Raw genomic sequence first — 46,065 nt, forward strand, 5'->3', positions numbered from 1 at the left:
ATTAAAAGATTAGAACTTTATACTTGATACTTGTCTTACCATATTTAGTTCATTTTCAGATTCAACTTGAACTAAGGTTTCATTCCAATCCTTATCAAATTTAATTTTAAATATTTCTACATCATTTTTATTGGTAACTGGTGCCATTGCAACATACTCAGTTTTGTTTATTAGTTTTTGTTCTAAGATAGCATACTCTACTTTGTTGCCTTGCTCATCTGTAAATTTCATTGTTTTTTCATTCATTATTAAATCGCTCCTTCTTTTAACATAATATTAGTATTCTATAAAAAGGAGGAAATTATGAATGTGTATTACAATAATATTATTATAAGTTGAAAATTAATTATTATAGATATGTTTTTCAATAATTTTCCCACTATCCATAGAGACAATTTTATCTGAAACAAGTTTAGCAAATTCCATATCATGTGTAATTATAAGCATTGACATTCCTTCTTTACTTAAATTTCTTATTAATTTTGCAACATCTAAAGTAAGAGAAGGATCTAGTGCTGACGTAGGTTCATCAAAACACATCAATTTAGGATTAAGTGCTAATGCCCTACCAATTGCAACTCTTTGCTTTTGACCACCAGATAATTCACATGGATAATTGTTAGCTTTATGACTTAAGCCTAGAAAATTAAGAATTTCTAAAGCTTTATTTATTGCATTTTCCTTTTTTTCTCCTAAAACACGTATTGGAGCTTCTATTATATTTTCTAAGACTGATTTGTGCGGAAATAAATTAAAACTTTGAAAAACTAGACCAACATCTTTTCTTATAATATTAGCAGTCTTTTTATCACAATACTTTCCATCCTTACAAAGAGTATTTCCTGAAATCTCAATACTTCCATCATCACATTTTTCAAGTCCAGTTATTATTCTTAGTAAAGTTGTTTTTCCACCACCAGATGGACCTACAACAACAACAATTTCACCTTCTAAAATATCTAAATCAACACCTTTAAGAACTAAAGTGTTTCCAAATGTTTTTTTCAATCCCCTTATTTTTAACATATAAGCACCTCTTAACTGTAATATTGATATTTTTTTTCAAGCTTGTCCAATAGCTTAGTGAATATTCCAATTAGAATTAGATAAACAAGTCCTATAATCAAAAGTGGTAATAAAGATGAATCTCTATTACATGCTATTTTACCAACTCTTAATAGTTCATCTAAACCAATTACATAAACTAAAGCAGTATCTTTAACTAAAGTTACAATTTCATTAGCTACTGGAGGTAAAACTGTTTTAAATGCCTGTGGTAGAATTATTCTAAAAAATGTATCAGTTTTAGATAATCCCAATACTTGTGCTGCTTCATTTTGACCAACATCAACAGAAGAAATACCAGCTCTGAAAATTTCTCCAAAATATGCCCCATAATTTAAAGTAAATGCGATAATTGCAGCTGGAAATCTATCTATAACAATATTTAAGTTTGGTAGTCCAAAAAATATAAATACAATTTGTAAAAGAAGAGGAGTTCCACGCATTATTAAAACATAAAAACTTGTTATTTTATTTATTATTTTTATCTTTGATAATCTCCCTAATGCTACAATAATACCTAGTGGAATAGATAAGGCTAATGTTAAGGTAAATATTTCTAGTGTTGACTTTAATCCTACTATAACTTGAGGCATCAATGTAGCTGTATAATTAAGTATATCCTTTAAAAAAGTTATTATATTTTCCAATTTAGATTCTCCTCTCTTTAAAATTAGTTTTCCTTGATAGTTATATCTTCACCAAACCACTTTATAGATATTTCTGCTAATGTTCCTTCATCTTGTAGTTCTTTATATGCCTTATTAAATGCTTCTACCATTTCAGTGTCACCTTTTCTAATACCCACACCATATTCTTCTTCACCAAAATTTTCATCTAATATATTAAATTTATCTTCACCCTTTAAACTTATATAGTATCTTACTAAAATTTCATCTGCTACTACAGCATCAATTCTACCAGCTTCTAAATCCATTAAAGCTTGGTTATTATCCTCAAATGTAATTGCACTTCCACCATTAAAGCTACTATATAACTCTGCTTCTTTTTCCATTGCACTTATAGCAGAAGATTCGTTTTGGGCACCAACTTTTTTACCATTTAAATCATTCTTAGTTTTTATATCGCTATTACCTAATGTAACAATAACTTGTTGATTTTTTAGATATGGCACTGAGAAATCAACCTTCTTTTTTCTATCATCGTTAATTGTATATCCGTTCCATATTAAATCAATATTACCTGAATTAAGTTCAGTTTCTTTCATTGTCCAATCTATTGGTTGAAATTCAACTTCTTTATCTAACTTAGTAGCTAAAGCCTTAGCTAAATCAACGTCAAACCCTGTAATTTCACCATTTTCATCTTTAAAGCCCATTGGAGCAAATGCATCATCCATTCCAACTATTAAAGTATCTTTACTTAAAGTACTTTCTATTTCATTTGATTTTGAACATCCAAATAATGATATGCTTAAAGATAATATACTTCCCCCTAAAATTATATTGCTTATTATTTTTTTTACTTTCATAATGTACCCCCTATTTATCACTTTCTTTATTTAATACTTTAACACATTAAAGTATTAAAAGCAACAGTTTTCTATTTTTTTGTAAAAAAAGAAGAATAAGATATCTTATTCTTCTTTTCTATAAATTATTACCCTAATATTTCAGTTAGATATTTTCTTAGTTCAATGTCTAATGAATTATCTCTTAAATAAAGTAATTTGCTATTAATTTCTTCATCTTTATCATGTAAAGAATAAAAACTTAATGCGGCTTTTAGTCTTAAATCTTCTGAAACTGAAGATAAATCAAACTCACCATCTTCATCCTTTAATATTAATGATAATTCTAAAACTTCATCACTTAATGCTACTGCTTTTAAGAATATTAATTGCTCTCTTGTGAATGTACCAACATTATTTATTATGCTTAAAGTTATATCATACGCTGATTCAATATTATTATCATAAATGTATTTTTTAAAGTATACTTCTAAAGTTTTTAAAACTTTATTATTGTTTTTTACTTGTGATAAAAATCCTAAAGTTGATAATATATTTTCATCACTAAAATTATCCATAATATAAATTATAGAATCTATAATTTTATCTTCTTCTATTCCTTTTGCAGCCATTTTACAAAGTAAATTAACAGCTTTTATGCTATTAGCAGATTTATCATTGGCTATTTTTAATAATTCATCAACACTATATTCATTAAAAGAATATAGTATAGTTAATACAGCATTTTTTACAGCTGTAGGCCATGCTCCTAAACCATTATATCTTCCTTTTAAATATGATGGTTTTGAAATTCCACCGTATAAAAATTCTGTTAAGGCTGATATATTTTCAATTCCTATTTCCTTTGCAGCTTCTTTAGAATATAGCTCCATTGAATCAAAGTTTTGAGACTTATCAACTACTTTTAATATTTCACCAGTTATAAGAGATTTTAATTCTTCTGGAGAAAGCTCTTTAGTATTATGATACTCTTCAACATGATCAATAACAAAATTATAATTAAAAGTATTTTCATTAACTTCTTCTGAATTCATTTGACCATTAAATTCGCCTTCATTAATTTCTTTTATATTTAAAGCTTCATCTAAAGCTATCTCATCATTTTCTTCTTTTTTTCTTTTAAAAAAATCAAATATACCCATTTATATTACCTCCTAAATCCTTTTCACTAATCACTTCTATAGATGCTTCTTTTAAAATTTTTGCTGTAATACCCATTCCAGGTATTTTAGTGCCATTAAAGTTTCCGTCATATATGTAATTAACGCCACAAGAAGGACTTCCTTCTTTTAATATTGCTTTTTTTATATTTAATTTCTTTGCAATATTTAATACCTCTTGTGCACCTTTAATAAATTCCTTGCTAACATTATCTCCATTTTTATTTATAATAGTAATGTCTTTTTGTGAGTTTTCTTTAGAATAGTTTATTATCTCACTTGGAATACGAGGTGTAGGCAATCCCCCTAATTGTTCAGGACAGACTAATATTGCTTTTCCTGAAGAAAATAACTTATCGCATATTTCATTATAATTATTAGCTCCATTATATTTACAATTAACACCACATAAACATGCGCTTATAAGATACATAAAATCCCTCCTTAGTCTGCTTTAATTATAGCATAATAAGGAGGGGTTTCAACTGAATTTACATTAATAATTTATGGTTATTTTAATTCAACAATAGTAACACCATCTCCACCTTCACCATAGACACCAAGTCTATAAGATTTAACATGTGGATGTCTTTTTAACATATCATTAATAGCTTTTCTTAAGACACCAGTTCCTTTACCATGAACTATTGTTACTTCACCTAAGTTACCTAGATAAGCTTCATCTAAATATTTATCAGTTCTATAACAAGCTTCTTCAGAATCCATTCCTCTTAAGTCAATTCTGCTATCAACTGATTTTAAGTTTAATTTAACTTCTCTCTTTTTCTTTTCCTTTTTCTTAGGCTCTTCTGGTACTTTACGTAGATCCTTCAATTTAACATTGATTTTCATTATACCAGCTTCTACTTGTACTTCCCCTTTATTATCAGGATTAGATACTATAATAACTCTTTGATTTAATGAAGGTAAAAATGCTTCCATACCTAAATTAACTTTAGTAATAGCTTCTCCACTATTTTCTCTTGATTTAAACATAGCAGCTTCTTTTTCTTCAAGACTAGCTTTTAATTTTCTTCTTTCTTCTTCTAATCTATTTCTTCCGCCTTCTGCAATTCCCATTTTCTCAAGCTCTCTCATAGCCTTAACTATTTCATCAGCTTCATCCTTGGCTCTAGAAACAATATCTTTTGCTTCTTGTCTTGCTTCATCATAAACTTTATCTCTAACTGTATCTAATTTTTTTAATTTTTCTTCATATTTTGCTTTTAATTTTTCAGCTTCTTCTTTTATATGTTTTGCTTCTCTAGCATCCCTATTAGCTATAATACTCTTTTCTTGTAAATCTCTAATTAAGTCTTCGAATTGTAAATTTTCTTCAGACATAAAGTTTTTAGCATTAGCTATTACAGCATCATTTAAGCCTAATCTTTTTGAAATTTCAAATGCATTAGACTTGCCAGGAACACCAATCAATAATCTATAAGTAGGTCGTAATGTTTCTACATCAAATTCAACAGAAGCATTTTCTACTCCAACTGTACGAAGTGCATATCCTTTTAATTCACTATAGTGAGTTGTAGCTATTATTCGAGATCCTCTTTTAGTTAAAGTTTCAATGATTGCTACTGCTAAAGCAGCTCCTTCAGTTGGATCTGTACCAGAACCTAATTCATCAAATAGTACTAAAGAATTAGCATCTGCATCATCTAAAATTGACACGATATTTGTCATATGAGATGAAAAAGTAGATAAAGATTGTTCTATACTTTGCTCATCACCTATATCAGCAAATATATCTTTAAAAAATCCAATTGCAGAACCATCTTTAGCAGGTATTAAAAGTCCACTTAATGCCATTAGGTGTAATAAACCAACTGTCTTTAATGTAACTGTTTTACCACCTGTATTTGGACCTGTAATCATTAAAGTTGTAAATTCTTCACCTAGATAAATATCAGAAGGAACTACAATTTTTGGATCTATTAATGGATGTTTTCCGCCAATGATATCAAAACTTCTATCTGTTCTTACAGATGGTTTAATAGCATTTAAAGATGATGCATATTTTCCTTTTGCAAATATAAAATCAAGTTCTCTTAATATATCTGCATTGCTTCTTAGAATGTCTATATTATCATACACTTTGGCTGAAAGTTCACTTAGTATTCTCTCTATTTCAGCTTTTTCTTTTAGCATTAATTCTTTTATTTCATTATTTAAGTTTACTAGGCTAATTGGCTCGATAAATAAAGTAGCACCTGTTGAACTTTGATCATGAACTAAGCCAGGAACAGCTCCCTTATATTCAGCTTTAACTGGTATTACATATCTATCTCCTCTCATAGTGTAAAGAGAGTCTTGTAAATACTTTGAATTACTTCTAACAATAGAATTAATCTTTTCTCTAACAGAAGAATTTTTTTCCTTTAGACTTCTTCTAATGTTATATAATGTACCACTTGCTTTGTCGCTTATTTCTTCTTCAGAAATAATAGCAGTATCTATTTCTGTTTCTAAACTTTTTAATGGAGCTAAAATATAAGCTAAGTCTTCAAGATTTTTATACCCAATCTCATCATCTTTTCTTGCAACGTATTCTTTAAATCTTCTTGAGCATCTAAGCATATTTCCTATTTTCATTAATTGCCCAGGATTAAGAGTTCCACCTTTTCCTGCTCTCTCTAGTTCCTCTTTAGTTTCGTGTAATCCCTCAAATGGAGGCGTTCCTTTACGAATTAATATATCTAAAGCTTCATTAGTTTCTTCAAGTTTCTTTTCTACTTCAAAAACAGAACCATATGGTGTAAGGGAATCAATAAGTTCCTTACCCCCACTAGTTACTGCATATCCTCTTAATTTATTTTTAATTTTATTAAATTCTAAAATTCTTAAAGTTCTTTCCTTCATAAATTTCTCCTATACAAATGCTATTTTTTTAATTCTTTATTTAGCTTTTGATTATTAATAATTAATGATATTGTAACTATTGCACTTATAGTTAGTAATGCAATATTAATTATATCTTCATGATTATGATTTTTACCAATAAATGATGAAATTAAAATAAGCATTTCACAAATAGTAATAGCTAATAGTATTATACTTCTTTTCCAGTTTGCTTTAACTTTCCCTGTAGTATTTATTTTTTCATTATAACTCAAACTTTTAAACCAATCTGTTTTTAGTACAGAAGAAGAGCTTCGCATTTGGAAAACACCAAAAATAAATATAATAATTAAAAATACTATGTTTAATATTCTCATAATAACCCTCCTAAAATTATTCTATACCTCTTCTAAATTGACCTTTTGTATAGTTTGCTTTATCATATTCCATTTTACCTACATACATATTTAAAACATTTTTTACTTCATTATATGTTTCATCTCTAAAATCAAATCTAAAAGTTTTTATACCTATATCTTTTAAGTAATTAACTTCATCAAATAAATTTAGAGGTACAGGATTTAAAATGTAGCTTCTACAGAACAAATCTGTCATTACTCTTAATCTTTCATTTACACGATCTATTAAAGTAAATTTATCTCTAGTACAAATTGCATTGCAATCAACATTGGTTTTTCTACCACCAAATGTACTTCCTATTGGACAGTATTCACTTATCATTAATTCGGGTTTACCATAAATTACATAGGCATTGTTGCCATGATTTTTACGTAGTATTTCTTTGATTTCACCTCTATTAAGTTCCATACTTAAAGTTGGAATAGAAATTTCTGATTGATAAAATTCTAAGCTTTGTGTATTCATTATATTAAGTTTATAATCACCTATAATTTGAAGGGAATTTCTATATAGGTTTATTAATCCTACATTAGATGTTATTATTCCTTTTATATAAGGTTTAACTTTTTCTATAACACTACAAACCTTATTAAATTCACCTTTAATTATAGATGAGGTCTTTATATATAAGTTAATATTTCCGTTATACTTTTCAAATGTTTCAATTATATCTGAAAATCTTAATGCATTTTCTTCTCTACTAAAAATATCAAAGGCAATATTATTTATATTACAATCTAGCAATGCATTTAATTGATTTTTTGTAATACAGCTATAAAGCTCTTTAGGAGTATCATCTGTAGCCTTAGGTTTTTCATTTGAAGATGATTTTTTTGTAGGACGTTTTCTTCTTGATTCTTTACAAATGCTTTTTATAAGGCTTTCTATAGAATCTCTTCTTAAGTTGTTTAAATCAGCAACTCTCATAAATCCATCTTCAAACTCTGTAAATTCAACAATGTTTAATTTAAATGGTACATCACCAGATTTAATTAATGCTTCTTTTATTCTTTCTTTATCTAAAGGACGCTTTTCAGCTTTTTGTACAACTTCACCAGCAAAGCAATAATCTTTTCCTTTATATTTTATATTTAATTCTATAGGAGAACCTACAACAAATTTAACAGAGGCATTTAAGGATATTTTTTTAGCATATGGTTTAATATAATCTTCTAACTCATCAAAAAGCTCTTTATTCAAACTTTTATATAGCTGTTCACCATTTTTATAATTAATAGGGAAAATTTTAACTATGTCACCTCTTTTAGCATTACTTTGCTCTTTGCCATTAATTAATATTTTACTTACAGTGAAGCCTTTATCTGCATGACGTATACCATCACCTAATGCAATATCTGCTTTAAGTTTAATTTCTCCATTTTTTTCTACTTGACCTAGAGGTACACCAGTATTTTTTGGAGAATTAAAGCTCATCATATCTTTACCAGTATTACTTTTTAAGTATGCATTAGTAAAACCACTTCTATTAAATAATTGTAATAATTGTCCCTTACCTTCTTGTTCATTATATTTTTTCTTTAATATAACTTTATCTACAGCTTTTCTGTAATTATCAACTACACCAGCTACATATTCAGGTCTTTTCATTCTTCCTTCTATCTTTAATGAGAATGTACCAGTGTCAATAATATCTTTAACATCTTCTATTGTGCACATATCTTTTGGACTAAGTAAATATCCTCTTTGTTCACCTGATTTTTCTCCTTGAAGAGTATATTCCATTCTACAAGGTTGAGCACATCTGCCTCTATTTCCACTTCTTCCACCAATTATAGAACTCATTAAGCATTGTCCTGAATAGCTTATACAAATTGCACCATGTACAAACATTTCAGTTTCAATCATTAATTCTTTAGAAATATGTTTAATTTCATCTAGGGACATTTCCCTTGATAAAACTACTCTGTGAAATCCCTTTTCTTTGAAGTAAATGGCTGCTTCACCATTATGTATTGTCATTTGTGTTGAAGCGTGAATTTCTAAATCATTATATTCTTCTTTTATTCTTTTAAATAATCCTAGATCTTGAATTATTAATGCATCTGCACCTATTTCATATAGATAACCTACATATCTAACAGCTTCATCAATTTCATTTTCTTTTAATATAGTGTTTAATGTAACATATATTTTTACCCCATAACTATGAGCATAATCAATTGCCTTTTTCATATTTTCGTTATCAAAATTTGAAGCATATGCTCTAGCTGAAAATTTATTTCCGCCTAGATACACTGCATCTGCACCTTTATTAATTGCCGCATATAAGCTTTCCATACTGCCAGCAGGTGCTAAAATTTCAATTTTATTCATAAAAATCTCTCCTAAGTTTCAATAATAATGTTATCATTTGTAAAAATGAATTAGTAAATTAAATTTATAAACATTATTTTACTATTCAACTAATAATCAATTTAGTTAATAATCTCTACTAATAAATTAAAATATAGATTATTATTAAATTTTTAATTACTTCTATTTAGTATTCTTATACTTATAAAATAAACTACTTATTGTTATAACATAATTAAATATGTTTTTCTACATTAATTAAAATAAGCCTGCTCATGATTGAACAGACTTATCTTAATAGTGGGTTTTTTTCTCTTTTTTCAACCGCTAAATTGAATTGACTATCCATTAACTTCTTTTCTAAATCTAATACCTTGTATTTGAAGTTTTGTAATTGGAAATTAATTTCCTTATTACGAGATTTGAATAGCTCTTTTTTATTTAATGCATCTTGCAAATCATTTTCTAAAATAGAAATTTTATTTTCTAATATATTTTTTTCTTCTAAGCTTTGTTTAATATTAAGTTCTTTAAATTCTTTAAGCTCAGCTTCTTTAAATTTAATACACTCATTTAGAGTTGATATATTTTCCTGTAGTTCTGTATTTTGATTAGTATAATCTTTAATTTTTAAATTGAAACTTTCTATTTTTTCTTTTAAATCATCATTTTCATCGCTAAGCATAACATTTATTTTTTGAGTTTTTTGTAACTTATTTGAAAGTTCATCATACTCTTCTATAGCAACTCTACTATTTATTTCTTCTGTACAATTTTTAATGGTTGTTTCTAATTTTATATTATCAGAACTTAATTTTTGAACTTCTTCATTTAAGGTATTATTTTCAAATGTTAAATCATTATTTAATTTAGTTAATTCTTCGATTTTTTTCATTAATTCTGAATTAAGTGTTTTAATTTCTTCGTGTTCTTTTAACTTTTCTTCCATTTGGAATATCATTGAATTTAAGGAATCTACCTCGGCAGCTCTAGCTTTTGCAGTCTCATCTATCTCAACTTTTAATTCTCTTAAACGTTCTTTAAGTGTTAAATGACGTTCTTCAAGAGAATTTTTTTTCTTAGTTATATTTCCAATTTCTAAATCACATTTAAAAAGTTCATCTGCTATATTAACAGCAGTTAAAACAGCTGCAGAACTTGTACTAAGTTTTTTATTACTTCCAGAAATTTCTCTAATTTTAGTATCAACGTAAGCTGCAACGTCTAACAAATATTTTTCGTCTTCTTTTCCTCTTAAGTTGTATTCGACACCATTTATTATAACCGTTACCGTATTCATCTTACACCTCTCAACATTTTGATTATGAGTCAATTATACCACAAATAGCAGGAAATAACTATATAATACCTTAAATTGATTAATTCATTATAAATTGCTATACTTTTAATAACTATCTTTTCATTTTATAGTCGAAAGAGTTTATTAACTGAATTAAAAACATGAATTTCACTTATGAGGTGTTAAATATGAATGATATAAATTTATTAAATAGTTGTAATTTATGTATTAGAAATTGCAAAGTAAATAGAAATCAAAATGTTATGGGAGTATGCAAAACATATAATAAAATTAAGATTGCACGAGCTGATTTGCATTTCTGGGAAGAACCTTGTATTTCAGGAGAAAATGGTTCGGGGGCAGTATTTTTTTCAAATTGCAATTTGAAATGTGTATTTTGTCAAAACTCTAAAATATCCCAAAATGGATATGGTAAGGAAATCACTATAAATAGACTTGCAGAAATATTTATGGAATTACAAAATAAAGGAGCAAATAATATTAATTTAGTCACACCAACTCATTATGTTCCTATGATTATTGAATCCATAAAAATAGCAAAAAAAAATGGGCTAGCCTTGCCAATAGTTTATAATACAAATTCTATTGATACTATAGATACTATTAAATCATTAGAAGGATATATTGATATTTATTTACCTGATTTCAAATATTTTAGTGATAAATATTCATTGAAATATTCAAAGGTAAAGAACTATTCAAAAAATGCAATCGAAATAATATCAGAAATGGTTAGACAAGTAGGTCCTCCTGTGTTTGATAATAACGGAATAATGAAAAAAGGAGTAATTGTTAGGCATTTAATGTTACCAGGGTTACTTTTTGATTCAAAAAAAGTTATAGATTTAATTTATAATACATTTAATGATAAGGTATATATTTCATTGATGAATCAATATACTCCATTGTATAATGCAAAGGATTATCCCGAAATTAACAAATCAATAAATCCTAAAGTTTATGATTCTTTAATAAATTATGCATTATCTATTGGTGTTAAAAATGGTTTTATCCAAGATGCCGGAACTGATACAGAAGATTTTGTACCTGACTTTAACAATAAAGGTGTTTAAGGGATAGTATTAAACTATCCCTACTTTACTAACTACACCATCTACTATTTGTTTTCTTTTTTGATTTAAATATTCTCCATAAAGATGTTCTTGCTCATCTAAATCAGTAATATTTTCTATATTATTAACACTAGATAACACTAATTTATTTATATCAAGTCTATAAGTCTTATTTATGCTTGCATAAATTTTATTATATTCCTCTAATCCTCTTGTCTTTTTATACTTTCTAATTAATGAATCTAATGATGTATCGTACTTCTTTATTTTATATACAATTGAATTTAATGTTGTTAGTTTATTTCTCAAGAAATGTTTTTCATATTCTTGTTTAAGTTGAATTAATTCGTTAATTGTATATTCTGAATCATTTATAGTAAACTTTAAAGTTTCACCTTTAAAAGCCATATCTAAGATATCATTTATAATTTCATCATTAGTTTTATTGTATAAATTTTCATTTGCCCCAACAATTTCAAGGCCTTTTTTTAATTGATTGATTTTCTCATTTAATAAATTATTATTTATATTCATAATATCCCTCCACATTATATTACTACTTTTTCTTTGGTATTTGCATAAATATATGCAAAGTTGATTATACAAGATAATAATAGGAGTTGTAAAATATATTTATGTAAATAATATAATTTCCTACTAAAAAGTATTATTAAATTCATATGAAATTCCAATTTCATTTTTATGGATTTTGTCCTATAATATAGGCAAAAGGGTTAGGGAGGAATTAAATATGATTTTAAGATGTATAAATAATAATTTATGCGATAGTTTAACTTTAAACAAGGAATATTATGTTATTGAGGAGACTTCTGATTATTATGTAGTAATCGATGATTCGCAAAATGAAACTACTTGTAAAAAATCTAGATTTACAATTGTTGAAGACAATGACTTATCTAAGAAATGTAAGGCAACTATTAATGAATTAGCTTATCAGTTAGATAATGAATTTAAAGACATAAAGAATTTTACAATTAGAAAAAATTCTAAAGGTGAAATTAAGGAAATTAGTGTTAAATTTAAATATGAATAATAAAAAGAATGTTATTAGAGTTATTTCTAATAACATTCTTTTTCGTTGTTAAGGGAATATTATAAATATTACCTGGGAAATTTTTCAATAACTATTTCATTAATTTACAGATGTCGTTAGTAAATTCAACTGGATCTGATATGCTTAATCCTTCAATTAATAATGCTTGATTATATAAAATATTAGTATATAAATTCAATTTATCTTTATCATTTTCATAGGCATCCTTTAATGCTTTAAAAACTTCATGATTAGCATTTACTTCAAGTACCTTATCTGCTTTTACACCTTGTGCATTAGGCATTTGATTTAATACCTTTTCCATTTCAATTGATAAATCTCCTTCATTTGATAAACAAACAGGATGATTTTTTAATCTCTTAGAAATCTTAACAGCACTAATCTTTCCATTTAAGATATCTTTCATTGAATCAAATAATGCTTTGTTTTCTGCATCATTTTCCTCTTCTTTTATTTCTGCATCATTATTTTCAATACCTAAATCACTGCTTGACACTGATTTAAATTCTTTATCTTTATACTTCATAAGCATTTTAATAGCAAATTCATCAATATCATCAGTAAAGTATAATATTTCATATCCTTTATCAAGTAATAATTCTGTTTGAGGAAGTTTTTCTATTCTATCAATAGATTCTCCAGCAGCATAATAAATATACTTTTGGTCATCAGACATTCTTGTTACATATTCATCTAAAGTAGTCATCTTCTTTTCTTTTGATGAATAGAACATTAGTAAGTCTTGAAGAACATCTTTTTCTGCACCAAAGTTATCATACACACCAAATTTAAGTGTTCTTCCAAAAGCAGTATAGAACTTTTCATAGCTTTCTCTATCATTTCTAAGCATTTTTTCAAGTTCGCTTTTTATTTTATTTTTTATATTTTTTGCAATAAATCTTAATTGTCTATCATGTTGTAATATTTCTCTTGAAATATTTAATGATAAATCTTCAGAGTCAACTATACCTTTTACAAATCCAAAGTAGTCAGGTAATAAATCAGAACATTTATTCATGATCATTACTCCATTAGAATAAAGCTCTAACCCCTTTTCATAATCCTTTGTATAAAAATCATAAGGCATATTTTCCGGAATATATAAAATTGCATTATAGCTAACTGTTCCATCAACACTTAAATGAATATGTTTTAAAGGTTTATCGAAGCCATAGTGTTTTTCTTTATAGAAGTTATCATAGTCTTCTGTAGTAAGTTCATTTTTGTTTTTTCTCCAAATAGGAACCATGCTGTTTACTACTTTTTCTTCTATAATATCTTCATATTCGTTTTCTGAACCTTCTTTAAGTCTTCTTTCAGTTATATCCATTTTAATTGGATAACGAATAAAGTCAGAGTATTTCTTAATTAATGTTCTAATTTTATATTCTTCTAAATATTCATCAAAATTTTCATCTTCACTATTTTCTTTTACATGTAAAATTATATCTGTACCAATAGAATCTTTATAACATGGTTCTATTGTATATCCATCAACACCACATGATTCCCATTTATACGCTTCATTGCTTCCATATGCTTTACTTATAACAGTAACTTTATCTGCAATTAAGAAAGATGAATAGAATCCTACACCAAATTGTCCTATGATATCATAACCATCTTTAATTTCATTTTCTTTTTTAAATTTTAATGAACCACTTTTAGCTATAACACCTAAGTTATCATCAAGCTCTTCTTTAGTCATACCTATACCAGTATCACTAATTTTTATTGTTCTTGAATCCTTATCAAGAGTTACTTTGATGAAATAATTATCTTTGTCAAAGTTTATATTTTCATCTACTAATGCTTTGTAATATATTTTGTCAATTGCATCACTTGCATTTGATATTAACTCTCTTAAGAAGATCTCTCTATGAGTGTAAATTGAATTAATCATTAAATCTAATAATCTTTTTGATTCTGCTTTAAATTGTTTTGTTTCCATAAAACTCTCTCCTTTTTTAATCTCATAAGTTATTGTTAGCACTCAATAACAATGAGTGCTAATACTATAATAATTATTTTACTACTTTAATTTTCATTGTCAATATTATTAATAAAGTATTTACAAAAAAGTAAAAACAATGATAATACTTTATTAATATAAATAATATACTTTACTATATTATTTATATTTGGAGGAATTATTACGGATAAAAGCCATTTAAAGATAAATAGTATTTCATGTGTATTAGAAAATAGATTGATTATAATTTCTGTATATGTAATACCAATACTTTTACTATTTCATTCAAAGTTATGTTATGTTAACTGGTTATATCCAATAATTGTTTATTATTTTAATTCTAACAAGAAGCATATTAAGTATTACTGTAAAAAAGCATTTATACTGCAATTCATTTATTTTATACTCAATATATTTTTTATAATATTAATAAAATATTTAATTAATTATGCTTTAAGAATTCCATATCCTATTTATACACTAAAATTAATTAGTACATTTATGCCACCAATTATATTTATTAATACTGCAATATTTGTAATATTATCGTTTTCATATATAATTAATGCTTATAATGAAAAGTATTAACTAAAATTAAAACTACACAAATTATAAATAGATTTTATGATGATTTATAATTTATGTAGCTTTATTTTTTTATTCTTCTTCTTTTAATATTTTACTACTAAAGGCTGGTATAGAAATGTTTAATTTATAGTCTTTTACATTTAGTTTTTCAGTTTTATCTAGTAGATTAATTAATGTACTATTTGCAAAAGGTACATTAAATTGTAAAATTTCTTCTTTATTATCAAGGTTAAAAGCAATCAAAATCCATTTATCATTATATCCTCTTCCAAAAACAAATTGTTTATTTTTGACTAAAATTTCTTTATAACATCCTTGTGTTAATTCTATATTTTTAGTTCTAATAGATATTAAGTTAGAAATGAACTTTTCTATATTTTTTGCATCAATATCATTTTCAAAATCCTCTAAAAATAATTCTGGTCTTAGGTTTAAATCACTTATCTTTCTATCACCTTCTATTGCCCACTCGCTTCCATAGTAAATTGATGGTATTCCAGGAATAGTAAATAGTATTGTATAAATATTTTTTAAATATTCCTTTGTATTAACCATTGAAGCAATTCTATTTACATCATGGTTATCAACAAAATTATACAAGTCTATATTTTTATAAATACCATAATCACCAAATTCTCTATTTAAGGAATAAGCGATTTCAAAATAATTTTTTTCATTATGACCTGAATATAAACCTTTATATAGTTCATAATTGGTTGCTGAGTGTAACATTTCTGGTGAAGCTATACTATTATAGTCACCATGAATCATTTCGCCCATTAGCCAAAAATCATTTTTAAATTGAGTTGTTTTTTCTCTAAGTTCTTTTAAGAATTCTTTAGGTAATAAATATGCAACATCAAGTCGTATTCCATCTATTTCAAATTCATTTATCCACTTTTCAATTACTTCAAAAAGATAATTTTTAACCTCTTTGTTATATAAGTTAAGTTTGACTAAATCATAATGTCCTTCCCATCCTTCATAATAGAAGCCATCATTATAGTTACTATTTCCATTAAAATTAATATTAAACCATGATGTATATGGTGATTGAGATTTTTTATCTATAACATCTTTAAATGCCCAAAATTCACGTCCAACGTGGTTAAAGACTCCATCAACAATAACGCTAATATTATTATCGTGTAATTTTCTAACTAATTGTTTAAAGTCTGCGTTTGTTCCTAAACGATCATCTATTTTTAAATAATCAATGGTATCATATCCATGATAGGTAGATTGAAATAATGGTCCGAAGTAAATTGAATTTATTCCAAGTTGAGTGAAATGATTTATCCATTTATCATCAATCTTTGATAATCCAGCTTTTTTTGTATAATTTTTTTTATTATTTATCACACCGCAAAACCCTAATGGATATATGTGATAAAATACTGAAGATTTTATTGAATTAATCATGTTATACCCTCCTAAAATTAAATTATTAGTAATCATAATTTAAAATTTCTACAATATAATATATAATATCAAAAAACTCATAATATTCTCCTATATATATAGCCTTTCAGCTTATAATTATTATATTTGTCTGAAAGGCTCAATTTTATAACTATAAAAAAAATTATTTTTAGTGTATAAAATAGAAAAAGTGGTAATAATTATTAATGTAAGATACATTTTGTGTATTGAGCTACACATACCTCTGTATAATTACCTTAAAAAATAAAGGAACAGGTTAAATAAATAACTTGTTCCTTTATTTTAATAAAATTTTCTATAACGTTCATACCTTTGATTAATAAGTTCATTTACATCCATTGATTTTAAATCATTTATTTCTGATATTAATGATTTTTTTAAATCATTCGCTACTGATTTAATATCTGTTTGAGCACCACCAGTAGGCTCATTTATTATTTTTTCAATTACACCGTTAGAAAGCAGATCATAAGCTGTTATTCCCATTACATCTGCTACCTCTTTAGCTTTTGATGAATCTTTTAATAAAATTGATGCAAAACCTTCAGGTGATAAAATAGAATAAACGGAATTTTCTAAAGCCCAAACTCTATCACCACAAGCTAATGCAATGGCACCACCACTTCCACCTTCACCAATAATAATAGAAATAATAGGTGTTTTGATTTGTGAAATTTCAAAAAGATTTCTTGCAATGGCTTCTCCTTGACCTCTTTCTTCAGCTTCAACTCCGCAGTAGGCTCCAGAAGTATTAATAAAACAAATTACTGGTCTATTAAATTTCTCAGCTTCCTTTATTAATCTAAGTGCTTTTCTATAACCTTCTGGATAAGGAGAACCAAAATTTCTTTCCATATTTTCTTTTAAATTTTTTCCTTTTTGGATTCCTATTATAGTGACAGGAGTATTTTCAAGCTTTCCTATACCCCCAATTATAGCTTTATCATCTCCATAGTATCTATCTCCATGTAATTCAAAAAAATTATCAAATATTAATTTTATATAATCCTCTGCGTTTGGTCTATCAATCATTCTAGCTATAGATAATCTATCCCAAGCTTTAATTGCTTTTGTCAATAGAATCACCTCCTGCTTGATTATGCAACCCTAATAGAAGCGATAAAACATTTTTCATTTCATCTCTTTTTACAATATTATCAACAAATCCTTTTTCTAATAAAAATTCAGCACTTTGAAAGTCTTCAGGTAACTGTTCTTTTATTGTGCCTTCAATTACTCTTCTTCCTGCAAAACCAACTAAAGCATGAGGTTCAGCTAAAATTATATCACCTAACATTGCAAAGCTTGCTGTTACACCTCCAGTAGTTGGATCTGTTAAGACAGTTATATAAAGTAATCCGGCTTTACTATGACGAGCAAGAGCTGCACTTACTTTTGCCATTTGCATTAATGATAAAATTCCTTCTTGCATTCTAGCTCCACCTGAGGCAGTGAAAATTATTATTGGCAAATGTTCTTCAATAGCTTTTTCTACAGCTAATGTAATTTTCTCTCCAACAACAGTTCCCATACTTCCCATCATAAAATGAGAATCCATTACACATATCACAGATTTATTACCATTAATTAAACCAGTACCAGTTATAACAGCTTCTGTAATTCCAGAACTATCTTTATATTTAGCTATTTTCCTTTCATAGCCTGGAAATTTCATAGGATTGTTTGTTTCCATATTTCTATTAAATTCTATAAATGAATCTTGATCACATATCAAGTTAATTCTATCGTGAGCTGATAATCTAAAATAATGATTGCAGTTGTTACACATGTAGTAATTTTCTTCTAAGTTTTTCTTATATAATATTTTGCCACAATGGTCACATTTAACCCAGGCTCCATCTGGTACTATTGGGATATCTTTGTTATCAATAAAAGGAACATTTATAACTCCATATTTTTTCTTTTTAAAAATTCTCATAATATCACCAACTTATAGTTTAAATTCATTGCTTATAAAACTAGTATCATAATTTCCTAAGCGAAATAATTCATTATTTAATATACTAATTTGAAAATCTATATTATTATCAACACCATCTATGACAAATTCATCTAATGCTCGTAACATTTTTCTTATAGCTTCTTCTCTAGTTTTTCCATGAGCTATAAGCTTAGCAATCATTGAATCATAAGTAGGTGGAATACTATACCCATTATAAACAGCAGTATCTACTCTTATTCCATTTCCACCAGGAATATTTAAAAAATTTATTTTACCTGGGCATGGAGCAAAACCTTTATTAGGATTTTCAGCATTAATTCTACATTCAATTGCATGACCTTCAATTACAATATCATCCTGAGATAATGATAATTCTTTACCATTTGCTATATTTAATTGTTCCTTTACAATATCTACATTTGTTATCATTTCTGTAACTGGATGCTCAACTTGTATTCTAGTGTTCATTTCCATAAAATAAAAATCACCATGTTTATCAAGTAAAAATTCTATAGTTCCTGCATTTATATAGTTAACTGCTTTTGCTGCATTAACTGCAGCTATTCCCATTTTTTCTCTTAATTTATTACTTAAAATTATAGATGGTGCTTCTTCAAGCACCTTTTGATTTCTTCTTTGAATTGTACAATCTCTTTCACCTAAATGAATTACATTTCCGAAGGAATCAGCTAAAATTTGAAATTCAATATGCCTTGGATTTTCAATAAATTTTTCCATATAAACAGAGTCATCGCCAAAATTATTTTTAGCTTCTGTTTTAGCAGTAAAATATGCATTTTCCAATTCAGATTCGTTAGGTACAATTCTTATTCCTTTACCTCCACCACCTGAAGAGGCCTTTATCATTATAGGGTATCCTATTTTTTTTGCTTCTATTTTAGCTTCTTCAATATTATTTATAAGTCCATCGCTTCCAGGAATAACTGGAACATTTGCTTTTTTCATTATCTCACGTGCCATTGATTTGTTGCCCATTATGCTAATTGTTTCACTACTAGGGCCAATGAATTTTATATTACATTCTTCACACATACTTGCGAAACTTGCCTTTTCTGATAAAAAGCCAAATCCAGGGTGAATGGCATTACAACCAGTAACTACGGCAGCACTCAATATATTACTTTCATTAAGATAAGAATCTTTAGATTTTGAAGTTCCAACACAAATAGCTTCATCTGCAAGTTCTGTATGCATGGCATCTTTATCAATCTCAGAGAAAATAGCAACAGTTTTTATTCCAAGCTCTCTACAAGCACGAATAATTCTTACAGCAATTTCGCCTCTATTAGCTATTAAAACTTTTCTAATCATAAAAATACCTCCATTAACCTACCATAAAGGTTAATTCTCCTTCGCATACCTTTTTATCATCTACATAAGCTATACCATATCCTACTCCAGCTCTACCACGTAACTTTGTAAGTTCAACTTCTAATCTTAATGTATCACCAGGTACAACCTTTCTTCTAAATTTAGCTTTATCTATACCTGCAAAATAAGCAATTTTACCTTTAAATTCATCTTTACTTAATATTGCTACTGCCCCCGTTTGAGCTAAAGCTTCGATTATTAATACACCTGGCATTACAGGCTCTATAGGAAAATGACCTTGAAAATAATTTTCGTTAGCAGTAACATTTTTGATTGCAACTATTTTATTTCCATCTATACTTATAACCCTGTCTATTAATAGAAAAGGATATCTATGGGGTAATATTTCTTTTATTTGATTTATATCCATAAAAATTTCTCCTTATTAACTTATGAAGTATTGTTAAACTATTTTGAAAAGCTCCATTCCAAATTCTACAATATCTTCATCTTCTCTTAATACTTCGATTATCTTTCCATCTACTTCAGCAGTTATTTCATTCATTATTTTCATCGCCTCAATAATGCATAACACATCTCCTTTTTTTACTGTCGTACCTACTTCAACATATGGTGTTCCACCAGGAGTTGAAGAGGAATAATATGTGCCTACTAAAGGTGACTTAACAATTGTTACATTTTCATCAATAATTGGTATATTGTCATTTCTATCTGACATGATTGTATTATTATTAACATTATTTAAGCTTTTAACTAAATCCCCTTGCTGAATATCATTTATAGTTTCATTAATACAGTTAGTAGTATTATTTTTACTTAGTTTTAACTTAATATCACTATCTTCTAATTCAAAAACTCTTAATGACGAGGAATCTATTTCCTTTATCAAATCTTTAATTTGGTTATAGTCTAACAATTTAAGCTACCTCCATTTTTTAAATATAAGAGTTGCATTATGACCACCAAAGCCTAATGAATTTGACATAGAATACTCAATGTTACTTTTTTTACCTTCATTTACTATTAGGTTTATGTCGCAATCAGGATCAGGATGAACATAATTTATTGTTGGTGGCACAAAGTTATCTTCTACTGCTTTAATAGATGCAATTGCTTCTATTGCACCAGCTGCACCTAATAAATGACCAGTCATTGACTTTGTAGAGCTAACATATGGCTTCATATAGTTATCTCCAAAAGCTTTCTTTATTGCTAATGTTTCAACTTTATCATTGATTTCAGTTGCAGTTCCATGTGCATTAATATAAGAGATTTTACTAGGTTCAACATCTGCATCCAACATTGCATCTCTCATAGCTCTATAAGCACCATCTCCATCAGGACAAGGTGAAGTTATATGATATGCATCACAAGTAGAACCATAGCCAACAATTTCACAATAGATATGAGCACCTCTTTTTAAAGCACTTTCAAGTTCTTCTAATATTAATACTCCTGCACCTTCCCCCATTACAAATCCATTTCTCTCTAAATCAAATGGGATAGAGGCTCTATTTCTGTCTTCACTTTTACTTAATGCAGTTAATGATTGGAATGAAGAAATACCAAATTCACAAATTGAAGCTTCTGCTCCACCAGCGAAAATAACATCACAATAACCATCCTTAATGTTTCTATATGCTTCACCTATACAATGAGTTGCTGATGCACATGCTGATGTTATACTAAAGCTGCTACCTAGTAAACCAAATTTAATAGCTATTGTTCCAGAGGCTATATTTGATATTGACATTGGTATAGTTAATGGTGAAACTCTACTAGGTCCTTTAACTACTAAAGTTCTTATTTGAGATTCAAGTGTTGATAACCCTCCAATTCCAGAACCAAAAAAAACACCTATTTTTTCTCTATTAGCTTCATCAAGATTAATTTTACTATCATTTAAAGCTTCAGTAGCCGCAGCTATTGTAAATTGAGTATATCTATCCATTCTTTTTGATTCTTTTTTATCCATATATAATGTAGGATCAAAGTTTTTAACTTCTCCTGCCATTTTAACTTTTAAATTTTCATGATTAAATAATGTAATTTCATCTATTCCATTTTTAGCTGATTTTATTCCAGACCAAAAACTTTCAACATCATTTCCAATTGGTGTTACAGCACCAAGACCTGTTACTACTACTCTTCTTTTCAAAGTAAAACCTCCTTTTAAGCCATTACCATTCCACCATCAACATTTATTACTTGACCAGTAATATAGTCAGATAAACTTGATGATAAAAATAATACTAAATTAGCAACTTCTTTAGGATTACCCATTTTTTTCATAGGTATACTTTTTAATATTTCATCTTTTACTTTATCAGGTAAGCTTTTTGTCATATCAGTATCAATATATCCAGGAGCAACGACATTAACGTTTATGTTTCTAGAAGCTAGCTCTCTAGCCACTGATTTAGAAAAGCCTATTACTCCAGCTTTAGATGCGGCATAATTACATTGTCCTGCATTTCCTACAATACCAACAACTGAAGATATATTAATAATCTTTCCATGCTTTTGTTTAATCATTATTGGTGATATTGATTTTGTAGTATTAAATGTTCCTTTTAAATTTACATCTAAAACACTATTAAAATCTTCATCTTTCATTCTTAATAATAATCCATCTTTAGTTATTCCAGCATTATTTACTAATACATCTATTGAACTAAAATGATTTTTAACTTCAGATATAAAGTTATCTACTTCATCCGATTTACTAACATCACATTTTACAGCAATAGCATCTACTCCAAATTCTTTTATTGAATTAATTAGTTCTTCTACTTCTTCATTATAATTTCTATAGTTTATAGCAATATTAGCACCATTTTGAGCTAATGTTAGTGCTATTTCTTTCCCAATTCCTCTAGTAGCTCCTGTTACTATAATATTTTTATCTTTTAACATTTAGTTTCAACTCCTTCTAATGTCTTATTAAGTGAAGTTAAGTCTTCTACATTAAAGATGTTTACTTTAATTTTTTTACCTCTGCTTATTTCTTTAACGAAGCTACTTAATGTTTTGGAAGGTCCGATTTCTATAAAAGTATCAATGCCTTCATCAATCATTTTTTCAATTGTATTGCTCCATTTAACAGATGATTTCACTTGTTTTTCTAATAAACTTTTAATTTCATCTTTATTTTTAATGAAATCACCTGTTACGTTTGTAATAACTTTTACTTTTGGTTCGTTAAAGACAGTATCATTTAAATGTAACGCTAATTTTTTTGAAGCTTCATTTAACATAGATGTATGAAAAGGACCAGAAACTTTTAATGGGATTACTCTTCTTGCACCTGCTTCTTTTAAAGAATTTTGTGCTAACTCTACAGCTTCCTTCTCGCCTCCAATTACAATTTGATTAGGTGTGTTATAATTAGCAATTTCAACAATACCTTTATTAGATATACTATCTAAATTAGATTTTATTATATCTTCATTCAATCCTATAACAGCTGCCATTGCACCAAGTCCAGGAGGTACAGCTTCCTGCATTAATTGACCTCTTTTCCTAACAAGTTTTAATGCACTTTCAAAGTCAATGGAATTACTTGCTACTAAAGCAGAGTATTCTCCTAAACTTAGACCTGCAACAATTTCAGGTTCAATACCTTTTTCATTTAATATTCTTAAGATTGCAATAGAAGTAGTTAGTATTGCTGGTTGAGTATTTTCTGTAATATCTAATTCTTCTTTATTACCATTAAAAATCATATTTTTAATATCAAATTGTAAGATTTCATTTGCTCTATTAAAAACATCCCTACAAACAGGATAGTTATCATATAATTCCTTGCCCATTCCAATATATTGTGAACCTTGGCCTGAAAAAATAAAAGCTATTCTCATAATTCCTCCATTTGTTTATGAATTAAAATTGCACTTAATATTGTCATATTCACTAAACATTTCTTCAATTATTTCTTTTACACTTTGTATTTTATTTACCATTCCAGATATTTGACCTGCCATTAATGAACCATTATCAATATCTCCATCTATAACAGCTTTTTTCAAAGCACCTTTTCCTAATTCTTCGAGCTCCTCGATATTTACATTGTTATTTTCAAGCTTTAAATACTCTTTAGCTAATTTATTTTTTATAACTTGAACAGGATGCCCTGTAGATCTTCCGGTTACTACAGTATCAATATCTTTAGCTTTAACTACTGCATTTTTATAGTTTTGATGTATTTGACACTCCTCTGAAGCTAAGAATCTTGTTCCAACTTGAACAGCACTTGCTCCAAGAGTGAAAGCAGCAGCAATACCTCTACCGTCTGCAATTCCTCCAGCTCCGATTACTGGAATATTAACAGCATCACATACTTGGGGAAGTAAAACCATTGTTGTTAATTTACCAACATGACCACCTGATTCACATCCTTCAGCAATTACAGCATCTACTCCACTTCTTTCCATTCTCTTAGCCAGTGCTACAGAAGCTACTACTGGAATAACTATAATACCTGCGTTTTTCCATTTTTCGATGTACTTACCAGGATTCCCAGCACCAGTAGTTATAACTTTAACACCTTCTTCAATTACTATATCTGCTAGCTCATCAGCATTATCAGATAAAAGCATAATATTCAATCCAAATGGTTTATCTGTCAATTTTTTTGTTTTTCTGATTTCTTCTCGTATATGGCTAGCAGGAGCATTAGCTCCTGCTATAATTCCTAATCCTCCTGCATTTGAAACAGCAGCAGCTAAATTACTTTCAGAAACCCAGGCCATGCCTCCTTGAAAAATAGGATACTTAATACCTATAAGATTACATATATCCTTTTTCATAGTTTTTACCTCCAATACTAATTAGCTGTTGCTTTTTCAATAAATGATACAGCATCTGAAACTGTTTTTATATTTTCAACATCTTCTACTTTTACATTAAAAGTATCTTCAAGTTCCATGATAACTTGGAATAAATCTAAAGAATCAGCATCTAAATCTTCTATAAATCTAGTTTCTAATTGTACATCTTCTTCATTAACTCCTAATTGTTCTACTATTATTTCCTTTATTTTATCGAATATCATATTACTTCCTCCAAAAATTCTTTATTTTTACAATATATATTATTATTGACATTTTAAATAAATTTAATTAGTCATTTCTATTTATTTTTTAAATTACCATTCTAATAATATTCCACTCCAAGTAAGGCCACCACCAAAAGCAACTAATATTACCTTATCACCTTTATTAATAAGCCCTTTATCTATAGATTCACTTAATACTATTGGAACACTTGCTGCAGAGGTGTTACCATATTGTTCAAGATTCATTAAGAACTTGTCCCTACTTAAATTTAATTTTTTAGCAGCATCATCTATAATTCTAGAGTTAGCTTGGTGTGGTATTATATACTTTATATTCTCAATATTTTCATTAGATTTTTGCAATAAATCATTTACTACTTTTGGGATTATTGATATTGCAAACTTAAATACTTCTCTGCCATCCATTTCTATAAATTCTTTTCTTTCTAAAGTAGAATCAGAAAAAGGGGTTTTAATTGGAAATTGATTAGACGATAATGCCTTCAATCCATTAGTTCCATCAGAACCAACACAGGTACTTATTATTCCAGAACTATCATTAGAAGTTTCTAGTATAGCTGCACCTGCCCCATCTCCGAACAATACACATGTATTACGATCAGTCCAATCTACTATTCTTGAAAGAACTTCGCTTCCAATTACTAAAGCTCTTTTACCTTCTCCACATTTTAATAATGAATTAGCTATTACTGATGAATATAAAAAACCTGAGCATGCTGCACTTATATCGAAAGCCGCTGCATTTATACATCCTAATCTTTGCTGTACACTACATGCAGTTGATGGCATAAGCCTATCTGGTGATGTTGTAGCTACAATAATAAAATCAATACTTTCAGGAGTACAATTAGCCATTTTCATAGCATTTTTAGCTGCATTAACTGCTAAATCAACGGTTCCTTCACCACTTGAAATTCTTCTTTGAGATATTCCAGTTCTTTTAATGATCCATTCATGTGACGTGTCAACAATTTCTGATAATTGATTGTTTGTTACGATATTTTCAGGACAATAATGCCCAACTCCTATAAACTTCACTAAACTCATCTTAACACCTTTGTTTTTAAAATATAATTATTTGATAATCAAATTAAAATGTTAAAAATATAAAATATTAAGTAATTTAATATTTTTATCTTAAGCAACTTATAATAAATAATAAGTTATATTTTTCCTTTGTATGTTTTATCGAGTTTTCCTTTTGTTTTATATAAATAATAATAAATAATTTCTAATTAATAATTTTATAAAATAAAAAAAATGCTTTTAAAAAATGTTAAATATTTCACTCCTTTCTCAAATATTTTGACCATCAAACATCTTTATCATAATTCTACTTTTAAATTTTGTCAATAATTTTTTTGTTTATTGCCTTTTTAGATAATTTATATTATACTTTGAAATATATTTTGATTATCAAAGTATTTTTCGTAGAAGGAGTAAAAAAAATGAAATTGAAAGAATTAAAAATTGGAAACATATTGTCGAAATTACCTATTATACAAGGTGGTATGGGAGTTGGAATTTCACTTTCTAACTTGGCTGGTAATGTTGCTAAAAATGGGGCTATTGGAATTATTTCAGCTGCACATCCTGGATATCGTGAAAAGGATTTCGAAACTAATACATTAGAAGCTAATATTAGAGCTTTAAAAAAGCATATACTTAAAGCAAAGGAAATTAGTAATAATGGAATTATAGGAGTTAATTTAATGGTTGCTATGAATAATTACAAAGAATTAGTTGAAGCAACTATTGAAGGTGGTGCTGATTTAATTATTTCAGGAGCTGGATTACCATTGAAATTACCAGAATATACAAAAGATAGTTCTATAAAAATATTGCCAATAGTGTCATCTACAAAAGCTACTAAATTAATATTAACTTATTGGAAAAAACATTATAATAAAATTGCAGATGGGATTATCATTGAAGGGCCAAAGGCAGGCGGACATCTAGGATTTAAGGGTGATAAAATTGAAAGCGAAATTGAAAAATTTGATAATAATGTAATTGATATCTTAAAAACTGTTAAAGAATTTGAAGAAGAAAATAATCAAGATATTCCTGTAATTGTTGGTGGTGGCGTTTTTGATAATAATGATATAAAGAAATATATGAATTTAGGGGCTAGCGGTGTGCAAATTGGTACAAGATTCGTAGCTACTAATGAATGTGATGCTGATATAAGATATAAAAATGCATATGTTAACTGTACTAAAAAAGATATACAAATTGTAAAAAGTCCTGTTGGTATGCCTGGAAGAGCTATTAAAAATAAATTTTTAGAAAAGATAGCAAGTGAAGGTGAAAAAATAACAAAATGTTACAATTGTCTTGTTCCATGTAATCCATCAACTACACCATATTGTATTAGCAAGGCTCTTATAAATGCAGCTTATGGCGATATTGATAATGGTTTGATTTTTTGTGGATCTAATGCATATAGAATAGATAAAATAGTTCCAGTATCTCAACTAATAGATGAACTAATTTCATAGAGAAATATCTATTATTTTATATTATGGGTAAGGTGTTTTAGTAAAATACCTTACCCTCTAATTTTAGATTAAATAATTAAAAATTCAAATTTTGTTTTTCTTCTGGGGATAATTCACCTAAAATGAAAGGTAAAACTTCATCTACTTTGATATTTAATACTAATGCAAATTCTTCATGCAAAAGCTTTTCAGCTTCATTCATAATTTTTTCATCTCCAGCATTAAGTTTCTTACCCTCTTCTTTTTTTCTTAGCTTTTCCATATATAGTGTCTTAATAAGCTTAACTATATCTTTCTTATTACCCTTTTTTAATATTTCATTGTACGTTTCTTTTCTTAAATTCATATCATCAATCCAGATAGTTTCATTATCAGGCATTGTTTTGATTAAATCGTATACCTCTTCTTTAGTCATAATTTTTCTAATGCTAATTTTGTCGTTATCAATTGGTGCATATATAGTTGAATTAGTATCATATGCTGGTTTTAGAATGTAATATTCTCTTTCTTTATTAAATCCAAATTTCTTTTTAACAATATCGATTATTTTACAAACACCTGTTGATCCATAAATGATATATTCATTTTTTGAAAACATAAACCTTTCCTCCTAACAAAAAAAGTGTAATTTATCGGCAACTGGACTTACGTTGAACATCGACAAACTACACGTTGTATTTTAAATTTATTATGATATTTAATTTTATATTATAGTATAATTATACATCTTTAAAAAATTAATTTCAAATGAGAAATTAATTTTAAGTTTAAGTAAAAATATTATTGGAATTTTTTCGTTTCTTATAATGATATCTTTATTTTTATTTAATAAATCTTTATAATATTATCATAATAATTTTTAGGAGAGATACGCTTTTTATGAAAAAAATATTAACTGAATCAAATATTAAAAAATTACAAGAAGAATTAGAATATAGAATGACTGTTCGTAGAGCAGAAATTGCTAAAGAAAAATTAATTGCAGCAGCTCATGGTGATAGATCAGAAAATGCAGAATATAAAGCTGCATGTGAAGAATATAGAGAAAATGATAATAGGATACAACACTTATTAACATTAATTACAACATCAACTATTATTGATGATGAACGAATGGATAAATCTATTATTGGAATAAATACAAAAGCTAAAATTAAATTTTTAGATGATGATTTCGAAGATACAATTACCCTAGTTACTACGTTAGATGCAAAGCCAGAAGATATGTTAATTAGTATTGAATCTGACTTAGGAAAAGCTCTAGTTGGAAAAAAAGCTGGGGATATAGCTGAAGTAATGGCACCTGGTGAAAATTATAAGGTGGAAATACTTGAAATTTTATAATAAATAAAAATGGTAGTATAATTGCTACCATTTTTATTTTAAGTTTATATTTATTTCATCTAAATTTGGAAATTCATATTCATTAATTTCAATTTCTTTAAGAAGATTAATTACATCATTAAAATTTTTAACTAAATTTATATTTTTATGTCTTAAGAGTGACTCTAAAGAAGAATTTTCCCACTCTATCCATCTGATATAATTATCTCTTTCTTCTTTATACTTTTTAAAAGTAGACTCTTCTATAAGGTTATCAGTTATTTCATCACATAAAAAAAAGTTACAAATATAAGTTCTATATTTTTTATTTAATGTACAACCTTGACCATCTATTACAAAGGGACAAGCTCGAAAGAACATAGAAACATCATTTATAACTCTAGGTTTTTTTATACTATTATTTTTATCTGAATCATATTCATTATATTCTTCATATATATAATATTCATCATTTTCAGAAATAATTTCACTTCTGACTTCTTTAATTTGTTCCTCTGTTGCATATGGTAATTCACATGTCCCATTATTTTTTATATATTTATCATGACTATCGTAATCAAAATATCCAACTGCATGAATATAGTAATTATATATTTTAATATTAGGCAGTTTTAAAATCCTATTTAAAGTAGAAATCCCTTCTTCACTTTTTATCATCTTCTGTATATCATATAAAGTAAACTTGGGGAAATACCAACAACAACCTCTATTTTTAACTTTACATAAGCTTTTCCCAAAAATGCTATTACATTTATAGCATAAGCTACATCCAAATTGAGGTGTGCCTTCAGTATTAGTTATAAAAATTTTTTCCATTGGTACAATCTCCTATAAAAATAAATTTGATTTTTGCTAATATTATATCATTATAAATAATTATAAATAAAGATAACTTTTCTTATAGCAAATTCAATTTTTTATAGATTTCTTTTACATATTCTGATTTTAGCTTAATATATGTTTCAATATTATTTGGATATAAATTAGCTGCTTCAAGTTTAATATTGTTATATTTATTAAGACTGTCTTTATTTTCTTTTAAATAGGCTTTAAACGCTAAATGTCTTTTTAATTCTTTTGACTTTCTTGAACATATAAATAAATTGTGATCCATTAAATTAGTATTACCAACATATTTGAATATTTTCATATCTTTATTACTTTTATTTTCTTCATAAGTATAACCAAGTTTTTTTAATTTTTTTAATAATATGTTAAAACAATCGTAAGTTGGAATTACAATATCGATATCTATCACAGGATTTGAAGCTAATCCTTCAACCGATGTACTACCAACATGTTCTACATCAATAATTATATCAGCTAAAGATAAAACTATAATGTTCTTTATTTTTTCAAATTCTATTCTCCATTTTTTATCATAAGGTAAAACTTCAACTTGTTTAGTTTTCATTTTTCCTCCTAAAAAATTACTAATTGGATATACGTAATGTATAAATTGTTTAAACATAAATAGAACAAAAAAGATAAATATATCTTTAATGTTACTTTTTTTATAAATATATATAACTTTAATTCCTTATGTTTATTTATATTTTATAACTCATTAATATATTCAATAAAATTATGATTATATAATATATTAGTAATTAAGAGCACTATTATATAGTTTAATTATAAATTAATATGTTATTAAATATTGAGTTATGCTTTAATTGAAAATATTATAATTAATGAAACTAAAAAACTATTATTATGCTTTTAAGATAAAATCATAATAATAGTTTTGTGAACTAATGTTTAAGTAAATCTTAATTATCATTTTTTAATATTGATACAAATCTTAATAAATCAACTAAAAGATTTAAAAAGCTTATAAAAATTGAGAAAGAAAAAGTAACAATTTCACTTTCAGATAAAATACTATACTTACACCTACTTTGTATTGATTTCATAATTACTAATGCATAAACTGAATAAATTACTATTCCTATTGCAGAAATAATTAAATCAAATGTTCCAAACTTAAAGAAAAATATATTTATAAATTCTAATATTAGTAGCACCAGTATTCCAATTGTTATCATTGGTCCTAATCGAAAAATAGTTTCTTCACTTTGATTTAATGCTACTAAATAAGAAATACCAAAAATAAGAACTACACCTATAACTATTGAAATAAATGTACCTGCTCCTAAATTATAAAAATAATATACATATGTCGATCCGGTTAATATTCCTAAAATAAAGGCATAAATGTTCATACTCACTTTATTAGGAACAAATCCGCCTCTTCTTGTAAAGGCTGATACCAATATTAAAATGAAAAATGCTATATTTAACATATATCTAATACTATAAGGTATAAAATTTACTCCAATAAAGGACCCAAGTGCTAAGAAAACTAAAGCAATAAAAAATGTTTTTAAAATTTCTAAATAATTTTTCTTTGCAATACTATCCAAAAAAATCACCTTCTTAGTTATTATATTTTTTTTATATTTTACTTTAGTTTTATTTACTGTACTTCTTCAGTATTATCAGTATTATTTGATATTTCATTCATAGCTTTTTTAAATTGAATGTAAAACAATATTGCAGTAGTTGAAACAGCAATGAAATCTGCTACGGGTTCAGCCATAAATACAGCTGTTGTTTTGTCTGAAATAAATATTGGCATAATATATATTAATGGAATTAATAATATTATTTTTCTTAATAAAGCTAAAAATAATGAAGTTTTTGCATTTCCTAAAGCAATAAATGATTGCTGACAAGCTATTTGTATTCCAAATATACCAGATAAGGCCATATATATTCTTAAGGCATTACTTGTAAAATCTAATAGTTCAGGATCATTATTAAATATTAGTACAAATGATTTTGGCGTTATCATTGCTAAAGCCCATAATATCATAGAATAAGTTACACATGATATAAGCAATATTTTAAATGCCTTTTTTACACGTTCTGGATTTTTTGCACCGTAATTATAGCTAAGAATCGGTTGTCCTCCTTGTGTCAAACCATTAAGAGGAAGCATTGAAAATTGCATAACACTAGTTAAAATAGTCATTGCTCCAACTGCAATATCTCCACCATACTTTAAAAGTGATGAATTAAAGCAAACAGCTATTAAACTTTCAGTTGCTTGCATGATAAATGGTGCTAAACCTAATGCAATAGAAGGTAAAACAATGTTTTTTGATAAAGATAAATTTTTTCTTTTAATTTTTAATGTTGTTTTCTTACCTGTTAAGAATTTTAAAATCCATAGCATTGATAATGCTTGAGAAATTATCGTTGCTAGTGCAGCACCTGATACTCCCATATTAAATCCAAAAATTAAAATTGGATCAAGTACTATGTTAAAAATCGCGCCAATTAAGACAGTCATCATGCTTACTTTTGCAAATCCTTGAGCACTGATGAAAGCATTTAATCCTAATGTTAATTGTACAAATATAGTACCTATACTATAAATTTTCATATAACTAGTTGCATACTCTATTGTGTTTTCACTTGCACCGAAAATTAATAATAGATCTTCAGCAAAGAAAAAGAAAATTAAAGTTAATATAATTGATATAATTACTAATAATGAGAAAGAATTTCCTAAAGTTTTTTCAGCATTATCTTTTTCTCCTTTTCCTAAGAAGATGGATGCTCTAGGTGCTGCCCCCATACTTACTAATGCTGCAAAAGCAGAAATAAGCATAATAAGTGGTAAACACACTCCTACCCCAGTAAGGGCTAACTTACCAACTTCGGCTATATGGCCTATATACATTCTATCAACTAAATTATATAATAAGTTGATTATTTGTGCGGCAATTGCAGGAACTGCTAATTTGAAAAGTAATTTGCCGACACTACAAGTTCCTAATTCTTCTGTTTGATTTTGTTGCATTATAAATTCTCCTTTAAAATAAATTGACAAATATATAATATTCACATAAAATAGTTTATAAAGAAACTGTTTTCCTGTCAACTATATTGGAGGATTATTATGATATATAATTTAAATATTACAAAAATGCTATATTCATTTAAGCATATTAATGAGTTATACTATAAACTTTCTTGTGAAGCAGCTAAAAAATGTGGTATTACAAAACCAGAAGCAGATATTTTAGCATTTCTATTTAATAATCCAAAGTGTGATACTGCTAAAGATATTGTTCAATTAAAAGGGTTTTCTAAGGCTTATGTTTCAAAAGCTGTAGAACCATTATTAAAAAAGGGATTTATTTCAATAGAAGTTGATAAATCTGATAGAAGATGTCAGCATTTAAAATTAACTTCTCAATCCGAAGAAATTGTTGGTGAATTACACAAGATACAGATGGAATTCCTCAAGAAATTAACAAATAATATTCCAGAAGAAGATATATTAACATTTCTTGAGGTAACAGAAAAGTTTGCAAATAATTCACACTTATAACATTCAATAAATAAAAGAACATTTTTAATATATGTTCTTTTATTTTTTTAATACAAAACAAATATTAGGAATTACAGAGAGTTCTCTTAAACTCATACCATTTACACCAATTATTTTTCATAAATGATTTTGGACATTTCTTTCTTGAAGCATCATAATGTCGAACTACATTATTAATAGAAATATTATATTTTTTCATTAAAAATTTGATTAATTCTAATGTTGATTGTAAAGTTGCTTCAGTAGGATTCCCATCTTTTTCAATACATATCTCTATACCCAAAGAATTTTGATTAGTTATTCCGTACTTTCCATGACCATCACCGCAATGCCAGCTATAATTAACATCACTGTCAACTGTTTGAATAATTTGTTTTGAATCTACAAAGAAATCTGCACTAGCATTTTTATTTTCGCTATTAAAGTAATTATAATGGTATTCAGCATCTAAGCCTGGGTTATCAGTATCGTGTATCACAATGTATTTAGGTTTTTCATTTCTTTTTGTGAAATTAAATTTAATAAATCTTTGTTTTATTAAAATCATTACCTATCACCTACTTTTAAAAATTTATCATATTTATGTTTATTTATATAAGTAATCAAAATTTATTATGCTATAATAAAATTGACTAATTTCAAAAATTAGAAAGGATACAAATGATGGAAAAATATATTTCAAATATAAAAACACCTAAAATAAGTATTGCTCCAATGGTTGACAAATCACATAGACATTTTAGATATTTCTGCAGATTAATGAATAAAGAAATTCTATTATATACAGAAATGGTAACAGCACAAGCAATACTAAATGGTGAATTAGATAAAATTCTTTATTTTAGAGAAGAAGAAGGTAATGTTGCACTGCAAATTGCTGCATCTAATCCTGAAGATGCTTATAAAGCAGTTAAGAAAGCAAATTCATATAATTATTCTGAAATAAATTTAAATTGTGGCTGTCCATCTGATAGGGTTTCAGGAAATTTAATGGGTGCCGCATTAATGTCAGATAGAAAATTAGTATATGAAATATTACTTGCTATGAAAGAAGCTACAAATAAACCAATAACTATTAAGCATAGAATAGGAATTGATGGCACAGGAATAATTCAAGATAAAAATGCTAAAGTAATAATGGATGGATACGATGATTTATTAGAATTTTTAGATACTGTATCTAAAGCAAAACCAGATAGATACACTGTTCATGCTCGTTCAGCAATTTTAAAAGGATTAAGTCCAAAAGATAATAGAGAAATACCTCCTCTAGATTATGATATGGTTTATAGATTAAAAAAAGATTTTGATTATTTAAATATTGAAATCAATGGTGGATTTAAAACAGTTGAATCAATTAAAGATGCTCTTACTAAAGTTGATGGGGTTATGATTGGTAGAGCTGCATATGAGGATTGTTATCTATTAGCTAATTTACAAAAAGTTGATAATGAAAATTTAAAACCTATTTCGCGTGGAGAAATAATAAAATCATATATTCCATATGTTAAAGAAGAAATCGCTAATGGCAGTAATGTGCATCTACTAGCTGCTCCACTACATAGCTTATTTCAAGGTCAACCTGGAAGTAAACAATATAAACAGCTTTTATCATCTGGAAATATAAAAAAGGATACTTTTGTTCAAATTTTATATAATATTTTAGAAAGCATGCCAGAGAATAGTCTTTGGTGCTAAATGTAAAAGTTAAAACTCTCTTAAAAGATATTAAATCAATTAAGAGAGTTTTTATTATTTTTTAAGTATAAATCTTTCAATTCCAGTTGCTACACCATCATCGTGTATTGATGTTGTGATTTCATTTGCATATTTCTTAATACTATCGCATGCATTACCCATAGCTATTCCACATCCAACAGTTTCTAACATTTCGATATCATTTTTACCATCACCGAAAGCATAACTATTATTTATATCAATATCTAAGTATTCTAAAGCTTTAATTATACCAGTTGCTTTTGTATTTTTCTTTGAATACAATTCAAATGATTTTAATGCTATGCTATTAACATAATCATAATCCTCATTTCTTTGAACTATATTTAAGCATTTTTCTACTGTTTCATCATTAGGACACATCATTTCAATTTTATATATTCCAATATCATCTAAAGAATAGTTAACTTTAAACAATTCTTTTGAAACTCCTACTGTGTCATAAAAGTCATGAAATTCTTTAAAACACTCTTTCATATATGAGTGATATTCACCTTCCAACACATATTGAATATTAAGATTTTCTAATTCATCTACTAAATTGCTAACAAAAGATTTATCTAGATATTCACTAAAAATAGTTTTATTTTTAATAATGACATGTGCTCCATTAGCTAGCACAAATCCATCAAACCCAAAATCTAATATTGATTTACTTAAAAAGGCATATGGTCTACCAGTTGCTATAAAAACATAGTGCCCTTCTTCTTGTAAGGAATGAATAGCTTGTTTAACTTTTGGTGTTATATCAACAATTCCATTCATATAATCTAATAATGTTCCATCTATATCGAAAAATATAGCTTTTTTCATTTAATCCCCTCCATCCTATTCATGCCTATTTTATCCTATGATAATTATACTGTAAATATTTTTAATAAAGAAATTGCATAAAGACCTATATACTTATCTAGTAGTAAGAATATAGGTCTTTATGCAATTTAAACAAGCCTTTTATTTTTCCATTTACCACTTCTATATCTATATATAAAGAAAAATGCACGGATGAACCAATCAACAATCATTGCTAACCATACACCAACAAGTCCTAAAGCTAATGTTCTACCTAAATAAAAACTCAATAAGTATCTAAATGTCCACATTGAACATATAGATACGATCATAGTGAATTTTGCATCATTTGCAGCACGCAAGGCATTTGGAAGTGTAAAGGATATAGGCCAAATTATCATTCCAGCAAGACCATGAATTAAAATACATTTTGTTGCTAAGGAAGTAGATTCTTCTGATAAAGAATACATTTTTAAAAGGATTGGAGATAAAATGATAGCAGATAAGCTTAGTATTATCATCCACACATAAGCTTGCTTCATTAAACGCTTTATATAATAAACAGCTTGATCATATTCCTCTGCCCCGATACATTGTCCAACTATTGTTACTAATGCCAATCCAATTGCAGAGCCTGGTATAATCATCATTTGTGCAATATTATTACTAACGGCATTAGCAGCAATTGCATAAGTACCAAATGTTGCTACTAAACTTTGTACTAGTATTTTCCCAAGTTGAAACATACCATTTTCTAATCCAGATGGAATACCGATAAGAAGTATTTTTTTTATATAAAATCCATTCCATTTAAAACTATGATAATTATCAATATACATAAGATTCTTTTTGCTTTTTAACATAATTAATATAATTATACTAGTTACTATTCTGGCAATTAATGTTGCAATTGCAGCACCAAAAACTCCTAATCCACAACCAAATATAAATACTGCATTTAATATAATGTTGATTACGTTCATTATTGCAGCATTTATCATAGAAATTTTTGAGTTTCCTATTGCTCTAAACAATCCTGCTCCAGAATTATATAGTGCTATAAAGGGATATGAAATTGCAGTTACATAAAAATATGTTTGAGCTTTAGACATTACGTCAGTATCAATAGTTCCAAAAATTAAATTTAATAATGGTTTATTTAATATTAAGCATGCAATCATTATAAAAAATGATAATAATCCAGTTATTAAAATTAGCTGTTTAGCTGATTCACGTGCTTTTTTTCTTGAGTCTTGTCCAATAAATTGTGCTGTAACCACTGCACCACCTGTTCCTAATGCAGCAAAAATATTTATTAACAAAATATTGATGGTATCAACTAATGAAACTGCAGAAACAGCTGTTTCACCAATATTTGAAACCATTATAGTATCTGCAAATCCTACTGTTACAGCTAATAGTTGCTCAATTATCAAAGGAATTATTAATTTTTTTAGATTTTTATTTGAAAAGCGTCTTTTTACTTCAACCATTTTAAGTATTAAATTTAATTATTCCAAAGTATTTTTTCCCTTTGATATTTTTAAACTTAATAATAGTTGGTTTGTATAATATAGATTCATTTAGTCTCATTATTACTCCTCCTTTATTAAGAAATAATTCCTAAATAATTATACCATATTTTAACACATTGTTTACAAATATAACCTGCATTTTAAAAATAAAAAAATAAACTATAAATAAAATATTTATCTATAGTTTATTTTTAATAAATACTTAGCTTATATGGTGTTTTGAAAGTAATTGTTACTTAATATAATAACCCTTAATTTAACCCACAGTTTTATTATTACTTTATATTAAAATTTATAATGGTAATATTTATAAAGCTATAGCATTTTTTAGTATGTTTTCTTTTTTTTAATTTACATTAATACCTAATCATATCTCGTGTTATTTCATTTATTGAATATGCTCCACACATAGCCATTGTGTCTTCAAGTTCACTTGCTAATTTTTCAATATAAGATTTAACACCAGCTTCTTCGCCACCATAAAGAGCTGTTACAAAAGTTCTGCATATAAGCACGCCATCAGCACCTAAAGCTAAAGCTTTAAACACATCAACTCCTGAACGTATTCCACCATCTACAAATACTTTCATAGAATCACCAACAGCTTTTACTATATCTTCTAAAACTTCTGCTGTTGAAGGACATTGATCTAAGACTCTGCCACCATGGTTAGATACCACTATAGCATATGCCCCTGCTTCTTTAGCTTTTAAAGCTCCTTTTACAGTCATTACTCCCTTTACTATAAATGGTAAATTTGAAATTTTAATTATTTCCTTTAATTCATCTACTGATTTTGCTCCTGCTGGAGGATTCATATTTTTTAAAAATGGCAGACCAGCAGCATCAATATCCATAGCCACTGCAATTGCATTACTTTTCTTTACTAGTTCTATTTTTTCTTTAATAGTATCAATATTCCATGGTTTAATCGTTGGAATACCTAAACCTCCTACATTTTTTATAGCAGTCGTAGCACCTTTCATAACATCTGGATTGGTTCCATCTCCCGTAAATGCTAAGATACCTTCATTAGCACATGCTGAAACTAATAAATTATTGTAAGTCATATCATCATATTTTTCACCATAATGTAAATTAACAGCACCTACTGGTCCTGCAAAAAAAGGATACTTAAATTTCCTATCAAATAAATTACAACTCATATCTACAGGTTTATTTTCAGTTAATGTATCCATATTAACTCTTATTTCTTTCCATTTATCATAATTTCTAATTGCAGTATCTCCAACACCTTTTGCACCGGGTCCGGGAATTTGATTTTTACATGCTTTTCCATTACATTCAACACAGGCCTTACAATATTGACCAATACAACTTTTAGCATTAATTAAAACATCTTTATAATTCATTTAAGCACACCTTTCTTTTTTATATTAAATTTAATATCTTCTATTTAGTATTATAGTAACATATTTATTTCACATTATCTTTATTATATTAAATCAATTGATTTATAATATTGTATCAAATTTATTTATAAACAAAATAAGTTGCTAAAACAAAATGAAATAGCAACTTATTTATCCAAATATTTTGTATGATAATTAGAAGGTATATATTAACATTCATTATTTCTACTTAATATAAATTCAAATTTTTCTTTTAGTTCTTTAGCAGCAGCTTTAATTTCATCTCTATTTTGCTTATCAAGTATATTTTCAAATTTTCTTAAATAAAATTCAACCTCTCTTCGAGTTTCTCCAACACTTTGTTCATAAATACTTTCACCCATAGAAAGTATAAGTTTATTTTCTTCCTGTTCTCTAGGTGGTATTTTAAGCTCAGATAATTCTTTAAATCTTTCTTGAATTTCTTCGTCACTCATATCATTATCACTCTTTTTTATAATTAGATGTTTCTTAAGTTTAGTAGATACAACTGTAACTTCAACCTCTAAAATAGAGTTAATATCATAAGTATAAGTAACATCAACAGCTTGTTCACCTGCTTTGCCTATTGGTACAGGAGTGTTTATCTCGCCTAAGTAAACATTATTTTTAGCAAACCTACTTTCACCTTGTAATATTTCTACTTTAATAGAAGATTGATTATCATGAATTGTGTATAATCGTTCTGTTCTACTTACTGGAACTACAGTATTTCTTTCAATTATTGGACAAAAATGCCCACCTTCATAATATTCTCCTTCTTTTAATACAGATATTTCAGTTCCTAATGTATATGGACATACATCTGTTAAAACAATATCCTTTATTAGTTCATTTCTTTCCTTCATAGCACCTTGTATACCAGCTCCAAGAGCTACAGCTTCTTCAGGATTAATAGATATATTTGGTAAACGCCCAAAAAGCTTACCAACGAAATTTCGTATAATAGGAAGCTTTGTAGCACCACCTATTAAAAGTATTTCATCTATATCATGTAATTTAATTTCCGCATCTTTTAATGCTCTTTCAATTGGTTTACGTATTTTAGCTAATAGTAATTCACAGTTTTTTTCATAATCATCTAATGATATTTTATATTTAAGTATCTCATCATTAACTTTACATTTAATTATTACTTCTTTTTGTTTAGAAAACATTTTTTTTGCTTCTTCTGCTTGTTTTTTTATAATAGCAATTGTTGTAGAATCAAGATTACATGCTTCTAATTCATTAGCCCTTAAAAACATATTAACTAATATCTCGGTAAAATCATCTCCACCTAAATAATTATCACCAGCAATAGCATGAACTTCCATTATATTTTTATAAACTTCGAGAATTGACACATCGAAGGTACCACCCCCTAAGTCAAATACTAAAAATTTAGTGTTAGTATTTCTATTTTGCAATCCATAAGCTATAGCAGCTGCAGTAGGTTCATTTACTATTCTTTCAACCTTTAGTCCAGCTAGTTTTCCAGCCAATTGAGTTGCTTTACGTTGCTTATCATTAAAATATGCTGGCACACTTATTATAGCCTCATTAACTTCACTTCCTAAATACTCTTCAGCATCTTCCTTTAAAGATCTTATAATAAACGAAGATAATTCTTCAGCAGTAAATTTATTTTCATTTATTATAAACTCTTTTTTACTGCCCATACTTCTTTTAAAAAGTTCTTTTGTACTTTCTGGATGAGTAATCATTCTTTCTTTAGCTACTTTCCCAACATAAACTTCTCCATTATCTCCAAAACTTACAACTGATGGTGTTAGCTTTTCTCCAAATCTATTTGGTATAATTACTGTTCCTTTTTCACTAAAATAAGATACTAAGCTGTTTGTAGTACCAAGATCAATTCCTATTATCATATTCATAGACTACAAATTAAATTAAATTATATTAATATTTTAATTTAATCGTAGCCATATCCCTCCCAACTAAAATTTAATATTATAAATAACTATTTAGCTTTTGCTGCAACTTAAAAATCTCTTCTTTTGCATTTGGGTAATCTGGGTCAATTTCTAATACTTTATTAAAGTAACTTATTGCAATTCTATATTTACCAATTTCTTTGAATATAAGTGCGCATTGATAATATGAAAATGCTATATTTCCATTATTATTGATTATAAAATTATAATCATTTAATGCTAGATTGTATTCAAAAATACACCTATAAATATATGCTCTTAAATAATAACTATCTAAATCTTTATAATTAAAAGAGATTGCTTCATTAATTAATTCTAAAGCAAAATTAAAATTATCTTTATTTAATTCATTCAGTGAAAGTAAGTAAAAAGCCTTACATTTTATTTCATTATTTTCTTCATTAGAGTCATTAATATTTATTAATAAATTTTTAATTAAATCTTCAGCCTCTTCTCCTCTATTTAATTTTATTAAGGCCTCACATTTGCATAATACAATTTCACTATCATTGATTTTGTATTTGTTTGCTTCATTAGAAACCATCAATACTTCTTCATTTTCTTGATTATCTAATAATATTTTCATTTTAATAATATAAGGAGCACTAATGTATGGGCAAAGATTAATGCATCTATTAGCAGAATCCAATGCTTCTTTTAAATATCCTAAATTATATAATGATTCAGCTCTAAAACTGTAAATAAGTGAATCATTTTTATCTACTTCTATACCAATATCACTTAATTCTAAACATTCTTCATATTTACCTAACTTAATTAATGTATTGCACTTACAATTTATATAATAGATATTATTAGGCATTAAGTTCAAAACTTTATCAAAGAATTTAAGTGCCTCATCATATCTTTTTAATTTTGAATATATTCGACCAAGTTTATTGTATATACTGATAAGCTCAATTTCATTATTTTTAGTTTTTTTGTTTTTTAAAAGTTCATGAAAATATTTTAATGCAGTATCATAAGATCCCATATCAAAGTATGAGTTGCCTAAAATATCATACTTTTGAATAATTTCACTTTTATCATTACACTTAATTTTCAAAACTAAATTTATGGCTTTTTCATAATTGAAATTTTCATAATAGCACCAAGCTAATTTAAATTTTAATTTATTATTATCTGGGTTTGTTTTTAACTGATTATCTAGCTTATCAATCAAAAGGCTATTTATATATGAAACTCTTTCTCGAAGATAATCATAATATGGATCAATATTAATTAAATCAATAAATATATTCTTAGATTTTTCTAATTCACCAAGTTCTAAAAGTACATCAGCAAGTCCTACTTTTGCATTAAAATTATTTGGAGAAATATCTAAGCAGTGCTCATATAATTCTTTAGCATGTTTATAATTCTTTTCCACCCATTTTAATTCTGCTGCATAATAATTTATAGCCATATCATTTGGATAATTTTTTAGTAAATTAGAAATTATATTTTTTGAAATAGTGTAATCTCCTAAAGCCATATGATATCTACACTGAAGCAAATCAAAATATGGATGATATATGTTAAAACTTTGTAATTGCTCTAAATATGTTTTAACTACTTCTATGTTATTATTGTTTAGCTCCTGTATTGTATTAAAATATAAATTAATCCATGAATCATAATCTTTATTATCTTCGACTTTAAAAAGGTAATAATTTATAATATCATTGTTTTCAATTCTATCAATAATAAAATCAATATATTCTTTTGGAAATTGTTCATAAAGTTCTTTTTTTCTTTCATTTATTTCGAAATGTGAATCAATTAATCTCCATACTTCGCATGGAATATTAATATTATTAATTAAATATTGAAGTAATTTTTCACAGGCCACATCTTTAGTTTCTAAAGAAAAACTTATATCTTCATTGAGTAATTTATTCCATTCATTTATGTCTATTCTTAATGAAAATGACTTATAAATAGTTTTAACTTTTTCAATCCATTTTTCTAAGTCAGAATTATCCTCATCAATATTTTCATTTTTAGCATATTCAAGAGCTTTTTCATATGCAGCTCTTAGAATTTTAAAGCCTTCTGGATTATCTTCTGGATTTACTTTGGTTAACAAATCGAAATACCTATCTTTTATTAAGAACTTATCTTTAGTTTTATCTATTCCTAAAACCATCCAAGTATCCATTTTTCCTCCTATATTATGATTTAACTACCATATTATATAATATGTAATAATAATTGGATTATTATCTCAAAGCAAAAATAATTTATATAAAAAATAAGCTGAGACTTATAAATCTCAGCTTATTTAAAATGGTTATTTTTTAATTTCAAGTTTATTATTACAAGATTTCGCTTGAGAGCATCCGGAACAATGACATCCACAACTCTTATTATTCTTAACTATTTTTCTAATAGCTAAAATTAATAGCACTAAAACTATTCCACCAATAATAAAGTTTGCCATACTATTCACTTCCTTAATGAGTATAATAAATTATCTTAGTTGGCATTTGTTACTTTTTTCTTGCTTTTTATATCTCTACCTGATAATACTGCTATAGAAATTGCGAATACTGCAATTAAAACAGAACCAATTGCACCAATTAAGCTACCAGTACCTAAAATAAAACTACCTATTTGATTAATCATTAAAGCAACAATATAAGCAGTAAGTGTTTGGAATCCTATAGTAATCCACATCCATTTCCATGATCCCATTTCTCTTCTAATTGCACCTATAGCTGCAAAACAAGGAGCATTTAACATGTTAAATGCAATAAATGCTAATCCACTAGCAGCTGTAAACATTGATCCTATTTGAGTTAATAATACAGGAGTATCTTCTGCTGCTTCTGCTATTCCAAATAATACTCCAAAGGTACCAACTACATTTTCTTTAGCAACAAAGCCTGTTAATGTTGAAACTGCTGATTGCCAATTTCCAAATCCAAGTGGTGCAAATATAGGGGCTATTACTTTTCCTATGCTTGCAAGAATACTATCTTGAGCATCTACCATTTGTAATGTCCAGCTAAATGAACTTGTAAACCAAATTACTGCACAAGCTACAAATATAATTGTTCCTGCCTTAACAATAAAGGCTTTTGCTCTGTCCCACATATGAAGTATTACACCTTTAAAACTTGGAATATGGTATTGTGGTAGTTCCATTACAAAAGGAGCAGGTTCACCTTTAAACACTTTTGTTTTATTTAATATAATTCCACAAATTATAATCATGAAAATTCCTAAGAAATATATAGAAGGTGCTACCCATGATGCTCCTCCAAATATTGCCCCAGCAAATAAGGCAATTATAGGAAGCTTTGCTCCACAAGGAATAAATGTTGTAAGCATTATTGTAATTCTTCTATCTTTATCATTTTCCATTGTTCTAGTAGCCATTATACCAGGAACCCCACAACCAGAACTTATAAGAACTGGAATAAATGATTTTCCAGAAAGACCAAACTTACGGAAAATTCTATCCATAATAAAAGCTATTCTAGCCATATAACCACAATCTTCTAATATCGCTAATAAGAAAAATAATAACATAATTTGAGGAACAAATCCTAATACAGCACCAACACCGCCTATTATTCCGTCATTAATTAATCCTTGTAACCAAGGTGCAGTTCCTATATTTTCTAAAAATGCAGCTACATTTTCTCCAATAATTTCACCAAATAGCGTATCATTAGTCCAATCAGTAAGTATTGCTCCTAATGAACTAACAGAAATATAGTAAACTCCCCACATTATTAAAGCGAAAATAGGTAATGCAAGTATTCTATTTGTAACAACCTTATCAATTTTATCTGAAATTGTATGCTTAGAGTTATCTTTTTTCTTTATAATCTTTGAAACAATAGAACCTATGAATTCATATCTTTCTGCTGTAATTATACCTTCAGCATCATCATCAAACTCTTTTTCACATTTACTAATGATATTTTCAATTTTATTATTTACTTCATTACTAATAGTTACTTTTTCTAATAAGTTGCTATCTCTTTCAAAAAGTTTTATTGCCATCCAATTATCGTTAATATCGCTTTTTTTCAATTTTTCACTGCTTATTAATGCTTTTATTTCATTAAGTGCAGATTTTACTTCTTGAGAAAAATTCATATTAAAATTATTAGAAGTTTTATTTTTAGCTATTTCAATTGCTTTTAAAGCAACTTCTTTAGTTCCAGTTCCTTTTAAGGCACTAGTCTTAATTACTGGACACCCTAAAATTTGTGATATTTTATCTAAATTTATAATATCACCACGTTTTTCAACTACATCAATCATATTTAATGCAATAACCGTTGGTATACCTAATTCTAATATTTGAGTTGTTAAATATAAATTTCTTTCAATGTTTGAAGCATCAATTATATTTATAATTGCATCTGGTTTATCATCAATCATAAAGTTTCTTGTTACTACCTCTTCTAGAGTATATGGTGATAAAGAATAAACTCCCGGCAAATCTACAATCTCAACATCATTATACCCCTTTAATTTACCAACCTTTTTTTCAACTGTTACTCCTGGCCAATTACCTACATATTGCTTTGCACCTGTAAGATTATTAAACATTGTTGTTTTACCGCAATTTGGATTACCAGCTAATCCAATTTTAATTGACATAGTTTTTCCCCCTTATTTGTTCAATTATATAATTACTCAATTACAATCATTTCTGCATCAAATTTTCTAAGTGATAACTCATATCCTCTTATATTAATTTCAATTGGATCACCTAATGGAGCAACTTTACGAACATAAATTTCACTTCCTTTAGTTATTCCCATATCCATTATCCTTCTACGAATTGGACCTGCACCTTCTACTTTTTTAACTTTTACTGTTTGTCCACATTTAACATCCTTTAATGTAGTCATATTTAATCCCCCTAAACTAAGATTCTACTAGCCATTCCCTTATCTAGTGCTATTCTAGCTCCTTTAATATTTACAATTAAATTTCCACCTAAATCAGATACTATTGTTATTCCTTCTCCAATTACAAAACCTAAGCTATTAAGAAATTTTTTTGTTTCAGCATTGCCTGTTATTTTTTTTATCGTTACTTCTTGTCCTACTTGAGATAAAATTAAAGACATTTCTACACCTTCTTTTATTGATAATGATTATCGTTATTTATAATTACATTATATCCTTTTTTTAGAATTTGTAAATATATTTAGAAGAATTTCTAAATATTTTTATAAACAAATCTAAATATAATAAAAAAGAACCACAAATAAT

At 27.0% G+C, this 46,065-nt stretch carries 45 protein-coding genes; 6 read left to right on the forward strand and 39 right to left on the reverse strand.

The genetic code is table 11. The features are described 5' to 3' along the window. Nucleotides 1-9 precede the first annotated feature (9 nt). From TY07_RS12250 to TY07_RS12295, 10 genes are all read right to left on the reverse strand, one after another. Nucleotides 10-246, reverse strand: a complete 237-nt coding sequence (locus TY07_RS12250) for a DUF1292 domain-containing protein (RefSeq protein ID WP_042400295.1) — start codon at nucleotides 244-246, stop codon at nucleotides 10-12. Between the two features lie 96 nt (nucleotides 247-342). Then, nucleotides 343-1,026 carry an amino acid ABC transporter ATP-binding protein gene (locus TY07_RS12255; RefSeq protein ID WP_042400299.1) on the reverse strand — a complete coding sequence of 228 codons (684 nt, stop codon included), beginning with the start codon at nucleotides 1,024-1,026 and terminating at the stop codon, nucleotides 343-345. Nucleotides 1,027-1,037: 11 nt separating this feature from the next. After that, nucleotides 1,038-1,658: an amino acid ABC transporter permease gene (locus TY07_RS12260; RefSeq protein ID WP_042400394.1), complete on the reverse strand. Its 621-nt coding sequence runs from the start codon at nucleotides 1,656-1,658 to the stop codon at nucleotides 1,038-1,040. 77 nt (nucleotides 1,659-1,735) lie between these two features. After that, complete coding sequence (locus TY07_RS12265; protein WP_042400302.1) at nucleotides 1,736-2,554, reverse strand: amino acid ABC transporter substrate-binding protein; 819 nt, start codon at nucleotides 2,552-2,554, stop codon at nucleotides 1,736-1,738. Nucleotides 2,555-2,682: 128 nt separating this feature from the next. Beyond that, nucleotides 2,683-3,696 (reverse strand): hypothetical protein, encoded by a 1,014-nt coding sequence (locus tag TY07_RS12270; protein ID WP_042400305.1) that lies wholly within the window; start codon nucleotides 3,694-3,696, stop codon nucleotides 2,683-2,685. After that, a complete protein-coding gene (locus tag TY07_RS12275) occupies nucleotides 3,683-4,147 on the reverse strand; it encodes a 2-thiouracil desulfurase family protein (RefSeq protein ID WP_042400308.1) in 465 nt (154 codons plus the stop codon). Before TY07_RS12275 ends, TY07_RS12270 begins: the two co-directional genes overlap by 14 nt. Before the next feature lie 77 nt (nucleotides 4,148-4,224). Further along, nucleotides 4,225-6,582, reverse strand: coding sequence for an endonuclease MutS2 (locus TY07_RS12280; protein ID WP_042400311.1), 2,358 nt, complete (start codon nucleotides 6,580-6,582; stop codon nucleotides 4,225-4,227). A gap of 20 nt (nucleotides 6,583-6,602) precedes the next feature. Continuing rightward, nucleotides 6,603-6,938: a hypothetical protein gene (locus TY07_RS12285; protein ID WP_042400314.1), complete on the reverse strand. Its 336-nt coding sequence runs from the start codon at nucleotides 6,936-6,938 to the stop codon at nucleotides 6,603-6,605. Nucleotides 6,939-6,954: 16 nt separating this feature from the next. After that, a complete protein-coding gene (locus tag TY07_RS12290) occupies nucleotides 6,955-9,315 on the reverse strand; it encodes a U32 family peptidase (RefSeq protein WP_042400316.1) in 2,361 nt (786 codons plus the stop codon). Nucleotides 9,316-9,583: 268 nt separating this feature from the next. Further along, nucleotides 9,584-10,594: a cell division protein ZapA gene (locus tag TY07_RS12295; RefSeq protein WP_042400318.1), complete on the reverse strand. Its 1,011-nt coding sequence runs from the start codon at nucleotides 10,592-10,594 to the stop codon at nucleotides 9,584-9,586. A 188-nt stretch (nucleotides 10,595-10,782) separates the two neighbouring features. Between TY07_RS12295 and TY07_RS12300 the strand changes: the two genes are divergently transcribed. Next, entirely contained in the window at nucleotides 10,783-11,688 is a 906-nt protein-coding gene (locus TY07_RS12300) for a radical SAM protein (RefSeq protein WP_042400320.1), read from the forward strand. Between the two features lie 9 nt (nucleotides 11,689-11,697). On the opposite strand, the gene TY07_RS12305 is transcribed toward TY07_RS12300, so the two are convergent. Further along, the gene (locus tag TY07_RS12305) at nucleotides 11,698-12,222 is read right to left on the reverse strand and encodes a hypothetical protein (protein WP_042400322.1); all 525 of its coding nucleotides are present in this window, start codon (nucleotides 12,220-12,222) and stop codon (nucleotides 11,698-11,700) included. A 217-nt stretch (nucleotides 12,223-12,439) separates the two neighbouring features. Here TY07_RS12305 and TY07_RS12310 point away from each other — a divergent pair, with 217 nt between their 5' ends. After that, the gene (locus TY07_RS12310) at nucleotides 12,440-12,742 is read left to right on the forward strand and encodes a hypothetical protein (RefSeq protein WP_042400324.1); all 303 of its coding nucleotides are present in this window, start codon (nucleotides 12,440-12,442) and stop codon (nucleotides 12,740-12,742) included. A 91-nt stretch (nucleotides 12,743-12,833) separates the two neighbouring features. On the opposite strand, the gene htpG is transcribed toward TY07_RS12310, so the two are convergent. The 13 genes from htpG to TY07_RS12375 all read right to left on the reverse strand — a co-directional run bounded on the left by htpG (nucleotide 12,834) and on the right by TY07_RS12375 (nucleotide 26,206). Then, a complete protein-coding gene (gene htpG / locus TY07_RS12315; protein WP_042400326.1) occupies nucleotides 12,834-14,714 on the reverse strand; it encodes a molecular chaperone HtpG in 1,881 nt (626 codons plus the stop codon). A gap of 678 nt (nucleotides 14,715-15,392) precedes the next feature. Next, nucleotides 15,393-16,745 carry an alpha-amylase family glycosyl hydrolase gene (locus tag TY07_RS12320; RefSeq protein WP_042400328.1) on the reverse strand — a complete coding sequence of 451 codons (1,353 nt, stop codon included), beginning with the start codon at nucleotides 16,743-16,745 and terminating at the stop codon, nucleotides 15,393-15,395. Nucleotides 16,746-17,048: 303 nt separating this feature from the next. Then, nucleotides 17,049-17,843 carry an acetyl-CoA carboxylase carboxyltransferase subunit alpha gene (locus TY07_RS12325; RefSeq protein ID WP_154820878.1) on the reverse strand — a complete coding sequence of 265 codons (795 nt, stop codon included), beginning with the start codon at nucleotides 17,841-17,843 and terminating at the stop codon, nucleotides 17,049-17,051. Continuing rightward, nucleotides 17,827-18,705, reverse strand: coding sequence for an acetyl-CoA carboxylase, carboxyltransferase subunit beta (gene accD, locus TY07_RS12330; RefSeq protein WP_042400331.1), 879 nt, complete (start codon nucleotides 18,703-18,705; stop codon nucleotides 17,827-17,829). Before accD ends, TY07_RS12325 begins: the two co-directional genes overlap by 17 nt. Nucleotides 18,706-18,717: 12 nt before the next feature. Beyond that, on the reverse strand, nucleotides 18,718-20,061 hold the full coding sequence (locus TY07_RS12335; RefSeq protein WP_042400333.1) for an acetyl-CoA carboxylase biotin carboxylase subunit: 1,344 nt from the start codon (nucleotides 20,059-20,061) through the stop codon (nucleotides 18,718-18,720). Nucleotides 20,062-20,074: 13 nt separating this feature from the next. Beyond that, nucleotides 20,075-20,491 carry a 3-hydroxyacyl-ACP dehydratase FabZ gene (gene fabZ / locus TY07_RS12340; protein ID WP_042400336.1) on the reverse strand — a complete coding sequence of 139 codons (417 nt, stop codon included), beginning with the start codon at nucleotides 20,489-20,491 and terminating at the stop codon, nucleotides 20,075-20,077. Between the two features lie 33 nt (nucleotides 20,492-20,524). After that, the gene (gene accB / locus TY07_RS12345; RefSeq protein WP_042400339.1) at nucleotides 20,525-20,998 is read right to left on the reverse strand and encodes an acetyl-CoA carboxylase biotin carboxyl carrier protein; all 474 of its coding nucleotides are present in this window, start codon (nucleotides 20,996-20,998) and stop codon (nucleotides 20,525-20,527) included. 6 nt (nucleotides 20,999-21,004) lie between these two features. Continuing rightward, the gene (fabF, locus tag TY07_RS12350) at nucleotides 21,005-22,240 is read right to left on the reverse strand and encodes a beta-ketoacyl-ACP synthase II (protein WP_042400341.1); all 1,236 of its coding nucleotides are present in this window, start codon (nucleotides 22,238-22,240) and stop codon (nucleotides 21,005-21,007) included. 14 nt (nucleotides 22,241-22,254) lie between these two features. Then, nucleotides 22,255-22,998, reverse strand: a complete 744-nt coding sequence (gene fabG / locus TY07_RS12355) for a 3-oxoacyl-[acyl-carrier-protein] reductase (RefSeq protein ID WP_042400344.1) — start codon at nucleotides 22,996-22,998, stop codon at nucleotides 22,255-22,257. Beyond that, the gene (gene fabD, locus TY07_RS12360) at nucleotides 22,992-23,945 is read right to left on the reverse strand and encodes an ACP S-malonyltransferase (protein ID WP_042400346.1); all 954 of its coding nucleotides are present in this window, start codon (nucleotides 23,943-23,945) and stop codon (nucleotides 22,992-22,994) included. The genes fabG and fabD overlap by 7 nt, the downstream gene beginning before the upstream one ends. A 12-nt stretch (nucleotides 23,946-23,957) precedes the next feature. Further along, nucleotides 23,958-24,890 carry an enoyl-[acyl-carrier-protein] reductase FabK gene (fabK, locus tag TY07_RS12365; RefSeq protein ID WP_042400347.1) on the reverse strand — a complete coding sequence of 311 codons (933 nt, stop codon included), beginning with the start codon at nucleotides 24,888-24,890 and terminating at the stop codon, nucleotides 23,958-23,960. A gap of 17 nt (nucleotides 24,891-24,907) precedes the next feature. After that, nucleotides 24,908-25,135 (reverse strand): acyl carrier protein, encoded by a 228-nt coding sequence (acpP, locus tag TY07_RS12370; protein WP_042400349.1) that lies wholly within the window; start codon nucleotides 25,133-25,135, stop codon nucleotides 24,908-24,910. A gap of 93 nt (nucleotides 25,136-25,228) precedes the next feature. Further along, complete coding sequence (locus TY07_RS12375; protein ID WP_042400351.1) at nucleotides 25,229-26,206, reverse strand: beta-ketoacyl-ACP synthase III; 978 nt, start codon at nucleotides 26,204-26,206, stop codon at nucleotides 25,229-25,231. 401 nt (nucleotides 26,207-26,607) lie between these two features. On the opposite strand from TY07_RS12375, the gene TY07_RS12380 reads away from it, so the two are divergent. After that, nucleotides 26,608-27,660 (forward strand): NAD(P)H-dependent flavin oxidoreductase, encoded by a 1,053-nt coding sequence (locus TY07_RS12380; RefSeq protein WP_042400353.1) that lies wholly within the window; start codon nucleotides 26,608-26,610, stop codon nucleotides 27,658-27,660. Between the two features lie 76 nt (nucleotides 27,661-27,736). Here the strand turns inward: TY07_RS12380 and TY07_RS12385 are convergent, their stop codons facing one another. Next, nucleotides 27,737-28,258 (reverse strand): CarD family transcriptional regulator, encoded by a 522-nt coding sequence (locus TY07_RS12385; RefSeq protein WP_042400356.1) that lies wholly within the window; start codon nucleotides 28,256-28,258, stop codon nucleotides 27,737-27,739. A gap of 281 nt (nucleotides 28,259-28,539) precedes the next feature. Between TY07_RS12385 and greA the strand changes: the two genes are divergently transcribed. Then, nucleotides 28,540-29,004, forward strand: a complete 465-nt coding sequence (gene greA / locus TY07_RS12390) for a transcription elongation factor GreA (protein ID WP_042400359.1) — start codon at nucleotides 28,540-28,542, stop codon at nucleotides 29,002-29,004. Nucleotides 29,005-29,037: 33 nt separating this feature from the next. Here the strand turns inward: greA and TY07_RS12395 are convergent, their stop codons facing one another. From TY07_RS12395 to TY07_RS12410, 4 genes are all read right to left on the reverse strand, one after another. Continuing rightward, on the reverse strand, nucleotides 29,038-29,820 hold the full coding sequence (locus tag TY07_RS12395) for a hypothetical protein (protein ID WP_042400362.1): 783 nt from the start codon (nucleotides 29,818-29,820) through the stop codon (nucleotides 29,038-29,040). An 82-nt stretch (nucleotides 29,821-29,902) separates the two neighbouring features. Further along, nucleotides 29,903-30,418 (reverse strand): GrpB family protein, encoded by a 516-nt coding sequence (locus TY07_RS12400; RefSeq protein ID WP_042400365.1) that lies wholly within the window; start codon nucleotides 30,416-30,418, stop codon nucleotides 29,903-29,905. 358 nt (nucleotides 30,419-30,776) lie between these two features. Beyond that, entirely contained in the window at nucleotides 30,777-31,430 is a 654-nt protein-coding gene (locus TY07_RS12405) for a Bax inhibitor-1 family protein (protein WP_042400368.1), read from the reverse strand. Between the two features lie 53 nt (nucleotides 31,431-31,483). Next, nucleotides 31,484-32,875, reverse strand: coding sequence for an MATE family efflux transporter (locus tag TY07_RS12410; protein ID WP_042400370.1), 1,392 nt, complete (start codon nucleotides 32,873-32,875; stop codon nucleotides 31,484-31,486). Nucleotides 32,876-32,974: 99 nt separating this feature from the next. On the opposite strand from TY07_RS12410, the gene TY07_RS12415 reads away from it, so the two are divergent. Continuing rightward, nucleotides 32,975-33,409 (forward strand): MarR family winged helix-turn-helix transcriptional regulator, encoded by a 435-nt coding sequence (locus TY07_RS12415; RefSeq protein WP_052330720.1) that lies wholly within the window; start codon nucleotides 32,975-32,977, stop codon nucleotides 33,407-33,409. Between the two features lie 64 nt (nucleotides 33,410-33,473). Here the strand turns inward: TY07_RS12415 and TY07_RS12420 are convergent, their stop codons facing one another. After that, nucleotides 33,474-33,956 (reverse strand): peptidoglycan recognition protein family protein, encoded by a 483-nt coding sequence (locus TY07_RS12420; protein ID WP_198133999.1) that lies wholly within the window; start codon nucleotides 33,954-33,956, stop codon nucleotides 33,474-33,476. A 113-nt stretch (nucleotides 33,957-34,069) separates the two neighbouring features. On the opposite strand from TY07_RS12420, the gene dusA reads away from it, so the two are divergent. Beyond that, on the forward strand, nucleotides 34,070-35,107 hold the full coding sequence (gene dusA, locus TY07_RS12425) for a tRNA dihydrouridine(20/20a) synthase DusA (protein WP_042400373.1): 1,038 nt from the start codon (nucleotides 34,070-34,072) through the stop codon (nucleotides 35,105-35,107). Between the two features lie 54 nt (nucleotides 35,108-35,161). Here the strand turns inward: dusA and TY07_RS12430 are convergent, their stop codons facing one another. From TY07_RS12430 to TY07_RS12465, 9 genes are all read right to left on the reverse strand, one after another. After that, nucleotides 35,162-35,959, reverse strand: a complete 798-nt coding sequence (locus TY07_RS12430; protein WP_042400375.1) for a Cof-type HAD-IIB family hydrolase — start codon at nucleotides 35,957-35,959, stop codon at nucleotides 35,162-35,164. Between the two features lie 128 nt (nucleotides 35,960-36,087). Continuing rightward, nucleotides 36,088-37,431, reverse strand: coding sequence for an MATE family efflux transporter (locus tag TY07_RS12435; RefSeq protein WP_042400378.1), 1,344 nt, complete (start codon nucleotides 37,429-37,431; stop codon nucleotides 36,088-36,090). Between the two features lie 398 nt (nucleotides 37,432-37,829). Continuing rightward, entirely contained in the window at nucleotides 37,830-38,846 is a 1,017-nt protein-coding gene (locus TY07_RS12440; protein WP_042400381.1) for an alpha-hydroxy-acid oxidizing protein, read from the reverse strand. 209 nt (nucleotides 38,847-39,055) lie between these two features. After that, complete coding sequence (locus tag TY07_RS12445; RefSeq protein ID WP_042400384.1) at nucleotides 39,056-40,756, reverse strand: molecular chaperone HscC; 1,701 nt, start codon at nucleotides 40,754-40,756, stop codon at nucleotides 39,056-39,058. A gap of 82 nt (nucleotides 40,757-40,838) precedes the next feature. Beyond that, the gene (locus TY07_RS12450; protein WP_042400386.1) at nucleotides 40,839-42,983 is read right to left on the reverse strand and encodes a tetratricopeptide repeat protein; all 2,145 of its coding nucleotides are present in this window, start codon (nucleotides 42,981-42,983) and stop codon (nucleotides 40,839-40,841) included. A 132-nt stretch (nucleotides 42,984-43,115) separates the two neighbouring features. Continuing rightward, complete coding sequence (locus TY07_RS17700; RefSeq protein ID WP_074431760.1) at nucleotides 43,116-43,265, reverse strand: FeoB-associated Cys-rich membrane protein; 150 nt, start codon at nucleotides 43,263-43,265, stop codon at nucleotides 43,116-43,118. Nucleotides 43,266-43,300: 35 nt separating this feature from the next. After that, on the reverse strand, nucleotides 43,301-45,445 hold the full coding sequence (feoB, locus tag TY07_RS12455; protein WP_042400388.1) for a ferrous iron transport protein B: 2,145 nt from the start codon (nucleotides 45,443-45,445) through the stop codon (nucleotides 43,301-43,303). 32 nt (nucleotides 45,446-45,477) lie between these two features. Then, nucleotides 45,478-45,699, reverse strand: a complete 222-nt coding sequence (locus TY07_RS12460; protein WP_042400389.1) for a FeoA family protein — start codon at nucleotides 45,697-45,699, stop codon at nucleotides 45,478-45,480. A gap of 11 nt (nucleotides 45,700-45,710) precedes the next feature. Further along, entirely contained in the window at nucleotides 45,711-45,920 is a 210-nt protein-coding gene (locus TY07_RS12465) for a FeoA family protein (protein WP_042400391.1), read from the reverse strand. Nucleotides 45,921-46,065: the final 145 nt, after the last annotated feature.

The organism is Clostridium saudiense, from assembly GCF_000577815.1.
Taxonomy (GTDB): domain Bacteria; phylum Bacillota; class Clostridia; order Clostridiales; family Clostridiaceae; genus Clostridium; species Clostridium saudiense.

Excerpts from the sequence above, each read along its gene's own strand:
- TY07_RS12435 (WP_042400378.1), bottom strand. The coding sequence starts at position 37,431 with ATGGTTGAAGTAAAAAGACGCTTTTCAAATAAAAATCTAAAAAAATTA.
- TY07_RS12375 (WP_042400351.1), bottom strand. The coding sequence starts at position 26,206 with ATGAGTTTAGTGAAGTTTATAGGAGTTGGGCATTATTGTCCTGAAAAT.
- TY07_RS12265 (WP_042400302.1), bottom strand. The coding sequence starts at position 2,554 with ATGAAAGTAAAAAAAATAATAAGCAATATAATTTTAGGGGGAAGTATA.
- TY07_RS12275 (WP_042400308.1), bottom strand. The coding sequence starts at position 4,147 with ATGTATCTTATAAGCGCATGTTTATGTGGTGTTAATTGTAAATATAAT.
- TY07_RS12430 (WP_042400375.1), bottom strand. The coding sequence starts at position 35,959 with ATGAAAAAAGCTATATTTTTCGATATAGATGGAACATTATTAGATTAT.
- greA (WP_042400359.1), top strand. The coding sequence starts at position 28,540 with ATGAAAAAAATATTAACTGAATCAAATATTAAAAAATTACAAGAAGAA.
- fabK (WP_042400347.1), bottom strand. The coding sequence starts at position 24,890 with ATGAAAAAGGATATATGTAATCTTATAGGTATTAAGTATCCTATTTTT.
- TY07_RS12380 (WP_042400353.1), top strand. The coding sequence starts at position 26,608 with ATGAAATTGAAAGAATTAAAAATTGGAAACATATTGTCGAAATTACCT.
- TY07_RS12280 (WP_042400311.1), bottom strand. The coding sequence starts at position 6,582 with ATGAAGGAAAGAACTTTAAGAATTTTAGAATTTAATAAAATTAAAAAT.
- acpP (WP_042400349.1), bottom strand. The coding sequence starts at position 25,135 with ATGATATTCGATAAAATAAAGGAAATAATAGTAGAACAATTAGGAGTT.
- fabG (WP_042400344.1), bottom strand. The coding sequence starts at position 22,998 with ATGTTAAAAGATAAAAATATTATAGTAACAGGAGCTACTAGAGGAATT.
- accD (WP_042400331.1), bottom strand. The coding sequence starts at position 18,705 with ATGAGAATTTTTAAAAAGAAAAAATATGGAGTTATAAATGTTCCTTTT.
- TY07_RS12295 (WP_042400318.1), bottom strand. The coding sequence starts at position 10,594 with ATGAATACGGTAACGGTTATAATAAATGGTGTCGAATACAACTTAAGA.
- feoB (WP_042400388.1), bottom strand. The coding sequence starts at position 45,445 with ATGTCAATTAAAATTGGATTAGCTGGTAATCCAAATTGCGGTAAAACA.
- TY07_RS12335 (WP_042400333.1), bottom strand. The coding sequence starts at position 20,061 with ATGATTAGAAAAGTTTTAATAGCTAATAGAGGCGAAATTGCTGTAAGA.
- fabZ (WP_042400336.1), bottom strand. The coding sequence starts at position 20,491 with ATGGATATAAATCAAATAAAAGAAATATTACCCCATAGATATCCTTTT.
- TY07_RS12385 (WP_042400356.1), bottom strand. The coding sequence starts at position 28,258 with ATGTTTTCAAAAAATGAATATATCATTTATGGATCAACAGGTGTTTGT.
- TY07_RS12445 (WP_042400384.1), bottom strand. The coding sequence starts at position 40,756 with ATGATAATAGGAATTGATCTTGGTACTACAAACAGCTTAGTATCTTAT.
- TY07_RS12465 (WP_042400391.1), bottom strand. The coding sequence starts at position 45,920 with ATGTCTTTAATTTTATCTCAAGTAGGACAAGAAGTAACGATAAAAAAA.
- TY07_RS12415 (WP_052330720.1), top strand. The coding sequence starts at position 32,975 with ATGATATATAATTTAAATATTACAAAAATGCTATATTCATTTAAGCAT.
- TY07_RS12305 (WP_042400322.1), bottom strand. The coding sequence starts at position 12,222 with ATGAATATAAATAATAATTTATTAAATGAGAAAATCAATCAATTAAAA.
- TY07_RS17700 (WP_074431760.1), bottom strand. The coding sequence starts at position 43,265 with ATGGCAAACTTTATTATTGGTGGAATAGTTTTAGTGCTATTAATTTTA.
- TY07_RS12320 (WP_042400328.1), bottom strand. The coding sequence starts at position 16,745 with ATGATTAATTCAATAAAATCTTCAGTATTTTATCACATATATCCATTA.
- TY07_RS12395 (WP_042400362.1), bottom strand. The coding sequence starts at position 29,820 with ATGGAAAAAATTTTTATAACTAATACTGAAGGCACACCTCAATTTGGA.
- TY07_RS12270 (WP_042400305.1), bottom strand. The coding sequence starts at position 3,696 with ATGGGTATATTTGATTTTTTTAAAAGAAAAAAAGAAGAAAATGATGAG.
- TY07_RS12260 (WP_042400394.1), bottom strand. The coding sequence starts at position 1,658 with ATGCCTCAAGTTATAGTAGGATTAAAGTCAACACTAGAAATATTTACC.
- TY07_RS12460 (WP_042400389.1), bottom strand. The coding sequence starts at position 45,699 with ATGACTACATTAAAGGATGTTAAATGTGGACAAACAGTAAAAGTTAAA.
- TY07_RS12420 (WP_198133999.1), bottom strand. The coding sequence starts at position 33,956 with ATGATTTTAATAAAACAAAGATTTATTAAATTTAATTTCACAAAAAGA.
- TY07_RS12310 (WP_042400324.1), top strand. The coding sequence starts at position 12,440 with ATGATTTTAAGATGTATAAATAATAATTTATGCGATAGTTTAACTTTA.
- dusA (WP_042400373.1), top strand. The coding sequence starts at position 34,070 with ATGATGGAAAAATATATTTCAAATATAAAAACACCTAAAATAAGTATT.
- TY07_RS12300 (WP_042400320.1), top strand. The coding sequence starts at position 10,783 with ATGAATGATATAAATTTATTAAATAGTTGTAATTTATGTATTAGAAAT.
- TY07_RS12410 (WP_042400370.1), bottom strand. The coding sequence starts at position 32,875 with ATGCAACAAAATCAAACAGAAGAATTAGGAACTTGTAGTGTCGGCAAA.
- TY07_RS12290 (WP_042400316.1), bottom strand. The coding sequence starts at position 9,315 with ATGAATAAAATTGAAATTTTAGCACCTGCTGGCAGTATGGAAAGCTTA.
- TY07_RS12255 (WP_042400299.1), bottom strand. The coding sequence starts at position 1,026 with ATGTTAAAAATAAGGGGATTGAAAAAAACATTTGGAAACACTTTAGTT.
- TY07_RS12250 (WP_042400295.1), bottom strand. The coding sequence starts at position 246 with ATGAATGAAAAAACAATGAAATTTACAGATGAGCAAGGCAACAAAGTA.
- TY07_RS12450 (WP_042400386.1), bottom strand. The coding sequence starts at position 42,983 with ATGGATACTTGGATGGTTTTAGGAATAGATAAAACTAAAGATAAGTTC.
- TY07_RS12400 (WP_042400365.1), bottom strand. The coding sequence starts at position 30,418 with ATGAAAACTAAACAAGTTGAAGTTTTACCTTATGATAAAAAATGGAGA.
- htpG (WP_042400326.1), bottom strand. The coding sequence starts at position 14,714 with ATGGAAACAAAACAATTTAAAGCAGAATCAAAAAGATTATTAGATTTA.
- TY07_RS12285 (WP_042400314.1), bottom strand. The coding sequence starts at position 6,938 with ATGAGAATATTAAACATAGTATTTTTAATTATTATATTTATTTTTGGT.
- TY07_RS12440 (WP_042400381.1), bottom strand. The coding sequence starts at position 38,846 with ATGAATTATAAAGATGTTTTAATTAATGCTAAAAGTTGTATTGGTCAA.